Origin of the sequence: Enterococcus sp. 4G2_DIV0659 (assembly GCF_002140715.2) — a bacterium.
Lineage (GTDB): Bacteria > Bacillota > Bacilli > Lactobacillales > Enterococcaceae > Enterococcus_L > Enterococcus_L mansonii.
In genome coordinates this window covers 1,815,686-1,873,356 of sequence record NZ_NGLE02000001.1, presented here as the reverse complement: position 1 = coordinate 1,873,356, position 57,671 = coordinate 1,815,686, and the positions used below count along the sequence as shown (strand labels likewise).

51 protein-coding genes (2 of these 51 running past the window's edge) are annotated in these 57,671 nt (G+C 36.2%); 17 read left to right on the top strand and 34 right to left on the bottom strand.

What is annotated here, in order from left to right:
- From rsmB to gmk, 6 genes are all read right to left on the bottom strand, one after another.
- Positions 1–505: the 5' portion of a 16S rRNA (cytosine(967)-C(5))-methyltransferase RsmB gene (gene rsmB, locus A5880_RS08610; protein WP_086330567.1), read on the bottom strand. Its footprint begins 860 nt before the window's first position; only the first 505 of its 1,365 coding nucleotides appear in the window; its start codon is at positions 503–505; its stop codon lies beyond the left edge, outside the window.
- Positions 506–510: 5 nt separating this feature from the next.
- Positions 511–1,452 carry a methionyl-tRNA formyltransferase gene (gene fmt, locus A5880_RS08605; RefSeq protein WP_086330566.1) on the bottom strand — a complete coding sequence of 314 codons (942 nt, stop codon included), beginning with the start codon at positions 1,450–1,452 and terminating at the stop codon, positions 511–513.
- Positions 1,445–1,939 (bottom strand): peptide deformylase, encoded by a 495-nt coding sequence (gene def, locus A5880_RS08600; protein WP_086330565.1) that lies wholly within the window; start codon positions 1,937–1,939, stop codon positions 1,445–1,447. The genes fmt and def overlap by 8 nt, the downstream gene beginning before the upstream one ends.
- 61 nt (positions 1,940–2,000) lie before the next feature.
- A complete protein-coding gene (priA, locus tag A5880_RS08595; protein WP_086330564.1) occupies positions 2,001–4,433 on the bottom strand; it encodes a primosomal protein N' in 2,433 nt (810 codons plus the stop codon).
- 254 nt (positions 4,434–4,687) lie between these two features.
- Positions 4,688–4,993, bottom strand: a complete 306-nt coding sequence (rpoZ, locus tag A5880_RS08590; protein WP_179190419.1) for a DNA-directed RNA polymerase subunit omega — start codon at positions 4,991–4,993, stop codon at positions 4,688–4,690.
- Positions 4,994–4,997: 4 nt separating this feature from the next.
- On the bottom strand, positions 4,998–5,612 hold the full coding sequence (gmk, locus tag A5880_RS08585; protein WP_086330563.1) for a guanylate kinase: 615 nt from the start codon (positions 5,610–5,612) through the stop codon (positions 4,998–5,000).
- A 316-nt stretch (positions 5,613–5,928) separates the two neighbouring features.
- On the opposite strand from gmk, the gene A5880_RS08580 reads away from it, so the two are divergent.
- Positions 5,929–7,383, top strand: coding sequence for a DUF1958 domain-containing protein (locus A5880_RS08580; protein ID WP_086330562.1), 1,455 nt, complete (start codon positions 5,929–5,931; stop codon positions 7,381–7,383).
- Positions 7,384–7,436: 53 nt separating this feature from the next.
- On the opposite strand, the gene A5880_RS08575 is transcribed toward A5880_RS08580, so the two are convergent.
- The 4 genes from A5880_RS08575 to A5880_RS08560 all read right to left on the bottom strand — a co-directional run bounded on the left by A5880_RS08575 (position 7,437) and on the right by A5880_RS08560 (position 10,608).
- Positions 7,437–7,724 (bottom strand): hypothetical protein, encoded by a 288-nt coding sequence (locus tag A5880_RS08575; protein WP_086330561.1) that lies wholly within the window; start codon positions 7,722–7,724, stop codon positions 7,437–7,439.
- A 70-nt stretch (positions 7,725–7,794) separates the two neighbouring features.
- Positions 7,795–8,679 carry a YicC/YloC family endoribonuclease gene (locus tag A5880_RS08570; RefSeq protein WP_086330560.1) on the bottom strand — a complete coding sequence of 295 codons (885 nt, stop codon included), beginning with the start codon at positions 8,677–8,679 and terminating at the stop codon, positions 7,795–7,797.
- Positions 8,680–8,695: 16 nt separating this feature from the next.
- Positions 8,696–8,914, bottom strand: a complete 219-nt coding sequence (locus tag A5880_RS08565) for a YdbC family protein (RefSeq protein ID WP_086330559.1) — start codon at positions 8,912–8,914, stop codon at positions 8,696–8,698.
- A complete protein-coding gene (locus tag A5880_RS08560; protein WP_086330558.1) occupies positions 8,914–10,608 on the bottom strand; it encodes a patatin-like phospholipase family protein in 1,695 nt (564 codons plus the stop codon). Before A5880_RS08560 ends, A5880_RS08565 begins: the two co-directional genes overlap by 1 nt.
- Before the next feature lie 397 nt (positions 10,609–11,005).
- Between A5880_RS08560 and A5880_RS08555 the strand changes: the two genes are divergently transcribed.
- Positions 11,006–12,439, top strand: a complete 1,434-nt coding sequence (locus A5880_RS08555; protein ID WP_086330879.1) for a D-alanyl-D-alanine carboxypeptidase — start codon at positions 11,006–11,008, stop codon at positions 12,437–12,439.
- Between the two features lie 168 nt (positions 12,440–12,607).
- Here the strand turns inward: A5880_RS08555 and A5880_RS08550 are convergent, their stop codons facing one another.
- From A5880_RS08550 to yfmF, 5 genes are all read right to left on the bottom strand, one after another.
- Positions 12,608–13,273, bottom strand: a complete 666-nt coding sequence (locus A5880_RS08550) for a hypothetical protein (protein ID WP_086330557.1) — start codon at positions 13,271–13,273, stop codon at positions 12,608–12,610.
- Positions 13,274–13,560: 287 nt separating this feature from the next.
- Complete coding sequence (pgsA, locus tag A5880_RS08545; protein ID WP_086330556.1) at positions 13,561–14,139, bottom strand: CDP-diacylglycerol--glycerol-3-phosphate 3-phosphatidyltransferase; 579 nt, start codon at positions 14,137–14,139, stop codon at positions 13,561–13,563.
- A 219-nt stretch (positions 14,140–14,358) separates the two neighbouring features.
- Entirely contained in the window at positions 14,359–15,294 is a 936-nt protein-coding gene (locus A5880_RS08540; RefSeq protein WP_086330555.1) for a helix-turn-helix domain-containing protein, read from the bottom strand.
- A gap of 311 nt (positions 15,295–15,605) precedes the next feature.
- Positions 15,606–16,874 (bottom strand): EF-P 5-aminopentanol modification-associated protein YfmH, encoded by a 1,269-nt coding sequence (gene yfmH / locus A5880_RS08535; RefSeq protein ID WP_336577244.1) that lies wholly within the window; start codon positions 16,872–16,874, stop codon positions 15,606–15,608.
- A 15-nt stretch (positions 16,875–16,889) separates the two neighbouring features.
- Positions 16,890–18,158 (bottom strand): EF-P 5-aminopentanol modification-associated protein YfmF, encoded by a 1,269-nt coding sequence (gene yfmF / locus A5880_RS08530; protein ID WP_086330553.1) that lies wholly within the window; start codon positions 18,156–18,158, stop codon positions 16,890–16,892.
- Positions 18,159–18,359: 201 nt separating this feature from the next.
- Here yfmF and mscL point away from each other — a divergent pair, with 201 nt between their 5' ends.
- A complete protein-coding gene (gene mscL / locus A5880_RS08525; protein ID WP_086330552.1) occupies positions 18,360–18,794 on the top strand; it encodes a large conductance mechanosensitive channel protein MscL in 435 nt (144 codons plus the stop codon).
- A 70-nt stretch (positions 18,795–18,864) separates the two neighbouring features.
- On the opposite strand, the gene A5880_RS08520 is transcribed toward mscL, so the two are convergent.
- Genes A5880_RS08520 through treR form a run of 3 tightly spaced genes read right to left on the bottom strand, consistent with a single transcriptional unit; the run spans position 18,865 to position 20,853 of the window.
- Positions 18,865–19,293, bottom strand: coding sequence for a GNAT family N-acetyltransferase (locus A5880_RS08520; RefSeq protein ID WP_086330551.1), 429 nt, complete (start codon positions 19,291–19,293; stop codon positions 18,865–18,867).
- A gap of 25 nt (positions 19,294–19,318) precedes the next feature.
- A complete protein-coding gene (locus A5880_RS08515) occupies positions 19,319–20,104 on the bottom strand; it encodes a sulfite exporter TauE/SafE family protein (RefSeq protein WP_086330550.1) in 786 nt (261 codons plus the stop codon).
- Positions 20,105–20,139: 35 nt separating this feature from the next.
- Positions 20,140–20,853: a trehalose operon repressor gene (gene treR, locus A5880_RS08510; protein ID WP_086330549.1), complete on the bottom strand. Its 714-nt coding sequence runs from the start codon at positions 20,851–20,853 to the stop codon at positions 20,140–20,142.
- 211 nt (positions 20,854–21,064) lie between these two features.
- On the opposite strand from treR, the gene A5880_RS08505 reads away from it, so the two are divergent.
- From A5880_RS08505 to A5880_RS08490, 4 genes are all read left to right on the top strand, one after another.
- A complete protein-coding gene (locus A5880_RS08505; protein WP_086330548.1) occupies positions 21,065–23,773 on the top strand; it encodes a glycoside hydrolase family 65 protein in 2,709 nt (902 codons plus the stop codon).
- A 21-nt stretch (positions 23,774–23,794) separates the two neighbouring features.
- Positions 23,795–24,436, top strand: a complete 642-nt coding sequence (gene pgmB, locus A5880_RS08500; protein WP_086330547.1) for a beta-phosphoglucomutase — start codon at positions 23,795–23,797, stop codon at positions 24,434–24,436.
- A gap of 361 nt (positions 24,437–24,797) precedes the next feature.
- Positions 24,798–26,561: a SpaH/EbpB family LPXTG-anchored major pilin gene (locus tag A5880_RS08495; RefSeq protein ID WP_179190418.1), complete on the top strand. Its 1,764-nt coding sequence runs from the start codon at positions 24,798–24,800 to the stop codon at positions 26,559–26,561.
- 192 nt (positions 26,562–26,753) lie between these two features.
- Positions 26,754–27,629, top strand: coding sequence for a class C sortase (locus A5880_RS08490; protein WP_179190417.1), 876 nt, complete (start codon positions 26,754–26,756; stop codon positions 27,627–27,629).
- A gap of 71 nt (positions 27,630–27,700) precedes the next feature.
- Here A5880_RS08490 and A5880_RS08485 read toward each other — a convergent pair whose 3' ends face one another.
- Positions 27,701–28,210: a ClbS/DfsB family four-helix bundle protein gene (locus A5880_RS08485; protein ID WP_086330545.1), complete on the bottom strand. Its 510-nt coding sequence runs from the start codon at positions 28,208–28,210 to the stop codon at positions 27,701–27,703.
- 104 nt (positions 28,211–28,314) lie between these two features.
- Between A5880_RS08485 and A5880_RS08480 the strand changes: the two genes are divergently transcribed.
- Positions 28,315–29,100 carry a MerR family transcriptional regulator gene (locus A5880_RS08480; RefSeq protein ID WP_086330544.1) on the top strand — a complete coding sequence of 262 codons (786 nt, stop codon included), beginning with the start codon at positions 28,315–28,317 and terminating at the stop codon, positions 29,098–29,100.
- On the opposite strand, the gene A5880_RS08475 is transcribed toward A5880_RS08480, so the two are convergent.
- The 6 genes from A5880_RS08475 to A5880_RS08450 all read right to left on the bottom strand — a co-directional run bounded on the left by A5880_RS08475 (position 29,095) and on the right by A5880_RS08450 (position 36,546).
- Entirely contained in the window at positions 29,095–29,667 is a 573-nt protein-coding gene (locus A5880_RS08475) for a hypothetical protein (protein ID WP_086330543.1), read from the bottom strand. The genes A5880_RS08480 and A5880_RS08475 overlap by 6 nt on opposite strands.
- 104 nt (positions 29,668–29,771) lie before the next feature.
- Positions 29,772–31,202, bottom strand: coding sequence for an amidohydrolase (locus A5880_RS08470; RefSeq protein ID WP_086330542.1), 1,431 nt, complete (start codon positions 31,200–31,202; stop codon positions 29,772–29,774).
- A gap of 45 nt (positions 31,203–31,247) precedes the next feature.
- Complete coding sequence (gene sdaAA / locus A5880_RS08465) at positions 31,248–32,123, bottom strand: L-serine ammonia-lyase, iron-sulfur-dependent, subunit alpha (RefSeq protein ID WP_086330541.1); 876 nt, start codon at positions 32,121–32,123, stop codon at positions 31,248–31,250.
- A gap of 18 nt (positions 32,124–32,141) precedes the next feature.
- Positions 32,142–32,804: an L-serine ammonia-lyase, iron-sulfur-dependent subunit beta gene (gene sdaAB / locus A5880_RS08460; RefSeq protein ID WP_086330540.1), complete on the bottom strand. Its 663-nt coding sequence runs from the start codon at positions 32,802–32,804 to the stop codon at positions 32,142–32,144.
- Entirely contained in the window at positions 32,804–34,003 is a 1,200-nt protein-coding gene (locus tag A5880_RS08455; RefSeq protein ID WP_086330539.1) for an MFS transporter, read from the bottom strand. The genes sdaAB and A5880_RS08455 overlap by 1 nt, the downstream gene beginning before the upstream one ends.
- A 188-nt stretch (positions 34,004–34,191) precedes the next feature.
- On the bottom strand, positions 34,192–36,546 hold the full coding sequence (locus tag A5880_RS08450; RefSeq protein ID WP_086330538.1) for a helix-turn-helix domain-containing protein: 2,355 nt from the start codon (positions 36,544–36,546) through the stop codon (positions 34,192–34,194).
- Between the two features lie 156 nt (positions 36,547–36,702).
- Between A5880_RS08450 and A5880_RS08445 the strand changes: the two genes are divergently transcribed.
- The 5 genes from A5880_RS08445 to A5880_RS08425 all read left to right on the top strand — a co-directional run bounded on the left by A5880_RS08445 (position 36,703) and on the right by A5880_RS08425 (position 42,807).
- Positions 36,703–37,476 (top strand): DeoR/GlpR family DNA-binding transcription regulator, encoded by a 774-nt coding sequence (locus tag A5880_RS08445; protein WP_086330537.1) that lies wholly within the window; start codon positions 36,703–36,705, stop codon positions 37,474–37,476.
- Positions 37,477–37,643: 167 nt separating this feature from the next.
- Positions 37,644–39,035 carry a glycoside hydrolase family 1 protein gene (locus tag A5880_RS08440; protein WP_086330536.1) on the top strand — a complete coding sequence of 464 codons (1,392 nt, stop codon included), beginning with the start codon at positions 37,644–37,646 and terminating at the stop codon, positions 39,033–39,035.
- Between the two features lie 15 nt (positions 39,036–39,050).
- Positions 39,051–40,397: a PTS cellobiose transporter subunit IIC gene (celB, locus tag A5880_RS08435; protein ID WP_086330535.1), complete on the top strand. Its 1,347-nt coding sequence runs from the start codon at positions 39,051–39,053 to the stop codon at positions 40,395–40,397.
- Between the two features lie 210 nt (positions 40,398–40,607).
- On the top strand, positions 40,608–42,482 hold the full coding sequence (locus A5880_RS08430; RefSeq protein WP_143353644.1) for a DEAD/DEAH box helicase: 1,875 nt from the start codon (positions 40,608–40,610) through the stop codon (positions 42,480–42,482).
- Between the two features lies 1 nt (position 42,483).
- Positions 42,484–42,807, top strand: coding sequence for a hypothetical protein (locus A5880_RS08425; RefSeq protein WP_086330533.1), 324 nt, complete (start codon positions 42,484–42,486; stop codon positions 42,805–42,807).
- 135 nt (positions 42,808–42,942) lie between these two features.
- Here A5880_RS08425 and A5880_RS08420 read toward each other — a convergent pair whose 3' ends face one another.
- Entirely contained in the window at positions 42,943–43,257 is a 315-nt protein-coding gene (locus A5880_RS08420) for a helix-turn-helix domain-containing protein (RefSeq protein ID WP_086330532.1), read from the bottom strand.
- A gap of 165 nt (positions 43,258–43,422) precedes the next feature.
- Between A5880_RS08420 and A5880_RS08415 the strand changes: the two genes are divergently transcribed.
- Positions 43,423–43,731, top strand: coding sequence for a hypothetical protein (locus A5880_RS08415; protein WP_086330531.1), 309 nt, complete (start codon positions 43,423–43,425; stop codon positions 43,729–43,731).
- 52 nt (positions 43,732–43,783) lie between these two features.
- Here the strand turns inward: A5880_RS08415 and A5880_RS08410 are convergent, their stop codons facing one another.
- From A5880_RS08410 to A5880_RS08400, 3 genes are all read right to left on the bottom strand, one after another.
- A complete protein-coding gene (locus A5880_RS08410) occupies positions 43,784–44,737 on the bottom strand; it encodes an RnfABCDGE type electron transport complex subunit D (protein WP_256924809.1) in 954 nt (317 codons plus the stop codon).
- Complete coding sequence (rsxC, locus tag A5880_RS08405) at positions 44,737–46,026, bottom strand: electron transport complex subunit RsxC (protein WP_086330529.1); 1,290 nt, start codon at positions 46,024–46,026, stop codon at positions 44,737–44,739. The genes A5880_RS08410 and rsxC overlap by 1 nt, the downstream gene beginning before the upstream one ends.
- A 500-nt stretch (positions 46,027–46,526) precedes the next feature.
- A complete protein-coding gene (locus A5880_RS08400) occupies positions 46,527–47,498 on the bottom strand; it encodes a ribose-phosphate diphosphokinase (RefSeq protein WP_086330528.1) in 972 nt (323 codons plus the stop codon).
- A gap of 372 nt (positions 47,499–47,870) precedes the next feature.
- Here A5880_RS08400 and A5880_RS08395 point away from each other — a divergent pair, with 372 nt between their 5' ends.
- Positions 47,871–51,662, top strand: a complete 3,792-nt coding sequence (locus A5880_RS08395) for a 5'-nucleotidase C-terminal domain-containing protein (RefSeq protein WP_086330527.1) — start codon at positions 47,871–47,873, stop codon at positions 51,660–51,662.
- Between the two features lie 120 nt (positions 51,663–51,782).
- On the opposite strand, the gene A5880_RS08390 is transcribed toward A5880_RS08395, so the two are convergent.
- Positions 51,783–52,004: a hypothetical protein gene (locus tag A5880_RS08390; protein ID WP_086330526.1), complete on the bottom strand. Its 222-nt coding sequence runs from the start codon at positions 52,002–52,004 to the stop codon at positions 51,783–51,785.
- A 194-nt stretch (positions 52,005–52,198) separates the two neighbouring features.
- Positions 52,199–53,575, bottom strand: a complete 1,377-nt coding sequence (gene glmU / locus A5880_RS08385) for a bifunctional UDP-N-acetylglucosamine diphosphorylase/glucosamine-1-phosphate N-acetyltransferase GlmU (protein WP_086330525.1) — start codon at positions 53,573–53,575, stop codon at positions 52,199–52,201.
- Between the two features lie 496 nt (positions 53,576–54,071).
- On the opposite strand from glmU, the gene A5880_RS08380 reads away from it, so the two are divergent.
- Positions 54,072–54,719: a FusB/FusC family EF-G-binding protein gene (locus A5880_RS08380; protein ID WP_086330524.1), complete on the top strand. Its 648-nt coding sequence runs from the start codon at positions 54,072–54,074 to the stop codon at positions 54,717–54,719.
- 153 nt (positions 54,720–54,872) lie between these two features.
- Positions 54,873–56,120, top strand: a complete 1,248-nt coding sequence (locus A5880_RS08375) for an IS256 family transposase (RefSeq protein WP_086330523.1) — start codon at positions 54,873–54,875, stop codon at positions 56,118–56,120.
- A gap of 285 nt (positions 56,121–56,405) precedes the next feature.
- Here the strand turns inward: A5880_RS08375 and A5880_RS08370 are convergent, their stop codons facing one another.
- The 3 genes in view from A5880_RS08370 to A5880_RS08360 are tightly spaced (at most 32 nt apart) and all read right to left on the bottom strand, a layout consistent with a single transcriptional unit that may run on beyond the window.
- Positions 56,406–56,864 (bottom strand): thioredoxin family protein, encoded by a 459-nt coding sequence (locus A5880_RS08370; protein ID WP_086330522.1) that lies wholly within the window; start codon positions 56,862–56,864, stop codon positions 56,406–56,408.
- A gap of 32 nt (positions 56,865–56,896) precedes the next feature.
- Positions 56,897–57,310: a thioredoxin family protein gene (locus A5880_RS08365; protein WP_086330521.1), complete on the bottom strand. Its 414-nt coding sequence runs from the start codon at positions 57,308–57,310 to the stop codon at positions 56,897–56,899.
- A 10-nt stretch (positions 57,311–57,320) separates the two neighbouring features.
- Positions 57,321–57,671: the 3' end of an ATP-binding cassette domain-containing protein gene (locus tag A5880_RS08360; protein WP_336577040.1), read on the bottom strand. 1,731 nt of this gene lie beyond the right edge of the window; only the last 351 of its 2,082 coding nucleotides appear in the window; its start codon lies beyond the right edge, outside the window; the stop codon is at positions 57,321–57,323.

The window sequence follows — 57,671 nt, the reverse complement described above, 5'->3', positions numbered from 1 at the left end:
TTTGCTTGATCAGCTTTTCTGTCAACCATTTAGGCATACTGATTTCCACAGATAAACGATCTACAGGGTCTTTGATTTTTTCTAAACCAGGAGCTCCTTCACGTTGAAAAGCTCGAAGCACACCATTAACAAATCGAGCAACCCCAATATTTCCTCTGTGCTTACCAATTTCCACTGCTTCATTGATGATGGCATGATCAGGAATTTTGTCTAAAAAGACTAGCTGATAGACAGACAGACTTAGTAGATTTTTCACCCAACTGTCGACTTTTTTAGGATTTTGAATAAAAGGTGTTAAATAGTATTCTAGTAACAATTTACGGCTAATGGTTCCATAAACAAGTTCTGTGAATAAACGACTATCTTTTTCTCCTAATGCGGAGTTATTGATCATCTCGTTCAATAGTAAATTTGAGTATGCTCCACCATTATCTACACGCTCAATCGTTCTTAACGCTACGTAACGAACCGAACTTTTTACTCTTGTTGGTATTTTTTTCCCCATCTCTTTTAGCCCACCTTATCTGATTCTGCGACTGTTTTACCAACCCCATTTAAGAAATCTTGAATAAATAATTTTCCTTTGCCTGATGGCTGAAGCGTATTAATAGCAAGAACGGTTCCTTTGCCGCACGCAACCCATAGCTCTTTTTTGCTACGTTTGATGATTGTTCCTGGCATAGCTTCTGTTGTTTCCTCTAGCGGTGTAACCTCCCAAAGTTTCCAGTTGGTTTCATTGTATGTGGTAAAGGCTGTCGGCCATGGACACATACCGCGCACTTGATTATCAACTTGCTCAGCCGTTTTATGCCAGTCAATTTGTTCTTGCTCTCTAGTAATATTCGGTGAAAATGTCACCTTGGTTTCATCTTGAGGGATCGGAGTAATTTCGTTCGCTAACAGTTTAGGCAGTGTTTCTAACAACAATTCTTTACCAACAACACTTAATTTATCAAACATTGTGCCCACATCATCTGTTTTAGTGATTGGAATTGCTTTTTGCGATAGAATATCACCTGCATCCATTTTTTTCACCATTTCCATAATGGTAACGCCTGTTTCTTTTTCGCCTTCAATAATCGAATAATGAACAGGAGCACCACCTCGATATTTAGGTAATAAAGACGCATGAACATTGATTGCCCCAAATTTAGGCGCATGTAAAATTTTCTCTGGTAAAAACTGCCCAAAAGCGGCCGTCACAATCAAATCTGGCGCAAGCTCAATGATTTGATCCATCTCTGGTGAACCTGAGATTTTTTCAGGCTGTAAGACAAGTAGATTATGTTTCAATGCGGCTTCTTTTACAGGGGTTGGTGTAATTACTTTTTTTCGTCCAACAGGGCGATCAGGCTGTGTGACTACCGCTTGAATCTCATAGCCCTTTTCAATTAATCCTTCTAAAACAGGAACAGAAAACGCAGGTGTTCCCATAAATATTATTTTAGTCATCAAAATGTTCCTCCATATATGCATCTAAATCTTCTGGTTTGATTGGTTCAATGATTTTATCAATGAACAATTCGCCGTTTAAATGATCGATTTCATGTTGAAAAGCTCTAGCTAAATAGCCATAAGCGGTTACTTCGATTTCATCTCCTTCACGGTCGAAATAACGAACAGTCACTTCATCCGCTCGTTCCACAGTTCCAAAGGTTTCTGGAATACTTAAACAGCCTTCCACATCAATATCTGTTCCTTTACTGTCAATAATTTCAGGATTGATCAGTTCAAACAAGCCCGTTTCCTCATCTACTTCGATTACTGCAAGTTGTAGGTTTTTGCCGATTTGAGGTGCTGCAAGACCAATTCCATCGTGAGCAATCATTGTTTCATACATATCTTCTAAAAGTGTAATGGTTTCATCCGTAATCATTGTTACTGGTTTTGCTTTTTGTTTCAAACGTTCATTAGGGTGGATTACTATAGGATAGCGCATGAATTTTCCTTTCTTTGATAAAACGAATTGAATTATCGGGTCGCTGATTCGAGAAGCTAGGTTATATAAAATTCATTGGTTCAGCATCAATCGATAATTTCAAGCCATGAGCGGTTGCTCTTTGAGTATCAGTCAGTATTTTTTTCAAGATATTTTGTAAATTTGGTTCATTTTTATATTTTATGATTACTTGATAAAAGTAACGATTATTGACCCGCATAATCGCATTGGGCGTTGGACCCAGCAAAATACTTTGATCCGATAATCCTTCTTTTAACTCCTTAACAATTTCAAACATCTGCTTTGCCGCTTGATTTTCTTCTGGATGACTTGCTGTGATTTGCACCGTAAAGTAAAATGGCGGATAGTCTCCTCGATGGCGTACATACATTTCTTTTTGATAAAAGTCTTCATAGTCTTGTGCTTTGGCTAGTTGAATGGCATAATGCTCTGGATTAAATGATTGAATAACTACTTCACCTGGTTTCTCGGCTCGACCAGCCCGACCACTAACTTGGGTCAACAACTGGAAAGTTCGCTCACTAGAACGAAAATCAGGAAGATTAAGAGCCGTGTCTGCATTTAAAACCCCAACTAAGGTTACATTAGGAAAATCTAGTCCTTTAGCAATCATTTGTGTACCTAATAAAATATCTGCCTCATGATTACCGAAAGCTGTCAAAATCTTCTCATGCGCACCTTTACGTCTGGTTGTATCCACATCCATTCGTAGGACGCGACTTTCCGGAAACAACGCGATTAACTCCTCTTCGACTTTTTGAGTGCCCGTTCCATAATAACGAATCTTATCTCCACCACAATTTGGGCAATGATAGGGGATGCGTTCTTCATGACCGCAGTAGTGACATTTCATTGTTTTGGTATCCATATGCAACGTTAACGAAATATCGCAATTGGGACAAGGCAATACATAGCCACAGTCTCGACACATCACAAAAGAAGAATAGCCCCGACGGTTCAGTAATAAGACACTTTGTTCTTTTTTAGCTAAACGATCTTGGATTTTTTCTTGAAGTGCTCGTGAAAATGACGATATATTTTTATTTTGAATCTCTTCCCGCATATCCACTACATCAATTGTAGGCAATGTTGCCGTTTGATTTGCTCGTTTGGTCAGGGCTAAACGTTCATAGACATTTTTCTGTGCTCGTGCTCGTGATTCCAAAGACGGTGTCGCACTTCCTAAAACCACTGGACAATGATGATACTTCCCACGCCAAATGGCCAAATCACGCGCATGATATCGAGGGGTTTCTTCTTGTTTGTAGCTTGCTTCATGTTCTTCATCGATGATTACAACACCAAGGTTTTCCAAAGGTGCAAAAATGGCAGAACGTACTCCAACCACAACTTGTGCTTCACCACGCTCGATTTTCCGCCACTCGTCGTATTTTTCACCTTGAGACAATGCACTGTGCATCACGGCAACTTGCTCACCAAAACGACTCTTGAAACGCTGAACCATTTGCGGTGTCAACGAAATTTCTGGAACGAGCATCATCGCTGTTTTCCCTTGATTCAATACTTCTGCAATCACTTGTAGATACACTTCTGTTTTTCCGCTACCAGTAATGCCTTCTAAAAGGTATGTTTTGCTTTCTCCTTGATTCATTGACCCTAACACTTTATCCACAGCTACTTGTTGTTCCTCGTTTAAAGACAAAGCTGTTGTTTTTTCAAATGTATGATCGGCAAATGGATCACGATACGCTTCTGTTTCTACAAACTTCAGCCAGTTTTTGTTGGCTCCATCATTTAAAACAGCCGTGCTAAAGCCTAGTTCTTTCATTTCTTTCACCGTGGTCAACTGCTCTACCCCTAATTGCTGCAAATAATTAATCAATTGCTCCTTCTTCTGTGAACCCTTTCGCAGATCCATTCGTGCCTCTTCTAACTCTTCAAAACTCTTTACAGCTTGAATAGAGCGGATCATTTTGACTTTATTACGGGTATTGACTTCATAACGAATATCGACTTTTTGCTGCTTTCTTAGTTGCATCAATTGAGGCAAAATATTCCGTGCTAATGCATCATCCCAAGCAATTTCTTCTAAGCCATAAAATAATTCATCTTGGATACTTTCTTCTAATTCATCTGTTAAATATATGTATTTTCGATAATCCGCCCGCATAACACTTGGCAACATTGTTTGTAGACAGGTGATTTTAAAGGCAAATGTTTTTTCCTTCATATAATCTGCTAGTTCCAATAACTCCACATTCAGCACAGGCTTCAAATCTAGAACAGACAGAATTTCTTTCCATTCAAACTGTTGTGCTGAAATCACTTCATCAGAGACGTCATCTATTCCTAAGACAAATCCTTGTAGATGACGATTCCCATTCCCAAAAGGAACTTCTACCCGCATGCCAATGGTTAATTGCCCTTCTAAATTAAAAGGAATCAAATAAGTAAACGGTTGGTCTGTCTGCATCGTTGGTACATCGACAATCACTTGTGCCGCTTTTCTCATAATTGTTCCCCCATTCTAAAAAGTCTGTGTTTATTATCTAGTTTAAATCAACTTGTTCTATGAAATAGTATTTTCCTATTTTTTCGCCAGAGCTAAGCGGCTTGTTACGCTTTTCTTTGCTTATTGTACTAAAGAATCCGTCATTTGTCTTGTTCCTCTGATTTTTATCGACAAAACGATAAGTATCTGTCTTAGGACATACGCAAAAACTGAGATAAAACTGTTAACAGTTTCATCTCAGTTCTGTATAGGTCTTACAAACTTTTTTCTTCGCGAATGCGATTTTCAAGCTCTTTTTGCTCTTGGTCATGTTTCATTTTTTGCTCTTCTTTAGCTAAACGCATTCTTTCACGTTTTTCTTCTGGTTTGGGATCATTGATTACTGTCGCTGCATCGATTTCTTCTAGTGCTTGTCCAACGCTTTTTACAGATTCAAAACTTTCCAATGTTGGTTGTGCACCTTCGTCTAATTCATGGGCACGCTTGCTTGCTAGGATAACAAGTGAATATTTTGATGGTACTTCTTTCAATAATGAGTCAATAGATGGTTTTAACATCATAAGGCTACATCTCCTTCAACATTTTAATATATTTTCCAATTACTCGATCAACGCGAAAATGTTCACTCGCGATAATTTCTTTAATTCGTTTTACTGCTAATGGCACTTCATCGTTCACAACCGCATAATCATATAATGCCATCATTTCGATTTCTTCGCGAGCGACACGCATTCTTTCTTCTATCACATCATGATCATCCGTACCACGACCGACAATTCGTGATTTTAATTCTGATAAATCAGGTGGTGTTAAGAAAATAAACACACCGTCTGGCGCTTGGGCTTTAACCTGCTCAGCACCTTGGACTTCGATTTCTAAAAAGACATCTTTTCCTTCATCAAGCGTTTGGTTGACATAGGTTAATGGCGTTCCGTAGTAATTTCCAACGTATTGCGCATATTCTAACATCTCACCGGCTTCGATCATTGCTTCAAATTCTTCTTTTGTTCGGAAATAGTAATCGACTCCTTCTACTTCCCCCTCCCGCATCTTACGGGTGGTCATAGAAATTGAGTACTGAAAATCATTTTCTTCACTATCAAAAATTGCTTTTCGTACTGTTCCTTTACCAACTCCAGAAGGACCTGATAGTACAATTAATAATCCACGCTCTGACATGATGACTTCCTTTCGTTAAAGCTGGACGAGTTCGTACAGCGAAATAATTATAAAGTATTAGTTCTATAATGCACTTTTTTTCAGCAATTTTCAAGGTTTTATCATTAATGTTTACTAAGAAAACGACCTTTTGTGTATTTAATCTGTTTTTTTTGATTCTTAATAATGAATTTCAGGAAAATTTCAAAAAAAGTATGCAGCTCATCCGTTTTTCAAGTAGAATAAAGATACGACTTTTTTTCACGAGCGAAACATAGCAAAAAAATGTTTTTTAAGCTCAACTGAATAAAAACACAAAAAATGAAGGGATTTAGTTATGATCAAAAAAGAATTATTCATACGAACATTGATTCATTGTTTATTTATCGGGATTATTTTACTGGGAAGCGTTCCACAGAAAAGCTATGCACAAGAAAATTTGATGGACTTTGCTGAAAAAACTGGTTTTCCAGTAAAAGAGGGCTATAAACCAAAATCTTCCATCGTTATTGACGCTACTTCAGGACAAATTTTATGGGAGGATCAGCCGGATTTATCTTGGAGTCCAGCAAGCATTGCTAAAGTGATGACAATGTATTTAGCTTTTGAAGCAATGGAACAAGGAAAATTCACACTGGATACCACTATCACTGCCACTGAAAAATATGTCAATATCTCACAAATTTATGCGTTGAGCAATAATAAAATCTCACTAGGAGTTGAATATCCTGTCCGGGATATCTTCTCAATGATCGCAGTTCCTTCTTCAAATGTCGCAACTCTAATGTTGGCAAATCTAGTTTCTGACAACGACGAAACGGCTTTTATCAATAAAATGAACGAAAAAGCCGCTGAACTAGGGATGACCAATACAACGTACTACAACAGCAGTGGTGCACAAGTTAGCGCTTTTGGCGGTTACTATAATCCAGAGGGGATTGATCCTGATGGCGACAACAAATCAACGGCTAGAGACTTAGCTATTTTAACGTATAGTTTGATCAAGAAATATCCTGATGTGCTACAGTTTACTAATAAACCGGTTGTGACAACCATGAAAAATACACCTCAAGAAGAAACCTTTGAAACCTACAATTATTCACTTCCTGGCGCTAAATATGGATATGAAGGTGTGGATGGCTTGAAAACCGGTTCAAGTCCAACCGGCGGATTCAACTATATTGCCACTGCTAAAAGAGGAGATACTCGCTTGATCGAAGTTATCTTAGGCGTAGGCGACTGGGCAGATCAAGAAGGCGAATACGAACGTCATTTAGCCGGAAATGCGATTTTGGATCACGCATTTACTAGTTATGAATATAAAAAATTACTATCAAAAGGCGCTAACACAGTCAACAATAAAAACATTCAGTTAGACCAAGATGTTTATGGACTTGTCAAAAAAGGAACAAAACCAACCTTCACATTAGATAATGGAAAACTATCTTTCACTGGAGAATTTGGGCAAGTTTCTGATAAAATCCCTGCTCCAAGTATCAATTATCAAGAAGCAGGAAAAACAGACACAAAAAAAGACACTTTAAAAGAAACAAAAAACAATAAAAAAACACCTGCTAAATCAGACTCAGACTTCACGCTGTTTGATTATGCAATTAGCGGCCTATTAGCTACTTTAGGTGTATTATTCCTTATTCTTTCTAGAGTATTTAGAAAACGAGTAGCAGGTACTCGTAGAGGAAGTAAAAAGACAGCTACACCGACAACTCGTTTGCTCTTTACTTGCGGCGCGCTTCTATTGCTTGCTTCAATTGGCTTCTTATTCTTTTTATAAAATAAACAAAGGTTGGAAAATGAACGACATTTTCCAACCTTTGTTTATTTCAACTAAAACCCCATATTCGACAACGTATTCACCACGCCCATGATTTCATCATGACGTTTGATTTGCTTATCAACAGGTCCATCTACTTCCTCTGTGTCGATCCGAACCACAAAGCGACGATTTAATGTAACAAAGGCTTCTTCATTCACACGGATATTTAAGACTTCTTCTGTAAATGAAACACACGCATCTTGCCATGCATCAAATGGTTCTTTCTCTGAAATAACTTCTCTTTTCACCACTGATTTTCCACTTAATTCATGGAAGGTTATATCATAATAACGAGACATGTCTATTCACTCCTTTATATTCTGCTCTTCTAGTATATACTTAAAAAATTGAATCACAAACAATTAACGATTATTCTACATTTTGGATTTGTTCACGAATTTTTTCAAGAATCGTTTTCATCTGAACAACGATATTCTTGATTTCAATCGGACTAGATTTTGAGCCAATCGTATTCACTTCACGATTCATCTCTTGAATAAGAAAATCTAATTCCCGACCAACGGATTCTTCTTGAAGCAACAGCTCTTGCAATTTATCAATATGAATCGTCAAACGATCCAATTCTTCATGAATATCTCCTTTTTCAAGTAAAATCGCTAATTCTGTCAATAAACGGGATTCTTCGACTTGACTACCTAGCCACTCATTAAGTTTCATTTCGAACTTCTCTCGGTAATCTTTCTCATACACCGTAACGAATGCTGCGAGTTCATTAACCAGACCAACAAAATCTTGACTATAGTTTGTTAACACCTGTTGGATTTTTTGACCTTCTTGCAGACGACTGGCATCAAGCTTTTCAACGGCTTCTTTCACTGCACTTAAAATGAATGTTCCAAATTGCTCGTCCGTTTCCTGTTTTTCTGACACCTCAACATAATCTGAATTGTTCACTAATTGCTGGATTGTTTGTGCAGGGTCAAACACCGATTCAGGATATTTCACGTTCAACTCTTGTTTTATTTCGTCTACTAATTGATGGACTAAGGGCCAGTGAACATAGACTTCTTTATTGCTGCTGCCAGTCTGTTTCATGTTGATATACGCTTCAATTCGGCCGCGCTGTAAGGTTTCTTTCATCAACTGTCGAATCGCCATTTCGTAAGGATTCGCCTCTTTTGGCATGCGCAGTTGAATATCTAAAAAACGTTGGTTGACACTTTTGATTTCAACATCGATTTGATAGGTGTCGTTTAAAAATGCTGCTTTTCCAAAACCAGTCATACTTTTCATTGACAGGGTGTCCTCTCTACATGGATTTTATTGCGTTAGATAATTGTTCAAACTCTTCGTTGGTCAAGGTAATTCCTTTACCCATTTTTTCATGATCCGCTGACCAATCTCTCAAATCAAATTTTGGTGGTCGTCCGTTCCAACTAACTAAATTGAATTCTTTACGCCATCCTTGTGTGTTTTCTGATAATACTGCAATTTGTTCGATAATTTCATATGAAAATTCTTGTGCCATTATTCATTCACTCCTTCTTCTATAAACTCATTCATTAAAATTTGTAACGTTTGGATCGGTAATTTATCAAGCAAAAAATTTAGTTGCTGTGATTTCTCCTGTTTAGTTGTTGCTAAAAAATTTGTCATCGCTGATAATTGCTGTTTTTCTGAAAGTAAAAAGTACTCTTCATAATATTTTTTCAGCCATTCTTGAACAGACATCATCGCCAGACCCTTTGTATTATCCAGTGTGCTGGTTCCTCTTTGTTTCAGCAAATCTGCCAATTCTTTGATTGTATATACTTCAGCAGCAGGGATATCACTATTTTTTGCTAATAACTCAACCAATACCAATCCGATGTTCTCAGTATACACCCTGTCTTTATAAAGTTTACGCATTTTATTGCAGATTTTATTTCGTTCTTCGATAGAACGCCATAATTTTATCTGATACGTGTGTTGAATAAAGGTAAAAAAGGCTTGCTGAAAGTTTTTGATATTCGTTAACGTCTCATCAAAAGTATACCAAAATCCTAGATATTTTCTACCGACTGCTTTCATCGTTTCCAGATAGCCTAATTGAATATTCAAAGCAGAGCGAGCACCGTCAAACAAAAGTACTGCACCCATCGACCATGGTGTTTGCAACGTTAAATAACTAACGTCATCAGAGCGTTTCAATGGTTTAGTAATCCCCGGACCTTTTACATCAACGACAATACACTCCGTTGCCCCTTTACGCAATGCGATATCAATCGGTATATTATTTCGATAACCACCATCAATATAGTAATTATCTTTGATTTTTGTTGCTGCCATTGCTGGAAAAAAAGATGCTGAGGCTAATAACCAACGTTGCCACTGATCATTTTCACAACTATTGAAATGAACATTTTTTTCTTTTAGTGCAGGTAACTCTGTTGTCACTAAATAAAAATCAGTGGTGACCTGATTCATTTTCTCAGATGAAAAGGTAGCTTCAATTAGTTTTTGTAAAGGTAACGTAGAGACTCCTTTTGACTGTATTGCACTCAACGTAAATGAGCCGATTTGACTCATTATTCCTCCAAACGTATTAATAGATGTCTCTATATTGGGATAAGAGAGAATTTTTTGTGTCTCAATTTTTTCCCACATCTCTTTAGCAGCACTTAAATCATCTTGCAAGATCAGCGCGCCATTTAATGCACCTACTGACGTCCCTGTAATCATAGCTATTGGAACAGCCAACTCTTTCAATGCCTGCCACACACCTACTTGATACGCGCCTCTAGCTCCTCCACCACCTAAAACCAACGCAGTATGATAGGTTAACTCTTTACTAGCAAATTTATTTTCCTGAATAGTATATCCTTGTTTTAAACATATCTCTTGTACATAGGGCGTCAAGGAATGAAAAAAAGACAAGTATATCCTCGGTTGGAAGGTTCGTTTAAAAAATGTTTCAATTGCTCTAAATAGAGACGACCAACTTACCGCAGAAAACTCTGGCATTAGTAAATTCGTGACTTCGCAATGCTCAATCGTTATAAAACAGTAAGGGACTTTACGTTTATAAAAGACGTAAGTAACCCCAGAATTATTCCGTATTTTTTCACTAAATGCTTGTCGAGCTTTCCCATGTGTCTCATAAAAAGGCAAAACCATCCGACTTTCGGCTATTTTTCTAGAATAATCTACCCATTGAGAAGCATATATTTGTTCAACTTCCATTCCAACACCCCCATCCTTTTAAGTATACCAAAGTTATTAAAAAATTACTTTTTATTAAAATATGTATAAAAGACACATTTTACTTCTATTTTCAGGTAAAATAGATATATTGCTCTTTTATAAAATATAAATAGAACAACTATATGAATCTATCTACAAGGAAATAAACTTTAATTTATAAATAAAGTTTTAATCTCTTAAAACGAGTTTTTTTTAAGTTGACTTTCTCAAAAAACGATAGTTTAATAGAAGATGGCATTTTTTCTTTACTATAGGATAAAGTTGCTATGTACTCAACTATTTCCCTGATATATCATCTATTTTTATAGATACTAGAAAACTTAAATTTATCTGATGTTTTTTAAATAAATAGGAATAATCAAAAAGGATGTTTGAATTGAAAAAAAGAACAATTTTACCGAAAATTTGCTCATTATTATTGTTTATCGGCTATTTTTCAGGTTTATATACTAGCTCAAGTGCCTACGCGCAAGAGGATATCCTAACTCTTACTCAAAATGCCGGTTATCAAACGAGTGAAGCATATACCCCTAAATCATCCATTGTCATCTCTGCAGACACTGGACAAGTACTTTGGGAAGATAATCCTGATTTAAAATGGAATCCGGCCAGTATTGCCAAGTTACTATCCTCTTACCTAGTTTTTGAAGCACTAGAAAAAGGACAGTTTACTTTAGACACAACAGTCAAAGCAACAGATAGCGATGAAGCGATTTCCCAAATTTATGAATTGAGTAATAATACCATCGTCGCAGGCGTTGATTATCCAGTACGAGACTTGCTTTATGCAACACTTGTTCAATCATCCAATGTTGCAACTATCATGCTTGCCAATCTGGTCACAGCAAAGGATGAAGCGAAATTTATCCATATGATGAACGACAAAGCAAAAGAGCTCGGCATGACTAATTCAACTTTTTATAATTCCAGCGGTGCTGAAACTGGCTCCTTCAATGGTTACTACAAACCAGAAGGAATCGATCAAAACGCAGATAATGTATCTACAGCTAGAGATCTCGCACTATTGTCTTATCACTTGTTAAAAAATTATCCAGAAACAACTACTTATACCAGCCCGACTCAGATCACGATCATGGAAAACACTCCTTACGCTGAAGTATTGGTCAATCATAACTATTCTTTACCAGGATTGATTTACGGGTATGAAGGCGTTGACGGATTAAAGACTGGTTCAAGTCCAACAGGAGGCTTCAACTATGCTGCTACAGCGAAACGAGCAGATACACGTTTGATTGAAGTTGTTTTAGGTGTTGGAGATTGGGAAGATCAAGACGGTGAAGCGCAGCGTCACGCGTTTGGTAATGCACTTTTTGACAAAGCTTTCGCAACGTACGAGTATAAAAAATTACTTTCAAAAGGTGATAATACGGTAAATAACGAAGCAATCATTTTAGAACGAGACTTTTATGGTCTTATTCAAAAAAATACAGAGCCAGCTTTTACGTTAACTGCTGGTAGTATATCTGTTGACAGCGATTTATCTCAAGTATCTTCTACAATCAAGACACCAAGTACTGAATTTACCTATGCTAAAAAGTTTAAAGCTTTACAAAATGCCCATTTTCTAAAGAATGGAAAGAAAAAAAATAGTTTATCGACCTTCTTTATCAATGGGCTTTTAATCGTTTTAGGTTTATTATTTGTGGCGTTAGCAAGACTATTTAAAAAAGAACCCACAAAGGAGAATCCATCTAAACGATTTAATCCCTTGCTTACTTTAGGAGCCCTGCTGATTATCGCAGGGATTTGCTTAAGCATTTATACTCTTGTTGTAGGTCCTTGGATTTAATCTAAACAGAATCAGCCTTCGAATGTTTGTTCTTTTTCATCAAGCAGATCACAAAAAGCCTTACCCAAAACGGAAAATTCGTTTTGGATAAGGCTCTTTTATTTTATATGCTTCACACAAATTTGGGTAAGAAAGTTGAAAATTAGTAATAGTTGGGATTAACTCTTTTTATTTGTTTTTCTTTAATTGTTTAATTTCTTTTTCGATTTGATCGATTTGTTTACCTAATGCTTTTTGTTCGTTTTTATCACGTGATACTTTTTTCTTGTTGATCAATTCTTGTTTTTCTTGGATTAATGCATTGATTTTTGCAGTGTTATCTTCAACTGGTGTTGATGGTGCTGTTGTGTTGCCTGTTGAACCACCTGTAGAAGCGCCATTTTTCAATGCTTGGATTTCACGTTCGATTTCGCCAATACGGATACCTAATGCTTTTTGTTCTTGTGGATCGCGACTTACTTTTTTCTTATTGATTAATTCTTGTTTTTCTTGGATTAATGCATTGATTTTTGCTGCTGTATCTTCAACTGGTGTTGATGGAGTTGTTGTGTTGCCTGTTGAACCACTTGTTGAACCGCCTTTTTTCAATACTTGAATTTCACGTTCGATTTCACCGATACGAATGCCTAATGCTTTTTGCTCTTGCCAATCACGGCTTACTTTTTTCTTGTTGATCAATTCTTGTTTTTCTTGAAGTAACGCATTGATTTTTGCAGTATTGTCTACCAATTGAGCTGAGTTAGCGTGCGCTTGAGTCGCTGTTGCTAAAAACCCTGTTCCTCCGATTGATAAAGCTAAACCAGCAACTACTGCACCTTTTACAAATTTGTTCATTATAAATTCCTCCAATTTATTTTTTTGTTCGAATACTACTGTTCATAAAATAATAGTTCCGATACACAGATTATACTCAGTCTTTTCTAAAAAGTAAACTATTATTTTATAAATAGTAGTCTCAAATTTTTAGAAATACTAAGAATTTTTTGAAAAAAGCTGATTTATCAAGGGTTTGAATACTCTATTTAGCTAAAAAAAAAGTAAATATAATAAAAAAATCTATCAATTTTACTCAAAAATAGAGTAAAATTGATAGATCTTGCTAATAAAAAAGTAACTAACTACTACATTGAGCCTTTAAAAACATTCGCATTTTTCACAAAATAATCAACACCTGAATAAATCGTAAACAATAAACATAGATACAACATGATTTGATCTAATGGAAAACCGATCGCTGCAAATGGGATGTTATTAATAAATAGTAAAATAATGGCAATCATTTGTGTTGCTGTTTTTACTTTCCCCGGCCAAGCAGCAGCCATAACCTCGCCGCCTTCGACTAACAACAATCGTAAACCTGTCACAGCTAATTCTCTACAAACGATGATTGCCACTACCCAAGCAGGTGCTTTTTGCTGTCCAACTAAAACAATAAATGCCGTCATCACCAACATTTTATCTGCTAACGGATCTGCAAATTTGCCAAAATTTGTGACTAAACCACGTGCTCGTGCAATCTTCCCATCCAGCCAATCAGTAATGCTTGCAACGGCAAATATAATAGCTCCGACGAATTGTGTTAGAGCTAATGTCGTTCCTGCAATTGTAATGTCGCCCCAATCCATTGGTACACTCACAACAATAATAAAAATGGGAATCATAAATATTCTAATAACGGTTAATTTATTTGGTAAATTCAATGCTTATTGCCCCTCTCTTTTCCTACTTCATTTTACGTTATCTCTTAAAAACTGTCACGAAAAATGCCAATTCTTCTTATGAGATCTAAAATGAAACTATTTAGCTCCGAGAAATGAGCGAGAAAAAAGACAACAATGACTTCTTTACCTCATCGTCAGCTTTTTTCTCGCTCATCTTCTATCATAAAAAATAGAATAATTGTTTTTTCTAATTATAAATTATTGTGGCGGTTGTTGCGACTGTTCTGGTTGTTGCTGCGCATAAGCAAGAGTCATATTGATATTTCTCGGTCCAATTCCAGAATTACTAGGATTAAACTCTGCTTTTTGACCATTTAATTTAAATTCAATATACTCAGAAGCACCAAAGCTGATAACGAGTTGAGCCGTTCCTTCTGGAATATCAACAGATTGTGCTTGACCTGGTTGAACAGTCTTTTGGAAGAAATAACCATTATCTGCGTTTTCAGCGGTTGCAATATACACACCAACCCAACACGGTCCTGCCGTTGCACTAAACTCAAGTTTGGCTGGAGTTGATACATTCGTCGCACTCATGTTAACCGTAACTCCTGATTCATTCAAGAAGTTCACTTCTGCCGATACTTTAGGCTCCGATGAAGAACTTGAACTTGAAGAATCTGCACTACTTGAAGCAGTTGTTTGGCTTGATTCAGTAACTGGCATCGAAGAAGATTCTCTGATTATTTCAGAAGTCGGCGTATTGATGATCGGACTTGATTGTCGATCTTGCCAAGTAATATAAAAAACAACAACAGCAATAGCCAAACCAATCAAAGAAAAAATAATTGCAGGCAAGCTACGCATAAACTGCTTTACCTGATTATCATCATCATACATCTGGGTACGTGATTCATCCAATGTTTGATAGTGAATCGCTGGCTCTATCTCTTCTGGTTCATCTTTACCATCATAAATTTCTACTAATTCATTGCCATCCAACCCTACTGCACTCGCATATTGACGAATAAATGCTCTCACATAAAAAGTTCCTGGCATAGAATCAAAGTCATTTTCTTCAATCGCTACTAAATAGCGTTTTTGTGTTTTAGTTATTTGCTGCAGTTCATCTAATGACATATTTCTCTGCAGTCGTGCATCTCTTAATTTTTTTCCTATATTTACACTGGCCACTCGTCCATCTTCTCCAGTCTGTCTATTTTATCAGTATTGTCTTTCTTACAGGCAATCTAGTTGTTACTTTCTACATGGCAAAAAAATTCTGAATAGCTTGTACCTCTTACTTTTTCTTTGCCTTAACCTCATCTAAGCATACCATAAAAAAATAGCAATGAGGATAACATTTTTGAAAGTTTTTATCTAAATATCGGACTTTTTTAATTTTTTTCTAGCAACATCGTAAAAAACTTTTATACTACTCAGCCAACACTAAAAAAAGCGACTCTATATACTATATACTTACTAAATCAAAAAATAGATTATTTTTATTTTTTAGGATACATATAAAAACGACTTAACCCGTCCTTTTGAATAAATGTTTGTGCAAATGTTCTCACATCAGACATTTGAATGCTCTCAATCACTTCTGGTGTATCAAATAATGTCGTTTCACCATATAATGATTGTGAGAATTGGTTAGCAATGTATTCTAGTGAATTCAATGATTGGAAATATTTGCCAATCATTTTTTTCTTCAGCAATGATAAGTTGGTTTCTGTTACCTCTGTGCTTTGGTTAGCCGTCAGAAGAATCTCTTCAATTCGTTCTGCTAACTCTTCTGGATGATCACTATCTCCGCCAAAATCAGCAAAATGGAAGCTTCGATCCAAATTAAACTCATACCCAAAACTATCATCTAACAGTCCTTCATTATACAAATTTAAATAGTTTTGTGATGTATTACCGAATAATAGTTGAAATAGTAAATTCGCAGTTAATTTGTATTTAAGTAATTCTTTCCCCGTCGCTGGTGTTTCGTCTAAGCCTTTTAGCCCAACGATCACTTTTGGTCGACTGATAGCCATTTCTAAAGAACTTTCTTTGATAATGTCTGCCGTCGTTTCTTTTGGAAAGTGACGTTTGATCGGTTGAGCTTTTGCAAATGTTTTAGCCGATTGATTGTCGCGAATAAACGCCATCATCGATTCTGGTTCCATCTTGCCCACAACAAATAATGTCATGTTGCTTGGATGATAAAAGGTGTTATAGCACGTATATAAATCCTCAGCAGTGATTTCACCGATGCTTTCTACTGTTCCCGCAATATCAATATGCAATGGATGTTTTGGATACAGATTCCCTAATGTACCAAAGAATAAACGCCAATTAGAATCGTCCAAATACATTTGGATTTCTTGTCCAATAATCCCTTTTTCCTTATCAACCGTTTCTTTTGTAAAATAAGGCTCTTGCACAAAATTTAATAACGTTTCTAAATTTTTCTCCACTTGATCTGTCGTTGAAAAAAGATAACTTGTTTTTGTAAAACTTGTAAACGCATTGGCTGACGCACCTTGACGTCCAAATTGCTGAAAAACGTCACCTTCTTCTTTTTCAAACATTTTATGTTCAAGAAAGTGAGCAATCCCATCAGGCACTTTCACAAAATCCTTCTCACCTATCGGCACAAATTCGTTGTCGATTGATCCATAGTTCGTCGTAAACAGTCCATACGTTTTGTTATAGTCTTTTTTAGGTAGTAAATAAACAGTCAGCCCATTAGGCAAAACTTCTGTATACAGAACTTCTTTAATTTGTGGGTATTCTTTTTATGCATTGCTCATTTCTCCTTCCAAAAAGAAAATAGCTTGTAACTGGATTCGTTTGGCTACTCGTTGAATATCCGCTAACGTTACAGCTTCCATTCGACGAATCCACTCTTCATCTTCTAAGAGGAGGTGAGGAATCAAGTCAGTCAAATATTTATTTTCTAACACAGCACCCGCATTGTCCAGAGAAAGTAAATATTGATTTTTCAGCATGGCTTTAGTCTGATGGATTTCTAAATCTGTGACATTCCCTTGACGGATATTTTCTAATTCTGTAGCGATTAAGTGTAAAACTTGATTGCGATTTTTACCATCAATCCCCGTTTGTACACTCAAAAAACCACGAAATGTATCAACGCTGCTAGATGCATAGTAAGCAAGATTTTCTTTTTCACGAACATTCATAAATAATTTAGAATGTGGAAACCCTCCGAAAACACCATTAAAGATCTGCAACGCAAAATAATTCTCATCACCATAATAAACATCCGTATGATAGCCTAAATTCAATTTTGATTGGGCTAATGGTTCTTGTTGTGAACGCTCTTCAATCACATTTCTAGATGATTGTGCATAAAAAATATCCGCAACACCTGCCCCACGATCTTCAAATGGTAATGCTTTAAAGAGTGTAGCAACCGTTGTTTCATCCACATCGCCAAGAACGAAGATATCTACTTGATCTTCTTGAATCATCTGTTTGTAATAGTTGGCAATACTTTCTGTTGTCTCTTTTTCTAAATCTTCAATTGTACCGAAACTAGGAATTTTTTGATCTTCCGAACGACTGAAATAAAGATTTTGTAACGCTAATGATGAATATACTTGTTTGTCTTCTGATATGCTTTCATAATATGCTCGTAAGTTTTCTTTTTCACGTTGGAACGTTTCTGCTTCAAATTTCCCATCAATAATATTGGGATAAAATAATATCTCTTTGATAAAGTCAACTGCACCTGCTAAAACTTGACCGCTTTCCAGATATTGATCATTTACTAAATTCATCGATACATTCAGCCAATGTAAATTTCCTTTTTTATTAACATTGATTCCAAAACTAGCACCATACAATTCTGCTAATTTTTCACTTAATTTCACTTGGCTTGGATAGTTCAAACTATTTGTTTCAAGTAAGCTAGATAACAACGTTCGCTTGGTAATCGTTTCTTTATTCAATCGCGTATTAAAACGAACTAAAATACGCACAGTCTTGTATTTTTCTGTTGGAACAACATGTAAGTTGACTCCTTGTGCTAATGCAATCGGCATCTTGTCAGCTCCTCTTTTTTATCATGGTAAGGCCTAAAACGAAAGACAATCATTTGGCCATATTTAATTGTTTTTTTAATTTTTAGTACATCTATTTAATTATAGCACAGCTAAGCAGTCTTTCCTTTATGATAAGAGTCTTTCATTTCAATTTTCCGCATTTTTTTGTATACTAAATTTTGAGAGAAGGAGGAGAATTTTTTGATTAAAGAATTTAAAGAATTTATTATGCGCGGCAATGTCCTTGATTTGGCAGTTGGGGTCGTGATTGGTTCTGCGTTTACCGCAATTGTTACCCAAATCGTTAATGGCTTAATCACACCATTAGTTAGCTTAGTCTTTGTCTTAACGACAGGAGCAAAAAGTGCAGATGACGCGTTAGGAGCTTTAGTATTCACTGTAAAAGGTGTTTCATTTAACATTGGCGATGTGATCAGTGCCCTTATTACATTTTTAATTACCGCCTTTGTTTTATTCTTGATCGTAAAAGCTGTAAACAAAATGAAAAAGACACCTCAAGCAGAGGAAGAAGAACTTACTGGCCCTACCACTGACGAGTATTTAGAGCAAATTCGTGATTTATTAGCAGAGCAAAATGCAGCAAAAACATCAATCAAAGACTCTGTCGAAAAGTAAACAAAACATACTAAGATTAGACGGTAAACTTATCGACGAATGAGTTTACCCTCTAGTTCTTAGTATGTTTTTATTTTTTCATCTGAATATGAGGAATGTCATCTTCTAAGTAAATATCTGAGCTTACTTCAAATCCAAAAGCACCGTAAAATGCTACGAGATGCGCCTGAGCACTTATAATGATTGGGCGATTTGGGTAGTTTTCTTCAATAACTTTCAACGTCTTTTCAATTAGTTTATTTCCTAATCCTTGCTTTCGGTAATCAGGATGTATGATTACCCTGCCAAACGTGATGTAGGTCTCTTTATCAATGATTCGTGTATACCCAACAATGTCCATATCGTCTTGCAACCAGGTATGCCAAGCCTGTTCATCCCCATCATCCACTTCTTGATAGGGACAATGTTGTTCCACTACAAATACCGCAATACGCAGTTTGACAATCTCAAAAAATTGTTTCGTCGTCAATTGAGAAAACTGTTTTACATAATACTCCACAACTAGCGCCAACCTCCTTATCTCATTAGATAAATAATTGTATTCCATTCCATAAATTAAGCAACAACACCAAAAAAATAACAACTTGATAGACTTGTGTCACTCGCTTTGAAGAGATCTTACCACTGATTAAAGCTCCTACAAAACCACCCACAATTGCTGCTGGAATAACATACCATAATATGTCTAAATCAAAACGGTCAAAGCCTGTCGATTGCCCAATCGTTACTAACTTTGCGGCTTGTGAGAAAAAAATCGTAATAATCGAATAGACGGTAGCTTCTTTGATGGCCACGCCAAAACAGAGCATTAACAAAGCAACATTGATTGGACCTCCACCAATACCCAATAAAGTGGAGATAAACCCTAAAAATAAACCCACAGTCACATACCAGATAGGATGTGACAAATCAAAAGAACGTTCTCCTCCGACTTTCGTATAAAAAAAAGCAAAAAGCAACGTTATGATCGTCAGAATAATCTGAATCAGCTGAACATACTTTTCATCAGAAAGCAGACGTAGCAATGATTCAAAAACAGTATTTCCAATAATTCCGCCAACGATAGAACCTATCGAGACAAAAGCCGCAATTGGAATTTGCAATTTCAGACCGTTTTTCATCTGTTTCAAAGTGGAAACAATCGACATCGTAAACACTGCCACACTTGAATAAAACGAAATAGCCGCTAGCGGATGAAAATGCAATGTGTCTAATACAGGTTTTATGATTACTCCACCGCCCATACCAGAAATAGCCCCTACCGTATTCGCTAAAATAATAACAATGAAATAAATTATACCTACATACATAGTTGTTCATCTCCTAGAAATAACTACTCTTTTACTTACCCTTTTCTACGTCTAGCGAAATCGACAAATTTGAATTTATCCAATCGATGCCTAGATTCTGTGTATTCAAAGCAACGTGTATCTTCCAAACAAACAACACTGCGAACAACAACTACGTGAGTATCTCCTTGAATATCCATCAAACGCTTATCATCTAGTGTTATTGTTTCAACAGTAATTTCTTTTTGCGCATAGCTGATTGCTAGTCCTAAATCATTCTCAAAATAATCATAGATGGAATCGGCAGCTCTTTCTTCTGGCAATTCTTGAACGATTTCTTTTAGTAAATAATCAATATCAACAATCACTACTTCCCCATCAATTTCTCTTTGACGAACCAAACGCCAAACAGCAGCATCTTTCTTCCAACCAGTCAGACGCGCCAATGATTCACTAACCTTCTCTTCTTTTAATTCAACCACTCTGGTTACACTGTGTATTTGTTGCGCTTCTTGCAGCTCTTTATAACTAATTACACCAGAAATTGGCAAGTCAAATTTCCTCACATTTAAAACAATTGATCCTTTCCCCTGCTTCTTCTGGATATATCCTGCATTGATTAGTAAATTCAACGCTTTACGAATTGTTTCCCTAGAAACTGAATAGTGTTCCACCAATTGATTTTCACTTGGTAATAATGTTCCTGGTTGATATTTCCCCTCTAAAATTCCTTTTTCAAGCTCTAAAAAAATATCATGAAATTTATTCATGTCCGTCCCTCCACCTTAGGATACTCAAAGAAAATGATAGCATACTCTCCTTTAAAAAAATAGCATTCTCCATAAGTAAAAGATCCATAGATGATAATTTTTTTCCATCATCACACTTGTATTTACAAGTTTTTCATACTATAATGAAAACGAAAACACTAACATGTCTATACAAGTTAAAAAAATCCATCTTACGTAAGGAGTATTTATTATGAACATTCTGTTATTCACGCTCACATCAAATACGTTACATATCCAAGAACAAAAGGAGCAGCAACTACTTGCTAAACACTCTTTGCCCTTTTCAAACTTTGAATTTCCTGCAACTGCCGAAGCCTTAGTAACGCAAATAAAAGAGCTATTCCCTGTTGTGAAAGGGGCTATTTTTAATGAAATTGCAACTGATTTTTATACAAAAAATCCTCACGCAACTCCATTAAACACAACTATCGAAAGTTTAGTAAAACTTTTTTCAGAACGATTAAACATTCCCATACTCACCACTTTTGAACTAGAAAAAACGCTAAACTTATCAGAAGCTTTCAAAAAGAAAGAAGAGCACTTAACATGGCATTTAGACTATTTCGGTTACGTGCCAGGCAAAGAGGAATATTCTGTTGAATCCTTGCTAACAATTGGTAACGGCTTTATGGGTTTACGTGGCACAACACCTGAAATGACTCTTTCAAATGAACATTATCCTGCCACTTACATTGCTGGTCTTTACAATGAAGAACAATCAGAAATCGCTGGTCAAATCGTAGAAAACGAAGACTTCGTCAATGCACCAAACAATCAATTTATCACGATTCAAATAGAAGGAACCGATGAGTGGCTGACTCTAGAAACTGCTACGTTACATTCTTTACACAGAAATCTTGATTTGAAAACGGGATTGTTTACCGCAACGATGATTATTGAAGATACCCATCAACACCAAGTACAAATAACCACTTATAAAATAGTCAACATGGCAAAAATGAATAATTATAGTATCAAGTATTCAATCAAACCTTTAAATTTCTCTAAAAATATTACCGTAAAAACAACAGCAGATGCTTCTGTCTATAATTTTAATGTGGAAAGATACCGTAATCTAACAGCGAAGCACTTCCATGTTACACACCTATCTGCTAAAAAGAACCAAACAATAATCGAAATTCAAACCAATCAATCAAAAATAAATGTTCAACAAGCAGCAACTCTGATAGGCGATTTTTTTGAACCCGATGCAATCAAACATGCAATTGATGAAGAAGTGATTGAGCAAACCGTCACTTTTTATGCACAGCAAAAAAATACGTATACGTTGGAAAAACATGTTCAAGTCAAAGCTTCCTTAAATGAAAACAATTGGGCAAGTCCATCTCCTTTAGCCACTTCTTTTGATACAGAATTTATGGAAAGTAAAGCAGCTTGGGAAACACTTTGGGAAAAAGCAGATATCCAACTTACTGGTGACTTGATGTCACAAAAGTTGCTGCGGGTCCATACCTATCATCTATTCGTTTCAGCATCACCATTCAGTAATAATGAACTAGATGTCTCCGTCACTGCAAGAGGTTTACATGGTGAAGCTTATCGCGGTCATATTTTTTGGGATGAAATCTTTATCTTGCCATTTTATATACTGCATTTCCCGCAAACCGCAAAGCAGTTATTGATGTATCGCTATAATCGCTTAAACAAAGCAAAGGACAATGCTCGCCAAAGCAACTACGAAGGCGCAATGTATCCTTGGCAATCTGGTCTTGATGGTAGTGAAGATACACAAAAACTGCATTTAAATCCCTTAAATGGTGAATGGGGTGAAGATCATAGCATCCTTCAACGTCATGTATCATTAGCGATTGCTTACAATGTCTGGATGTATTGGAATAACTCAAGAGACGATCAATTCATTAGAGACTATGGGGCTGAAATGCTCTTAGAGATTGCTAACTTTTGGCGCAGCGCTGCAACCTTCGACAAAAAAACGAATCGTTATTCCATTGACAAAGTGATGGGGCCTGACGAATTCCACGAGGGATATCCTAACAGCTCAGAAAGCGGCTTAAAAAATAATGCCTACACGAATTTGATGGTTGTTTGGCTATTTGAAGAGTTGGAAAATATCCTCTCACTATTAAATACGCAAGAACAAAGAATATTATTTAATAAAACTGGGATGACTCAAGAAAAACTTGAACAAATGAACGACATCCGCAAACGTTTATCCCTTGAAGTTAACGAAGACGGGATCATCGCCCAATACGAAGGCTATTTCGAGTTAAAAGAAATTGATTGGGAACAAGCAAAAGCAAAATATGGCAATATTTATCGAATGGATCGTATTTTAAAAGCAGAAGGACAATCTCCAGATGAGTATAAAGTAGCAAAACAAGCAGATACGTTGATGCTCTTTTACAATTTAAATAAAGACAAAATCGATGAGATTTTGGATGAGCTTGGTTATCAGTTACCAGAAGATTATCTAGAAAAAAATCTTTTGTACTACTTAAACAGAACCTCCCACGGCTCAACACTTTCAAGAATCGTTCATGCACAACTAGCAGAAGAGGTGGCCTTTCATGATCTATCATGGAAATTATACCAAGAGGCACTCTATTCTGATTATCAAGACATTCAAGGCGGCACAACAGCTGAAGGAATCCATACTGGTGTAATGGCCGCAACGATTTACGTTACCTTGACTACTTATGCTGGGATTGATACTAAGAAGAAAAATCTTACGATCCAACCAAACTTGCCAAAAAACTGGGATGATCTGGCATTTACTATTGATCACAAAGGAATTCATTACCATTTGATTCTTTCAAAGAAAACCATTCAGATTCGCCCTTCCCAAGATACAACAGTCATTGTCAATAATCAGCCTTACCAATTAAGCAAACAAAAAGAAACGATCATTACTTATTAACCAACAGTCAGGAGTGCTCTTATGAAAAAAGGATTTGTTTTTGATTTAGATGGTGTAATTACAGATACCGCTAAATTCCATTATATTGCTTGGAAAAACCTAGGAAAAAGTCTAGGAATCACGATCGATGAAATCTTTAATGAAACGTTAAAAGGAATCAGTCGAATGGACTCTCTGGATAAGATTTTAGCTCACGGTCATCGAGAAAATGACTTCACCCTAGATGAAAAAGAAGAGTTAGCTAAAAAGAAAAATGATGAATATGTTAAACTTCTAGCTAATTTATCTGAAGAGGATTTGTTACCAGGCGTTCATGATTTTTTAGTCCAAGCCAAACAAAACAATATTCCATGCGCCATTGCTTCGGCTTCAAAAAATGCACCCATGATTCTCGAAAAATTAGGGGTTCTAGATTTCTTTGAACATATCGTTGACCCTGAAACCCTAAAAAAAGGGAAACCCAATCCTGAAATTTTCATAAAAGCCGCAAAAAGTATCAATGTCGAGCCAAAAGATTCAGTGGGTTTTGAAGATGCTCAGGCAGGAATCGAGGGAATTAAAGCCTCTGGTATGTACGCTGTAGGTATTTCTACATCAGAGCGATTGAAAGGTGCAGATGTACAAGTCGCTTCGATGGAAGACCTTACAATCACTCAATTTTAATCCAAAGACCTAAATCAAGACGCGACGAGAAAACACACAAGCAACTAATTATTTTTTAAACCAGACTAAAATTTATGGTTAGATTCATGCACACATGGATCTCCTAATTTTAGTCTTTTTTTCATTTTCTTTTAAATTTAGGCTCTCATATATTATAACATCTCTATTGATCCCACTTATACCCAACAACACTACAAGACGTTCCATTTAGAGTTAATTAAAAAACAAAATAAAATTAATTAATAACCAAAAACATAAAATATATTTCTTTTTATTTTTATTAAACAAATTTAAATGATAATATAATCGTATGAATTTAAAAAATTCATAATATGAAAGAACAGGAAGGAGAATGTTACAGATGTTAAAGAGACGTTTAAGGAATGTTTGGTCGTTACTTATGATTTTTGTTTTGATGGTGCCTTTAGGTTTTTCTTTGTTTAGTAGTCAGGCTGAAGCGGTTACGCAAAAACCGACGGAAGGGAAATTGTTTATTCACAAACTAAAGTTTGGTGGAGCACAAGATTTACCGCTAATTACTGGCGATGGGGGCCAGTTAAGTGAATTACCTTCTGGTGCTGCACCCTCACCTGATGTTGAATTCGCAGTCGTTTCACTGAAAAGAAGTAAATTAAGTTCGAGCCCCAGCCAAGCAGAAGCGCTCGCTTATTACAATTCAGTGAAAAACAATCCCAACATCCCTCAAACCACTGGTAAAACGGATGCTGCAGGTATATTTGAAACAAAAACATTACCAGCAGATAAATATCTAGTAGTAGAGCTTACTTCCGAATTGGGTGCAACTAAAATTGCTGCACCAGTTGTTGTTTCCTTGCCGACAATGACTACAGATGGCTCTGCTTGGAACAACCAAGTGCATATTTATACCAAAAACGCCGTAACTTTAGGTGCTGCAAAAACACAAAAATTAACAGAAGATAATCAACCATTGATCGGTGCAACGTTCTCTCTGTATAAAAAAGGACTAGCAGGTCAAGCAGACACGTTAGTTCAGGCTGACCTAGTGTCCCATAGTGACGGTTACACAGATGTGATTGGGAACTTAGTCGTAGGAGACTATTACTTTATTGAAACAAATGCACCCGATAATTTCTTACTGAATGGTAGAAAAGTCGATTTCTCCATCAAACCTGAAAACCACGCTTATGATGAAAGCGGTGCCTTGGATGAAACTAAAGTCGTTTCGACAAGCTTACTCAACTATCTAAAACCGTCGTTATCTGGCGAACGTTTAACTGATGAAAGTACTGATATCGGTCAAACGGTCACTTGGAAAGTGACAACAGATGTACCTAAAAATATCACAGAATATACAAAATACGTGATCACTAATACATTAGAATCACATTTAACGTATATTGGAAATATCATTGTTACACTTGATGGGGTTCAATTGAATCCTTCTTATTACAAAGTAATTGAGTCAAACGGTGTTATCACAATCATCTTTATTGAAGAACTATTCCCTGGATCAAAAGAGCAACTAGCAAGTGGGAATAAACTAACCATTACATTTGACACCACTATCAATCATACCGCAGTACCAGGCACACCTATTTCTAATAATTCTATACTGACGGTAAATAATGGTTATGTGGATGCGACGACAACTCAACCAACACCTCCAACAGTCGAAACTGGCGGACGTAAATTCTTAAAGGTTAATTCTTCACAAAAACCATTAGCAAATGCTGAATTTGTGATTTACAAAAATGCAACTGAAAAAGAAAACAACGGATACAAAGGTCCTCTTTATCTGAAAAAAAATAATGACAAAACCATTACTTGGGTAAAAGAAAAGAATGAAGCTACTGTGCTTACTTCTGATCAAGAGGGTAAATTTGAAGCCTATGGATTAGGATATGGCTCTTACTTCCTAGAAGAAACAAAAGCTCCAAGCGGATATAATTTATTAACAGAAGACAAAAAATTCACAATAGATAAGAAGAGTTACTCAGATGAAGCTCAACTAGTTATTTTGAATACAACTGCACCGACGATTCCAATTACTGGGTCAATCGGAACCATTCTGTTTTTCGTTTTAGGATTAGTTTTAATGGGATTAGCTTTTCTACTTCACAGAAAAAAATATAGTCATGCTTAATTGACAACTAGAAAAAAAGAACTGGAATAAAAAGTTTTTCAAAGAAGCTACTTCACCCAGCTCATTTTATGTCGATTATTTAGCATATAACGATTACTAACTTTTCAGTATTGATACTTAGAGGCGGGGAAGAAAATGAAGAACACACACACCCAAAAAAGGAGAAAAAAAAATACCGGAGTTAATATAGTTATGGGTGTTATTTTTCTTATTGGGTTTCTGATATTTTCCTACCCGATCCTAAGTAATTTATATGCTAATTTTTATCATACTCGTGTAATTGATACCTATCAAAAAGAGGTCAATCAAAAATCGCGCAATGAAAAACTGAAGCTAGTAAAAGATATGATGAACTATAATAAAGATATGGTTACCGGCGGCGAATTGGTAGGTAAAGATCCATTTGATAAAAACAAGACGAACGGATCAGAGAAAAAAGAAAAAAAACATAAAGTTATTGATGCGCTCCAAAATAAACTAGGAGACGTCATAGGATACATCACAATTCCAGAGATAAATGCCAAACTGCCAATTTACAGTGGTGCCTCTGATTTACAATTACAAAAAGGGATTGGTGTTTTGGAAGGAACCTCTCTACCTATCGGTGGAAAAAGTACGCATAGTGTCCTTACTGGTCATCGAGGGCTGCCAAGTTCAAAGCTTTTCTCAGACTTACCTAATTTAAAAAAGGGAGATACTTTTTTTATTGATATCCTTGGCGAAACACATGAGTACAGGATCAATCAAATCAAAACTGTTTTACCAGAAGATATCACCGATTTAAAAATTCTGCCTGAAAAAGATTTGATTACACTGCTTACTTGTACGCCTTATATGATTAATACCCACCGTCTGCTTGTCAGAGGTGAACGTATACCATTAGAAAAGAAAACAAAGGAGAAAAAAATGACAAATTGGTGCTGCTATATAAATACCGCTCTTCTAGTCATCCTCCTCCTAGTCCTTTTACTATTTTGGCGTTACGTACACAAAATGAACAAAGAACAACAGCGGAAAGAAGAACAACGCTTAAAACGAAAGAAGAAAAAAAGCCGTAAAAAGGACTGAACCCTTTATTCACTAAACGATCGCTCACTAGCACACACTAAAGACTAGTGAGCGATCGCTTTTGTATTTATTCACAAAACAAGCTTTTTCCATTTGCGAATCTTCGTTCTAAAGTTAGTAAATGGAGCAACGGTATTGATGTGTACCCATTTATAGATTGGCCACATCGCTTTGGTTGTCGCATATTTTCGCTGTGCTGGTTCAAACAATTCTTGATCAGAAAGTGTAGATAGCCATGTACATAGTTCATCAACAGCTATTCTTAGCATTTCTCTTTGCTCAGCGATACTGTATTTGCCATATTTTTCATAAAAAGACTGATATAAACCGCCTAAATTATTCCATTTATAACCTGGTGCTGGTGTTTTCACTATTTTGCCTGCTTGCTCCTCTTTCTCCCATTGCAGAAGCAAATTCACCCAACCAAGTTGATAAGAAAGATTTTCAGAAGGACTTTTATCTACTTCTTCAATCTGCTTATCTTTTAACCGTTCAGGTATTGATTCAAATTCCTCATCGTATTTCTCATATCTTTTTTGAATCTCAGCGATCAATTCTTCTTTACTTTCATACGTACGCATGTCTGTCCTCCTTTTCTTTTTATTCATTTTAAACCTTGTCACAATGTCAACGTCAAGAGTATAGTTATAAATAGAAATCCACTATCCCATGTAAAGGAGAAAAAATGTTTAAAATCAGCGAATTCTCTCAATTAACCAAGATTAGCCCACGAATGCTGCGCCATTATGACAAACTAAATCTATTAAAACCGACGATTATTGAACAACATACTGGCTATCGCTACTACACACCAGAACAAGTCAATCAAGCAAATCAAATTCTTTCATTAAAAAATACTGGTATCCCCCTAAAGGACGTCCCAGCACTTTTAGAAACGACAGTAGATCGAACCGATTATTTTGCCTTACATCGAAAAAAAATAGAAACAGAATTAGCAGAAAAGAAAATGCAATTGGCTTATTTGGACTTGTTAGAAAAGAAAAATAAGAACGAGTTGAGTTACCCCATCGAAATGAAAACAATGGAAGAAACCTTCGTTCTCGCTTATCGTCAAAACGTACTCTCTTATTACCACGAAGAAGATCTTTGGCATAATCTATTTAGTAAGATAAGAGAAGAAGATGTACCATCATTAGGCCAGTCCATAGCAGTATTTCATTCGACTTGTTCTGAAATCATAGACATTGAAGTGATAGTCGCGCTTCCTAAAAAAATGAGTGCTATTTACCCAGACATTCAAACATTTTCTCCCGGCGTGATTGCCTCTGTTGTAACTAGTGGTGCTTATGCAAGTATCCCAAATGTTCACGAAGCTATGAATGAGTGGCTTCATTTACATCAATATGTACTAGCTGGCGCGCCATTTAATATTTATCATTCCAGCCCTGCCACAGAGGAACGAGAAGAACTGTATCTCACAGAAGTTTGTTACCCAATAAAACCACTATAATGTAATCAGCCACCGGTCGATATTCATCTGACGATCAAGTTTATATAAATAAGGTTGGCTATAAACATAAACAAAATCATATTGCTGTTTCGTTCTTTTTCTATGAATATGTTTTGCTAATTGCGCAATGCTTTTCTCATCTTCACCGAATACGAAGACAAACAAATTGTTTTCTTCATACACTTTGTAATTACCACTTTGAAGTTTTTTGACTTTATTATCGTACGCTTCAATCAGATTAAACAATAGATGCCAATTTGAAATAGAAATGGCAATGTTCTTCTGGGTGTCATCTGGTAAAGGCAACTTGATTCTCAGAACATCATTTCCATATCTTTCCTTAATGATTCCAAGAATTTGCTCATCGTTATGCACGTTGATTTTATCTAGCTGAAGAGCTTTAAGCACACTTTCTTTTAAAGACTGGGTAACTTCTACACCAATATTTTGAGTTGGATTTTGGATATCTGGTTTATCTAAAAGAATCGCTTCTTGATATATTTCAGGTTCTGCCTTTTGAAGAATTTCTAATGCTTTTCGTTCATCAGGGCGTTCCATTATAGCCATCTGCTTGCTCCTGTTCTTGCTTTTTATAATCAGATTATACTATGTTTTGAGATAAAAGAAAGCTGAGCTCCCCTTTTATTGGCGCTCAGCTTTCTTTTTCTATTTTATTTCGGCATAACATCTGCTGGAATCGCAGATTGATATTTTTTGCCACCAACTGTGACTTGATGTTCTGCTTTCGCTTGTGCAACTAGTTCAGGATTCGTTAATAAATCGTATGCTGTTGTTGCTATTGTTTTGCCGGCTGCTAGTAATCCTTTATGTGCTACAGATGATTTGCCATTAGCGACCCATTGCCAAGAATGCGGCGGTGTTCCTTGTGGTTCACATCCTACTAAAACTTGTGCTGTCGGACAAACCCAGCTCACATCACCGACATCTGTCGATCCAGAAGTTTCTTCTGAGAAAACGAGGGGACTGATTTGATCTAAAATCGGCATCGTTCCAAGTCGCTCAATTTCTTCTTCGCTGGCTGTTGGATTGCTTTGTCTTGCTCTAGCTATCAAACTAGCTTTTGTTGCTTCATTTAAGCTATCATAATATCTTTGGCTATATTCTTGATCTTCTTGTGTTAGATTCAAGTTACCAAATTCTTTAAAGTTTTCATACATTGCCGTCGTTACCGCACGATTTGGGATATAGTTTGCACAGGCAGAATCAAATACGATTTCCAGCTCTGTTTCCGTCATCAATGCTGCACCTTCTGCAATTTTATTCACGCGTTTGTAGATTTTTTCTGCTTGTTCTAATTTTGGTGCACGGATAAAGTAGTATAGGCTAGCTGTTGGTTGAACCACATTCGCTGATTCACCCCCAGCATCCATAAATGCATAATGAACTCGTCCCTCATCAATAATATGCTCACGTAAAAATTGAACCCCAATATTCATCAACTCAGCCGCATCTAAAGCACTTCGACCATGTTCAGGAGCTGCCGCCGCATGAGCAGAAATTCCTTTAAAGTTATAATATACTTGATAAACAGCTAAACTACTTAGCCCCCAAGCCATGCTTGTGTCCATCGGGTGCCATGTTAGTGCAACATCCAGACAATCAAACACGCCGTCTCTTGCCATAAAGGCTTTGCCGTAACCACTTTCTTCTGCTGGACAGCCAAACAATTTAATGGTTCCTGATAATTGTTCCTTTTCCATTAAATCTTTTATACCAATAGTGCCAGCTAACGCACCTGTTCCTAGCAGATTATGACCGCAACCATGTCCATTTCCACCATTAACTTCTGCTTTTTGTTCACCTAAATCAGCTACTTGACTCAGGTTTCCTAAGGCATCGTATTCTGCTAAAATCCCAATAACTGGATTCCCGCTACCATAAGTTGCAACAAAAGAATGTTCCATATTCGCCACACCTTTTTCAATGGAGAAGCCTTCTTTTTCTAAGATTTCTAAAAAAGGTTTAACAGATTCCACTGTAGCAAATCTTGTTTCTGGTGTTCCCCAAATTCGATCTGCTGCTGCGATAAATTGGTCTTTTTTTGCATCGATTAACTCTGAGATTTGTTGTTTTGCATTCATTCTTAACGCTTCCTTTCTGTGATGTATCTAACATTCCTTTATATTCTATCGATCAATGCCAAATAATTCTTTAGCTATTCGTTTTCCTGTCTTCGTTCCAGCTAATCCGCCAATACCTGTTTCACGAATATCAGCTGGCATGCTCCGACCAACCCGATACATTGTTTCTACAACTTCATCTGCAGGAATCTCACTCTCAATTCCTGCTAACGCCATTTCTGCTGCACTAATAGCATTAGATGTGCCACCAGCATTTCTTTTGATACAAGGAATTTCTACCAAACCTGCAACAGGGTCACAGGCTAAACCAATCAGATTATTCAAAGCAATGGCAAACCCATGACTTGCTTGTTCTGGTGTCCCTCCAGCCATTTCGACCAACGCTGCTGCTGCCATCCCGGACGCTGAACCGATTTCAGCCTGGCAACCGCCCTGTGCACCAGATATCATCGCATTATTAGCTGTCACAAAGCCAAATGCTGCGGCAGTGAATAAAAAGTTTATCATCTCTTCACGCGTTGAGGAAAATTTTTCACTAAACGCCAATAACACACCTGGAACGACTCCTGCTGAACCCGCTGTTGGCGTAGCGCAAATCATACCCATCGCTGCATTGACTTCGTTAGTTGCCACTGCATAACATAACGCTTTGACAAAGATATTATCCGTTAATACCGCCTGCTTATCCAAGTAGTCCTGTAATTTTTTTGCATCATAACCAGTTAAGCCCGAATGAGAACGGACACCTTGAACGCCTTTAGCTACTGCGGCTTCCATCGTCTCTAGATTCAAGGCCATTTGGTTCATGATTTCGGTTCGGCTACGTCCGGAAGTTTCTATTTCCTGAGTAATCATGATCTCTGATATTTTACATTGATTTTCTTTAGCTCGTTGTACAAGTTCTTCAATTGATTCAAACAAAAAATTCACGTCCTTATTTTAACCAGTCGTTGGCAAGACTGCAGTTACTCCAGGTAGTTCTTTAATTTTTGTTACTAATTTTTGGCTAATATCACTAACTGTTTCAACAAAGAAAATACTCTCTTCCTCCAGCTGCTTTACCTCTACAAACACAGGGCTTTCTAGCGCGTCTGTAATGTCTGAAATAGCTTCTTTGGGCCGACTTGTAGTAAAAACCAAGCCATTGCCCTGATCTTGATTCAATAACGTTGAGTGATGATTGAGTTCAATTAATTGGATACTGCCGCCTCCAATTGAAATAGCTGTTAAATTCAGTTTTTCTTGTTCATCAATCAGCTCTAAATTTACTGTATTGGCATGTTCTGTTTCTTTTGCGCTTACTAAAAATTCAATGATTACTCCTTGTTTTTCGGCAATTTCGATTGAATCGGGAATCCGTTCATCATTTGTTTCAAAGCCTAAAACCCCTGCCACAATCGCAACTGCCGTCCCATGTCCTTTATAGGTTTCAGCAAATGAGCCAAAAAATGTTACCATCAATTTTTGGGGCGTATGTTTATAAAGTTCTCTTGCCATTTTTCCGATTCGAACCGCTCCAGCTGTATGCGAGCTGGAGGGTCCGACCATAATTGGGCCGATGATATCAAAGGCACTTTTATATTTAAATTTTTTGTCTGACATTACGCTTCTTTTCTCACTCCTAATACACAAAGTCCGCAAAGTAGACTTGCTACTGCCATAAACCCAAATGCTAAAGTAAATGAACCTCCAGCAGCTTTGATTAATTGACCTAAAATCAGCGGTGCTAAGAAACCGCCTAGTGTACCGCCAGTATTGATAATTCCGATTGAAGAACCAATGATTGATGGGTCCATGATTTTATGCGGCCACGTAAAAATTGCTGTAAACGCACTGACCGAAACCATACTGACAGAAATCAAACAAATCATCGATAAGACTAGATTGTTAGACGCCACAAAAGCAACAACTAACAGCGCCGCCAAAATAGTCGCACTAAGGATAAACAGACGTTCTTTACCTAAAAATAATTTTGATAATAACGCACCTGCAAACATTGTTGCTGCTGTTTGGAAAACAGCATTTACTGCTAATAAGTACCCAATTGTTTTAATATCAATGGCAAACTTTTGTGCTAAATAACTTGGCAACCAAGACATGTTTCCATAAAGTAAAAAGTTCAATAACAACATTGCGACAAACAAAACTAATACGTTACGATTTGTGATCACTTGACTAAATTTGATCGCTGGCTTAGTTTCATGTCCTGCTTTTTTACTAATCGCTTGATTTGGTACAAACAAAGCGACTAAAACAAGGGAAATTGCAAATAATGTCCCTAAAGCCACATAACCGTAACGCCAATTAGCATTAATCAAATTCGTTCCTAAAGTGAACGCTAAAATCCCACCAATACCCGATGTCGAAAGAATCAAAGACTGAATAAACGTTCTTCTTTCTTGTGGAAAGTTATCAGCAATTGATTTTGAACAACTTGGCGGATAGCCACCATGACCGATGCCAGCAAAAAAGCGGATAACCATAAATAACATCAAACTACTAACTGTTCCAAAAGCAAATGAAAAAAGGGAAATAATTGCAAGTGACAGCATCAAGACTTTTTTAGCGCCAATTTTATCCGCTAACCAGCCTCCAGGAATTTGCATCATTGAATAGCCTAAGAAAAAGAAGGACATAATCATACCCGTTTGTCCGGCATCTAAATTAAACTCTTTCGTGATCGGCAAAACAGCGGTAGAAATCATGCTTTTATCCATGTAAATCATCGAGTAACCAGCCATTAAAGCAAAAATCAGCCCTACACTGCTTTTGTTTGTTGTTTTTTCAACTTGTGTCTCCATTTTTTTCCTCCATTGCTCAAATATAAGAAAACGTTTTCTATGCGTTTATTATATAAAAGTATCTAAAAATAAAAATGACTTTAATTGCTCTATATAGTCTTAATATTTTAAATAAAAAGAAATAAAAAAGAGAAAAGCAAAAAAACAGGGGAGCTTTTTGCTCCCCCTGAAAAAGACACTCTATTCATTTAATACAATGGCTGAAACAAGTACAACTGACAAGCATTCAAGGTCAGTGTTGTTTCCAACTCATACCCAAAAGAGTCGATCCTTTCTTTTTTCAACTCAAATTTTGGAATTGTTTTTTGTTCTAAATATTTCTGCAGCTCATAATCCAATTCCGCTTGACCGCCAACTCTGATCCAATCATTATAAATACCACCATGATCTTTATCTAACACATATTCCCGAATCAAATAATCGCCTACAGGTAAATCGTTCAAATGAATCCTCACTTTTTTGGTCTGATACTGCACTTGAAAAGTGTCTACTGAATACGACGGATCAAGATAGCTGGAATTATAGAGTAGAAGCTGGTATTGTCCTTGATTTCGCGTCAAAATGTAACTATCTCCACTAGCGACTAACTCCCCTTGTAAATGATTTAAAAATTGTAATGAAAAAAAGAGCGGTCGTCTCAACTCGCCATAAAGAAAAACAGATAAACTGCTATCTTCTCTGGTATGCGTCTGACGTTCTTTCACTTTAATGTTCAACCAAAAAGCAATCCCTGTCACTTCTTTTGATAACTCAACAATTGATTCCAAAATCAATGCCGAACGGAAAAATGTACCAGAAAAGGTATTTCCTTCTCCAACCAAGGTATTCCAATCCGTTAAAAACAGCTCGGGCGACCACTTTGAATGCACGGTACACTCATTTCGTTGATGATTGGCAATCACCGATTTTACTCGACTTAAAATTTCTTGCTGATACTTTTTAAATCGCAATGCATGCTCATCTTTGATCAAAGACGAAGCATAAGGATCCGCATGAAAACTAATAAAATCAGGTAGACAACGCTGCTCTCCTTGTTCGTGAATGAACTCTTGGTATTGCTGATATTCTTTTTCACTCAATGAACGCAATGACATCAATCCTAACTTACAATTAGGAATCATTTGCTTTAATTTTCGATAAAAATAATGATAGCCCCACCGACTGCCCTCATTCCAAATACCGCTCATTTTAGGTAAAGACCATTGAATATACCATTGATTGACTTCATCTTTGCCATAACGATTTAAAAAGTAGCGGATAATCTTTAGTTGCTTGTCACACCAACGTTGTACGTCTTCTTTTTCGATATAATTTTCTGGTAAATAAAGTTGAATCATCGGCTTTAACTGGATACTCACTAAAAAATCAAACCATTGATTGTTTAAAATATACTCCGAGACCATCAACACATCATTATCAAAATTCGTCTCTTCACAAAAGCCTTCAAATTGAACTAAATCAAACGCTAAATCTTGTTGTAAAATACATAGTTCTCGCTGAACACCACTTGCTAGACCTTCACTTGCTGGACCAATTTTTATAATTTTTTTACTACAATGATAATTGGGCTGAGTCTCTTTAGGTAAATTCAATTGCAGGCGTTGCTCAATCGCAGCATTCTCATCTTCAATATCCTTTTCCGCTAAATACTTTGCCAGCTCTTGTAATGCTTTTGCCCCAGTTATTTCTTGATATTCTGCACTACCTGCTGTCTGCTTCAGTTGATTCGTTGCTAGAGAATACTTTTTCCGAAAATTCGCTGGTGTTACGCCGTATTGTTTCTTAAATACTTGATGAAAATTTTTAGGATTGGAAAAACCGTTGTTTAAAGCCACTTTAATAACCGATTGTCCAGTTAAAACTAAACTTTCTGCAGCATGCATCAAGCGAACCTGATTTAAATATTCGGTAAAATTCATCCCTATTTGTTTTTTAAATGAACGGGATAAATGATAATAGGATAACCCGCTTTTTTCAGCTAAAGATTCCAACGAAATAGGTTGATCATAATTTTTTTGGATTTCCTCTAGTAGTTGATTCATTCGAGTATCTGCCAAATTTGTCACAATCTGGGGCGTCGGTACGACTTCCTTTTTAAAGTTTTTGACTAATTGCTTCAGCACGGTGAATAAATGTTGATAAATCTCTAATTCAGAGTCTTCACTTTGTTTAAAATAAGCAGCCATCAAATGGACTAATGACTCCCGTAAATACTGAAATTTTTCAGTCTCTTTATCCTCGGCCTGAGTCGTAGAGCAATCAATGTAAGGTAACCAATTTTCTTTAAAATGCACTGTAAAAGGTGCTCTGGAAATACGCAAAAATAACAGCAAATTTTTCTCTGAACTCTTCACTTGATACTGTTGATGTGGATTGATTGCTAATAAATCATCCGCATTGAGCTGATACTCTTTTTCCCCAATAGTAACAACCATACTACCGCTAAGCATGAGAAATAAGGTTAAATACTCACTAATTTGCGGTGGTGCATAGCTAACTTTCATCAAAGATAAATGAAAAGGAACTTGTTTGGACTCTCCCATAAAACTGCCCCTCCAGACTGTTTCTGACTTGTTTAACAAAATATAGCATCAAATCCTTGATGAAACAAGCTATCTTTTATGTAGAAATTTGTCTATACTATGACTAAATTCAAAATGACCGGCTAGCTTTTTCAGCTTTTAAATTAGGAGGAACTCATGAAAATTAGTCAGGGTGATGTTTTTAGACGTAGAGAACAGTTAATTGAACGTTTAAAAGAGAGCGAGCGTTTAACAGTTACTGAACTTGCAAATTTTTTTAACGTTTCTGCTGTAACAATCCGTCGAGATTTATTATTTTTAGAAAAGAAAAAGATGATTGAACGCTTCTATGGTGGTGCAAGATTACTGCATAAAAAAAAGACCATCTCTCACTCAACTTTCAAAGAAATAACCTTTCCAATCACTGCTTTTATTGAAAAAATCAAGCCTTTCTTATCAATTGGCACACTACTTTTTGTTGGTGCTGGCGATTTCTCGCATAAAATAATTTATGAATTATCTTTTTTAGACCTCACTATTTTAACCAACGATGTTTCAGCTATATCTATCGATCACTCGGAGAAAAAAGCATTGATTTCGGTTAGTGGTGGTGAACTAGAGAAGCATACGAACGCCCTTGTTGGCGATTTTGCTACACATTCTTTCAATAAAGTTGAAGCTGATCTTTGTATCATTGAAGCTTCTGGTTTTAATAGCCATGAAGTTACCACAAAAACATTGAGCGAATCTTTTATTTACCGAACCATGATTCAACATACAAACGGACTTAAAATCGTTTATACACCTTCCACTAACCTTGAATCGGTCAGCTCATTTATGATTGATAGAACATTTTTATTCGATACGTTGTATACCGATGCGGCAATCCCACCAGCTATTTTTACGAATTACCAAGCCCAAGGAATCTCCATTGACATCTTAACTGAATAAAAAAGGTATACTTGGAGAATTCGCTTTTCATGTATTAACTATCTTTGAACTGTTCATAAAAATTCTTTCATGAACAGTTCTTTTGATTGTATTGAATTTATACAGACAATCACTTATTCTAAAGCCAAAGAAAACGCTTTATAAATAAATGTAGATTGGAGAAAACAATGACTCATACGTTTCCAAAAAATTTCTTATGGGGCGCATCCATTTCAGCCCATCAAACAGAAGGTGCTTATCAAAGTGACGGAAAAGGCTTAAGCGTCCAAGACATTCGCCCAAGAGATAACTATGAAATCGCAGATTTTACAGTTGCAGTCGATCATTATCACCATTACAAAGAAGATATCCGTTTATTAGCAGAGATGGGAATTAACGTTTTTCGGTTCTCTATTGCATGGACAAGAATTTTTCCTAACGGTCGTGGTGCACTCAATCAACAAGGAGTACAGCATTATAGTGATGTTATCGATGAATTACTAAAATATGGTATTCAACCTTACATTACCTTGAATCACTTTGATTTACCCCAAGCATTAGAAGATGAAGGTGGTTGGAGTGTTCGCAGTACCGTAGATGCATTTAAACGATATGCTGAAACCTTGTTTGAAGCGTATGGTGATCGGGTAAAGCATTGGCTAACGATCAATGAACCGAACATCATGCTTTTAGTAGATAAAAAGATTTTAGGAAAAGAAATTCCGTTGCAAGAAAAATATCAACAATTCCACCATCTAATGATTGCTGAAAAATATGCATTCAAACGTTGCCACGAATTGATCAAAGGTGGACAAATTGGGCCTGTCCCGAATATTTCTCTTGTCTATCCAGCAACAAGCAAACCCATGGACAATCAAGCTGCCCTTTATTTTAATAGTGTGCGTAATTGGGCTTATCTAGATTTTTCTTGCTTTGGTCGTTATAACGCGGTCTTCAAAGACTACTTAAACCGCAACGATATCACGATTGAATTTGCCCCTGAAGATCAGGAATTGATGGAAAATAATTTTCCAGATTTCGTTGCTATGAATTTTTACACCACTGTCACTGTGGAAAAACCAATTGAAAAAGATGATATGGCAAATGGCATAAGTGATCAACAAAGTGAAGATATCATGGAATGGGGGTTTTATAAAGGCTTTACTAACCCATATTTGAAGAAAAATGAATTCAATTGGACAATTGATCCTGACGGGTTGAAAACAACATTACAAACCCTTTATGACCGCTATCATTTACCAATTATTATCACTGAAAATGGTTTAGGTGCCAAAGACGAGTTGACAGATGATGGAAAAATTCATGACAGTTACCGTATCAACTATTTGGAACAACATATCGACCAATGTTTACAGGCTATTGAAGCCGGAGTTGACTTGATTGGTTATAGCCCGTGGTCAGCAATTGATCTGATTAGCGTTCACGAAGGCATCAGCAAGCGTTACGGTTTTATTTATGTCGATCGAACAGAGCAGGATGAAAAAGAACTTACTCGTTATAAAAAAGACAGCTTTTACTGGTATCAAACATTGATTAAAACGAATCAATTGCCCTCATAAGGAAAGGAGAAAAAAATGAATAAAGTATTTACCTTTTTAGAAACAAGATTGATGCCGCCATTGAATAAGGTTGCGAATTTGCGCTTTATTCGCGCAATTATGCAAGCTGGGATCATCACGGTGCCGTTTACGATTGTTGGTTCGATTTTTCTGATCATCAATAATTTGCCGCAAATCATCCCACCACTCGCACCGTTTTTTGAACACACGATTTTGAAATTTGCGCCAATTTATAGTGTAGCGACTACTATGTCGATTGGTTCAATTGCCATTTTTTACTGTTTAGCGACCGCTTATTATTTAACGGATATTTATCGGAAAGAAGAAAGCGACGGGCTAAGTAGTTTTGTTGGGGCTATTTTAGGGTTGTTTGCCTTTTTAATGACAGTCGTACAAACTGATATCGTTGATGGCGGTGCCCAGTTGATTCAATCAAAAAGTGAAACATCGATCGTTTATAATGGTATCGCACTTGGTGGCTGGGTCACTCGTTTTAGTGGTGTTGGGATTTTTATTGGGATCCTTACAGCAGTAATTGCGACACAAATTTATCGCTGGTGCGTGAAAAAAAATATTACGATTCGGATGCCAGAAGGGGTTCCTGATGGTGTAAGCAAAGCTTTTGCTTCATTGATTCCTGCTATTTTTATTGCGTTTGTCATGTTATTCATCAATACGATTTTAGCAGTATTCCATACTGATTTACATGGGTTATTATCGAAACCGTTTGAGTTTGTAAAAGATTTGACGGGTTCTTGGCTAGGGATCATCGTGATCATGTTATTGATCCATCTACTTTGGGCTGTTGGGGTTCATGGAACAGCTGTAATCAAAAATAGTTTTATCAATCCGATTTTATTGGTGGCATTGACTGAAAATATTGATGGTGGATCGAATATTTTCGCTGGCGATTTTGTCAATATGTATATCTTTATCGGAGGTGCTGGTAGTACACTTGGATTGGTTTTGTTGATGATTTTTGTGGCAAAATCTGATCAGTTGAAAGTCTTGGGGAAAGCGGCTGTGTTACCTGGTTTGTTTAATATCAATGAGCCGGTGATTTTCGGGGCGCCGATTGTTTATAATCCTTATTTGATTATTCCGTTTATTGTAACGCCCTTGATCAATGTGACCATTGCTTATTTTGCTACTTCTCTTGGCTTAGTGAATAAAGTGATTACTGGAATTCCTTGGATTTCGCCTGTGGGGATCGGAGCGTTTCTAGGAACTGGTGGTGATTTTAGAGCGGTATTGATTGCGTTGATTAATTTGGCTGTTTCGATCATTTGTTATTATCCGTTTTTCAAAATGTATGATGGGAAGCTGTATGGAGAACAGATGGCGGCTGTGGATAAAGATTAATTTGCCTAATTCTTATTTTTACTAATTTTTTTACTATCCAGTAATCAACAAACTAATCAGTATTAGATTTTTATGTCCGTAGCATTAATAGTAATAGCAAACAAAAAATATAAATGACATTGAGATTACTATTTATATTATTTTTGTTGTGTCAGTATCTAATAGCTGATAGAATTAGTTTATATTTTGTTAAATCGGAGAGTGGAAAATTTGGAGAATAATTATTTCATTAACACACCTACAAACATTGTACAAAATGAAAAACTTAGAGAACCACAAATTTTAGCCTATGCTGAAGTATATGAACATTTCAAAATAAAAAATAAAACAAATAAACATGCAATTGTCATTTTACCAACTGGCAGTGGTAAAACTGGACTAATTTCGTTACTTCCTTACAACATTTCTAATGGAAGAGTTTTAATTATTGCTCCTCAATTAACTATTTTAAATACCATTGAGAATAGTTTAGATAGTGGAAATTCAAGTAATTTTTGGACTGATATGGGTATTATTAATAATCCTAAAAACTTGCCTACGGTTGTTAAATATGAAGGTAAAAACACTAGAAAAGAACATATGGAACAAGCGAATATTGTTATTGCAAATATACAAAAACTACAAAGCAGAAATGAGATGGCACTCTTAAATCAATATGAGTCTAATTTTTTTGATATGATTATTATTGACGAAGCACATCATTCTGAAGCTACTACTTGGTTAGAAAACTTAAGTCACTTCTCAGAAGCTAAGGTTGTTAAACTAACTGCTACAGCATATAGAACTGATCAAAAACAATTAGTTGGAGAACTTGTTTACAAATACAAACTTAGTCAGGCTATGAGTAATGGCTATGTTAAATCTCTGGAAAAATTTAACTATATACCTGAACAACTTTATTTTACTCTGGATGATAATTATAGTAAGCAATATACTTATCAACAAATTTTGGATATGGAATTAAAAAACGAAGATTGGATAGCTCGTTCTGTTGCTTTTTCAGATGAATGTAAAATTAGTGTAGTCAAAAAAAGTATAGAAATACTACAAAGAAAAAGGGCAAATACGGATGTTCCACATAAAATCATTGCTGCTGCTTCTAACATTAAAGAAGCAAAAAGAATAGCTGAACTTTATGTCTCTGAAGGTTATAAAGCTATTGCAATACACAATGAATTAAAACCTGAGGAAAAAGAAAAAGCTTTTTCTGATATTGAAAATCATCGTGTAGAGGTCATTGTCAATGTTTCTATGATGGGCGAGGGATATGATCACAAATATCTTTCTGTTGCAGCAATATTTAGAGCTTTTAAAAACCCCTTGCCTTACGAACAATTTATAGGTAGAATACTAAGAGCAATACCTCAAAATGAAGTGAGAAAATCAGAAGATAACATTGGTAGTGTCGTAGCTCATGAGCTACTTTTTCTAGATGAATTATGGGAGTACTATAAATCTCAACTACAAGAAAGTAATTTCATTGATGTATTAACGGACAGAGATATTCCTGATTCTGAGCCTGGCATAAATCCCCCAACTGGTGGAATTATTGAAATTGACTTTGGTCAGGTAAAAGAACTTGGGCAAGGAAACATGAGCCATTCTATCTATATGGAAACGGACTATATTATCCAAGCTCAAAAAGAACGACAAAAAAGACAGAAAAAAATTCTAGATCTTTCTAAGCTTCTCAACATTACAAAAAATGAAGCATCTGATATACTGAACAGACAAGATTCTAGCTCAAATGAATTAAAACGACCTGATGTAATTCTTAAAAGAAGAAAGAAAACAACTGATACTAATATTAGGCAAGTTATTGTGCCTGAACTATTGCTAATTGCTGGTGTTGATATAAGTGGAAAAGAATTAAAAACTTTACCTATATTCAACGGTAAATATCAATGGATACCAAGTAAAATTACTGATAACGGTGGTATGTTAGCAACTTATTTTAATTCGTTCTTAAAAAATGCAATTGGTTATAAAAGAGAAGAATGGTCTAATGACGATTATGAACGTGCTGGCGAACTATTAGAACAACAAGCTGATTACCTCAAGGGATTTTTTGAAGGGAATGAATGATATGTATAATCAAATTGAAAGGATTTATGAATTAACTAATTCAACAATCCTTACGCCGTATAACCTTTTAGAAAACATTAAGTTAAATAACTATAGTGAAATTAATTATTATAAAGAAGAGCAAAATATAATTTGTAGAATGACGTCTCTAGAAGATAATGAAGAAGTTAATTATTTTTATGTATTTGATAAAAAAGATAACTTACTAACAGCCAAAATTTTGTATGGAACTGAAGAATTAGAAATCTTTAATAGATCCAAAGAATTAAATTCTTTAATAGAACACCACAAAAAGCAACACATCCAAAATAAAAAAATATGTTAATTACTTAATAAGAATTCATATTATTTTTAGAAATAGGGTAGAGAATGTCTCTACCCAAAATGAAAACAAGCATGACTTTGATAACAATTATCAAAGTCATGCTTGTTTTCATTTAAAAAGGGACTACTACCAAAATTATAACGACTTCAGCATCGCCAAAATACTTGCTAATTGCTCACCATCAAGCTCCACGAGCCTTTTATTTATCTCTTTCAAATAATAATCTTTGGTCTTTGTCTCACTAAGAAACTCATCTACTGGAACATCTAAATATTCACAAATAGTATACAGCATCTGGATTGAGGGTGTCACACGTTTGTTCTCAATAGAATTTATATAATTATCACTCTGTCCAATAGCTAAACTCATTTCTCTAGCGCTTACCTTCTTTTTCAAACGGAAATAGTTTAGCTTTTTAGAGATAAAACTCCTTAATTCAGTTTCGTTCATATCCCTCTCTCCCTTCATACACAATTTTACAACACAAAACTTAATAAATACGAGTTTTAAAAATCAAAATTCATTGATATTGATTTTAAAAAAGGGTATAATTGGTTTAAGGCATATTTAAAAAGGGTGTTTTTTATGTCTATATCTAAAAGGGGGAAAATAAAAATGAACTCAACAAAGCAAAGTTCCATAATTAAAACCAAAAACAATCAACCTGTAAAATCAATCTCATACCAAGATATGTATCTAATAAAAGATACATTTGATCAGCTCGAATCATGGACTCAATCACTAATGATACTAAAGAATTTTTTCAGTAACAAAGCAATTCCATTGAACAAGAAGCAAATAATCAAAGAATTTCATGTGAACTCTCAAATTTTCAACATCTTCTATAAAGATTTTTTAGCAAAGACTGCCATATTAGAAAAACAATTCGATGAATTAAAAACAAAAGAAAAAGCTAAAGTATAATTTAAGAGACCCGAACAAAACTAAAATTGTTTTGCTCAGGTCTCTATTTCTATCATTCCCCATAAATCCTCGATACTGTATATCTATTAATCAACGGCGTCAGCAAGTTCATCACCAAAATCGCCACACCAATTCCACCAGGCAAGTCCAAACTAATTCTCAAGACCACTGCCAACACACCACAGCCGATCGCAAAAATATACTTCCCTTTATCCGTCAACGGTGAAGTCGTATAATCCGTCACCATAAAGACCGCCGCAAAAATCAATGCGCCACTCAACAAATGGGCATTAGCAAATGAAAAGTCAAACCCGCTATATAACAAAATTGCGCTATAAAACGAGCCTAATGTCAGAACAGGCACCAACGGATTAATGATTTTTCGAGCAACCAAATAAATCGCTGATAAAAGTAACGCAAATTTACACGTCTCTCCAATTGGACCGCCTAAACCAAACCCCATAAATAAATCAAACAAATCTGGTGTTGTTGGAGAAACCTCTCTAGCAAAATTCCCCAAATCAGCCAATGGTGTCGCTGTTGCCACAACATCTGGTTGAGGTGTCACCCAATTTGTAATCCACGGTGAGAAAAACAATTTTAACAACACACGCGCTGCTACTGCTGGATTTAACCAATTTCTACCGATTCCGCCGGTCAACTGTTTCACGACAATAATGGCAATAAAATCCCCAATCAGCAACGTCCATAATGGCGCTGTCACAGGTAACGTCAACGCGAGCAACCAACCTGTGATCACCGCACTATAATCTGTTATCGTCACTCTTTTTCTAACGATCTTTTGAAAGGCAAATTCAAGCCCCACACAAGCACTAATACTTACCGCAACCATGACTAATGACCACCAGCCAAAAAAGTAAGTGGCCGCAATCGTTGGAAACATCAATGCAATCATTACTTGCTGCATAATCCACTGTGACGTCCATTTTTCTCTACTATGGGGGCCCATAAATGACCCTGCACTTATATACTCTTTATTTATCATCATTGACTCTCCAATACTTTCTGTTTCGCTGCTCGGATATCACCCAAGATATCGATTTTAGATGGACAAATATAAGAACATGCCCCACAATCGATACAGTTTAGCACACCTAAACGTTTGGTTTCTTCAATATTTCCAGAACGATACGCATTACTAATCGATATTGGCTGTAAATTAACCGGACAAGCATTGACACATTCTGAACAACGAATGCAATTTTCTTCTTCTGGAACATTCGCTTCTTCTTTTGTTAACGCAAGAATTAACGAAGTTGTTTTCGTCACTGGCTCATCTAAATTTTGAATAAGTTTCCCCATCATAGGACCACCGTTGATCAGTTTCATTGGACTTTCTACAAAACCGCCGCACGCTTCAATCACATGCTCGATCGGTGTCCCAATCTTCACTCGGATATTTTGAGGATGTTTGATGGGTGTCCCAGAAACCGTCACAATACGATCGATCAAAGGTCTGTTTTCTTTCAACGCTTGAGCTGCTGCAAACAAGGTTGACACATTCATAATTGCTGTATTTAAGTCGATTGGCAATTTGCCCAGTGGTAACTCTTTACCTAACACAGCTTTGATGACAATTTTCTCCGCACCTTGAGGATAATAATTAGGCAAAATCGCCAATTTGATGCGGTGGTTATCTATTTTTTCTTTTAACTTATGTACAGCTTCTTCAGATGAACTTTCGATCGCAATCACACATTGTTTGATTGAAAGTGTCTCTTGTAGCAGTTTGATCCCATTTATAAATTCATTCATAGATTCTAAAATAATTCTTCTATCCGCCGTGACAAATGGTTCACATTCCACTGCATTAATAATCAATGTATCAATTGCTTGATGCTCTTTCAACAGAAACTTTACATCTGTCGGAAATCCTGCTCCGCCCATCCCAACAATTCCGTTACTTTTGATGATTTCTACTAAATTTTCTCCAATAGGTTGAAATAATTCATATGTATCTTCAAAATCATTTTTAATCACAACAACAGGCACTTCACGATTGCTGATTACTCGTTGCTCAATTTTTTCAACTGTTCCAGAAATCGAGCTATGTATATTAGCTGAAATCAAACCGTCCTTTTCGCCAATCAATGTACCAATCTTTACCTTTTGACCAACTGAAACAACAATTTTAGCTGGTTTCCCAATATGCATATTCATTGGTAAAACGATAAATTTTGGCGCTTCGATATCTTTGATCCCTTCCAACTTCGTTAACCATTTATTTTTTGGTACATAGACACCACCAAGTTTTCTTTTGATTTTAAACAGCACGCATCTTCCCTCTTTCTATTTTTGTATCTTTTATCTATAAATAAAAAAATAATAAACTAAACCAAATACCACCACAGATAACTGAATCCCTAAACCTACAAGCTCATATCTTTCTCTTTTCATAAATGTTCCTCTCTTACTAAAGTTGCCTACAATTCTAATAAATATCTCTGATTTTTCTATGTATAAAATGACCCTTATTTACTAAATTTAGCATAGCATCAAAAACGAGTTTCTTTAATTATTTTTTTCCCACCATCGCCTAAATTTGAACTTGCTATTTCTTATTTGGACTTTCCCTCACCATATATTTTCTATGAAAAAGAGATAAAACGGTTTCTTCCGATGGATATAATTTAGAAAATAGTATTTTTTATTTAAACATTTAAAAAAAATCAATTTATTCCTATTACTAAACCCTTTTTGTCCAACAAAAAAAGCGACAAGCTTCATCTCCTGTCTTGTACATACAGAAAATAATACTTATCGCTTTCACTTTATTAACGGCGTTTTGTTTCAAACAATGGACTAACTGGTTTGTTTTCGTGGATACGTTTGATTGCATCACCAATCAGTTCACCCACACTAACTTCATCGATTTTGTCGATTTTTCTATCATCTGAAAGATAGATAGAATCTGTTACAACTAAACGCTCAATAGCAGATTCTTCAATACGCTGTAACGCAGGTCCTGACAAGACTGGGTGTGTACATGATGCATAAACTTCTTTCGCACCAGCTTCTTTCAGTGCATTAGCTGCTAAAGAAATCGTCCCCGCTGTATCGATCATATCATCAATCAACACACATGTTTTGCCTTCTACATGTCCAATAATATTCATCACTTCAGCCACGTTAGCTTTCGGACGACGTTTGTCAATGATTGCGATTGGTGATTTTAAGTACTCTGCCAACTTACGAGCACGAGTCACTCCACCATGGTCAGGAGAAACAACGACCACATCATCACCTTTAATATCACGTTCTAAGAAATAATCTGCAATCAATGGTGCACCCATCAAGTGATCCACTGGAATATCGAAAAATCCTTGAATTTGAACGGCATGTAAATCCAATGTTAACATTCTAGTTGCTCCTGCTTTTTCAAGCATATTGGCAACCAATTTTGCTGTGATTGGTTCACGGGCACGAGCTTTACGATCTTGACGCGCATAGCCATAATAAGGCATCACGACATTGATTGTTTTCGCACTAGCACGTTTTAATGCGTCAATCATAATCAACAATTCCATCAAATTATCATTCACAGGACTGCTAGTTGATTGAATAATGTACACGTGAGAACCACGAATACTTTCTTCGATATTTACTTGAATTTCACCATCACTGAATTGAGTGACAGAAGATTTTCCTAATTCTACACCAACTGCTGCGGCAATTTTTTCCGCTAACGGACGATTTGAGTTAAGAGAAAAAATCTTCAATCTTGGATCAAAATAATGTTTTGACATGGGGACCTCCACTTTCTTTTACTGAACAATAGTTTCCTTATAAATAGTAGTCACTTTTTCGAAATAAATCAAGTGATTTTGAGGCATTCCTCCAAAATAATACAATTTTCTAATAAAAATAAGCATCAGTAACAGGAAAAAAAGCAAAGATCGATAAAATATGTTATTTTTGTCAATTTCTTTTGAAATTCCAGAGCATTTCCTAGTGACAATACAACAGATATATATTACTATTTAGGTGGTCTATAAAAATGAAAGCGTATCATTTATTTGATAAAGTTAAATCGAAGGTATTTTGGGGGAATCCTTGTCTATTTTTAACGTTATCTCGCTTTTCGGACTAGCTTCACTTTTATCTTAAGGAGGAATTTTGTGAAAAAGTCAGTTTTTAAGAAAGTTCAACTTAGTTTACAGGTATTAATGGTTTCTACTTTACTCGCAAGTACTAGTGCAACAACTACGCTCGCTATTGAAACTACACTTAGCAGTGAAACCAAAGTAACAGAAAGCGACACCAAAGAAAGCTCTACTGTTTCAAGCACAACACAAGATACACAAGAAGCCACTCCAAAAACAACGGCTGAAGCAACAAACACTCTACAAAAATTGACCATTTTAGGCACCTCTGATGTCCATGGTCAGCTATGGAACTGGTCCTATGAAGATGATAAACAAACACCAGTTGGACTTTCTCAAGTGAGCTCGATCGTAAACAATGTTCGATCAGAAAATCCCCACGGAACAATTTTGATCGATAATGGTGATATGAACCAGGGAACGATTTTAACAGATGATTTATACAACAAAGCACCTTTGGTTAATGAAAAACCAAACCCAATGATCAAAGCCATGAATTATATGAACTACGACGCGATGGTTTTAGGGAACCATGAATTTAACTTTGGTTTAGACTTAATCAAAAAGCTCGAAAGCGAAGCCAAATTCCCCCTACTATCGGCCAACACGTATGAAAAAAATTCAAGCAGTCGTTTTGTCGGCGGAACTATTAAAAAAGACATCGACATAGATGGTGATGGAACCAAAGATTTAACCGTCGGTATTATTGGTCTAACGACTCCCCAAATTCCCTTATGGGATGGACCAAAAGTAGACAGTTTATATTTCAATCCATTGAAAGAAGAAGCGGAAAAAGCAGTCGCTGAATTAAAAGACGAGACAGATGTCATCATAGCTTCCATACATGCAGGACGAAAAAGTTCTGATCTTGCATCTAGTGCAGACAATGTTATCAGTAATGTTGCTGGAATCGATGCTTATATATTAGGTCATGACCATCGTTCATTTGCCGAACAATTACAAGGTCCTACTGGTTTAGTACCTGTTGCCGGTCCCAAAGACACTGGAACAGAAATGGTGCGAATCGATCTTGATATCGAAAAAACAAACAATCAGTGGCAAGTCAAACAAGGAAATGCCACTATAGTAAACACTAAAACCGTTCCTGCCGATGAAGGCTTAAAAGCAGAAACACAAGACTATCACGATACAACAAAAGCTTTTATCTCCCAAACAATCGGGACAGCTACGGGCAACTTTTTACCTCCAGAAGAAGTAAAAGGAATCCCTGAAGCCCAATTACGTCCAACAGCAATGACTTCTCTGATCAACAATGTTCAAAGAAAAGCGACTGGTGCTCAATTAGCAGCTTCCGCTCTTTTCAAAGCAGAGAGCAAGCTAAACGAAGGTCCTATTTCTTATTCAAACGTTTTTGATATCTACAAGTACCCTAATACTTTAGTCAGTGCGAATATTACTGGTGAAAAACTATTAGAATACATGGAAAATCAAGCGGATTACTACAATTCACCTAGTCCAGACGACCTGACCATCAGTTTCAATGAAAACATTCGCGTCTATAATTATGACGTATTTTCTGGTATCACCTATAAAATTGATATCTCTAAACCTCATGGCCAGCGAATCATCAACCCGATGATTGACGGAAAACCCGTTGACCTTGCTGCAAACTATACGATAGCGATGAATAACTATCGCTACGAAGGGTTACTGGCACAAGGTATTGTTACTGGTGAAACGATCTATAACTCCGATCCTGAAACATTAAGAGGCCTGATTGCAGAATATATCCGGGAGAAACAAACACTTAATCCAGCAGAAGAAATCGAAAACAACTGGGAAGTGATTGGTTACCACTTTAACAAAAACTGGCGAGATTTAGCGGTTGAATTAGTCAATAACGGCACCTTGCATACCCAGCCTGCTGCCGATGGACGTACGCCTAATGTTAAACCGATCACTAAACAAGATGTGATTAACGCAGGCTTTGCGCCGCAATCATTTACAATTATGCATACGAATGATGTTCACGGTCGTCTCGAAGGAAATGGCAAAGATGTCTTAGGTATGGCACGCTTAAAAACCTATAAAGACCTGATTCAACCAGATTTATTAATTGATGCAGGAGATGCGTTCCAAGGACTGCCAATATCGAACTTCTCAAAAGGAATGGATATGGTTAAAATCATGAACGAAGTCGGATACGATGCAATGGCGGTTGGAAATCACGAGTTTGACTTTGGTTTTGAAACAGCTATGAAGTATAAAGAAGAATTAAACTTCCCTATTCTTTCCAACAATACCTTTAAAGATGGAAAATTGGTCTTTGACCCTTATACAATTGTGGAGAAAAATGGAAAAAAATATGCAATTATCGGTGTCACAACACCCGAAACGGCAACAAAAACACATCCAAATAATGTTTCGGGCATTACTTTTAAAGACCCAATTGCAGAAACAAAAAAAGCGATCAGCGACATTCAAGGAGATGCGAGTCAAGTAATTGATGCCTACGTAATAACGGGCCATCTTGGCATTGACGAAACAACACCACACGAATGGCGGGGAGACACACTGGCAGAAAGCTTAAGTAAAGAGTATCCGGAGTTAAATATCACCGTTCTTGATGGTCACTCACATACAGCCGTAAATGGTGGCAAACGCTTTGGCAACGTGATGTACACGCAAACTGGAAACTACTTGAATAACGTCGGATTGGTTGATGTTGATTTAACCGATCTAAGCAAAAAAACAGCGTCATTAACACCCGCAAATACACTCGCTGATTTAGAGGAAAATCCGACTGTTAAAGCTTTAGTGGATGAAGCACGTGCAAAGTTTGAAAAAGAAAATTCAACAGTCATTATCCCAAACAACCCTTATCAATTCAATGGTGAGCGTGACAATGTAAGAACAAGAGAAACCAATTTAGGGAACTTAATTGGTGATGCTATGCTAGCTTATGGACAAAAAGGATTTAAAGAGCCAAGTGATTTTGCCGTAACAAACGGTGGTGGTATTCGAGCAAATATCGAACCCGGAGAAGTAACATTAGGTGATGTAGTTGCAGTGATGCCTTTTGGGAATACGATTGCTCAAATCGAGGTTACTGGTGCCAAGGTCAAAGAAATGTTTGAAATGTCTCTTCGTTCGATGCCTCAAAAAGACGAAGCTGGAAACATCATTTTAGATGATTTCAAACAACCCAAACTGGGTGCAAATGGCGGATTCCTTCATGTCTCAAGTACCATTCGCGTTCATTATGACTCAACGAAAAAAGGCTCATTATTACCAGCAGATGAAGGCAATGGTACCAACAAAACAATCGTTGGAGAGCGTGTCCTTCAAGTAGACATTCAAAACCGCCAGACTGGAAAATTTGAACCAATTGACGAAAAGAAAACATACCGCATGGCTACGAATGACTTTTTAGCCGCTGGTGGTGATGGATACGATATGCTTGGTGGCGAAAGACAAGAAGGACCTTCGTTAGATACTGTCTTAATTGACCATCTAAAACAAGCGTCAATGCTACGTATTTATAATCCCGATACAACGATCGATTTGGCCCAATACAAAGAACCCTTCCCAGGCGAACGAATCGTTTCTATCTCAGAAGCTGAATTTAATAAGCTAAACAAACCAGCTCCTACGCCACAAGAACAAGATAAAAATAAACCAGATAAGATAACCACACCAAAACTTGAGAAAAAAGCTGACGGAAAAACAACGAATTATCCAAAAACGGGTGAAACAATTGTTTCTTACGGTAGTTTAGGTTTATTGGTCATCAGTCTGTCTGGATATTGCTTCTATGAATACAATCGAAAACGAAAAATAGGATAAATTAAAAGAGAGCTAGGCACTTACTTAGCTCTCTTTTGTAACTATTTAGTAGATTCACGAAGGATTAGAAAACTTGTTTATACTTCCACTCCATAATTTGTCTATTTAGCTGAATAGACATTACTGTATACGATTCATGATTGATTGCTTAAGCTCATTAATATACATTATGACGTCTATATCATTGCGTTCAATATATCGCCAAATAATGGAACCCCAGAAAAATAAATTTCCTACTAATAAGAATGAAATAATCTTTTTATTTCTAGCAGAAATATAAGCATCTCGCCATTTAGGATCATTCCGTCGTTTTCTTAAAAATTCGTAGGTATGATAGGCCATAAACTCACTCCTTTTATTAATAAATTTAAAATTTTTAGCCATTCTAATATCATAATTAAGTCAAAATTATTATCTATATGTTATTTTCATAATTAATTATGGCATAAAAACAAAACAATATCTACAGAAAAATTAGGTATTTTGTAATAAATAAAAAAGATGAATGCCCAAAATTCAGCATTCATCTTGTCTAATTATTTTTCAAAATAAGGCATTTTCTTCGCATAGCCTGCTTTATTCTCTTGTCTTGCCCGAGCAATCGCTAAATCAAATTCTTCCACATCATCTGTAATGGTTGAGCCTGCTGCAATCACTGTATTCGCAGCAACATTTACAGGAGCAATCAAGCTTGATGATGACCCAATAAAGGCATGATCTCCTACGGTTGTTCGATATTTATTCTTCCCATCATAATTCACAAATACGACACCACAACCAATATTGATATCCTTACCTAAATCTGCATCCCCTACATATGTTAAGTGACCAACTTTTGTTTCTTCATCAATCGTCGCATTTTTCACTTCCACAAAATTCCCAACGTGAACTCGAGCACCAATATCCGCATTTGGACGAATATGAGCAAATGGACCAATATCAGCCTGTTTGCGGACAATGCTTTCCTTGATGACTGATTGAGTAATTTTTACCTTATCTTCAATAACACTATCAATAATTTCAGAATGAGCACCAATAAAACAATCCTCACCAATCACTGTTTTCCCTTTTAAATGAACGCCTGCTTCAATAACTGTGTCAGAGCCAATCACAACACCTTCATCAATATATGTCGTGTCAGGATCAACAAAAGATACACCGTTCATCATATGCATTTTATTCAAACGCTGATGCATGATTTTATTTGCTTCGGCTAATGCCACACGGTCATTAATCCCCATCGCTTCTTCAAAGTCAGCCATTTGGTAAGCAGCGACTGTTTTTCCTTCTTTTTTAAGAATTTCAATAATGTCTGTTAAATAATACTCGCCTTGTGCGTTATTTGTATCGATTTTAGATAATGCCTTGAATAGGGCTTCATTATCAAAACAAAATGTTCCTGTATTGATTTCTTGTACACGCGCCTCTTGTTCCGAAGCATCTTTTTGTTCCACAATTTTTTCAACAATCCCAACATGATCGCGGATAATTCGACCATATCCTGTTGGATCATCTGCATGTGCCGTTAAAATCGTAGCACTTGCGTTTTTTCCTTGGTGGTAGGCAAAAAGATTTGTCAACGTTTCAGCCGTTAAAAGCGGTGTATCTCCTGTAATAACAAGTGTCGTCCCTTGTTTATCCGCTAAATGATCTTGAGCCTGTAAAACAGCATGCCCTGTTCCTAATTGCTCTTCTTGTAAGGCATATTGACTACGCTCCCCTAAATGACTTTTAATCGCTTCAGCACCGTGACCAACGATTGTTACAACTTCACTTGGATTTGTTTTTTCTACTTGATCCATAATGTGTTCCACCATTGGTTTTCCTGCGACAGGATGCAACACTTTATAAAGTTTTGATTTCATACGAGTTCCCTTACCAGCTGCGAGGATGATGACATATCTGTTTTCCAATTGCTTCACTCCTAAGTTTTGATTTATTTTCAATTGTTCATTTCGATTTTAAAATAGCGCCGTCTTTTAGTTTAGCTTACTCTTTCTCGTTTTTCAACTGAACCAATTGGTTTTATGCTATACCAATTTTAAATTTTTTGCATCTGCGTTATAATATATATGCTTATATGTTATCTAGCTACACGAGCTAACCACTTCGCTCCGCTTCGATCTCAACACTTCCTAAGAGCTAAAGCTCTAAGGATTGAAGGTTTCGGAAAAAAGGTAAAAATAGATTGTGACAAAAAACGTCACATTCAATTTTTCCTATTTTTCTGTCAGGGTTGAACGAGCTCGTTTCGCTTTTATTTTGGGGGTGATAATATGATACTTAAACAAACACACGTATCTCATTCAAAAGCCCATTCAGGTTTGAAATAATAAAGTGCTTTGGTTGTTGAAGGATTGCCTTTACGCAAAGTACTTTATCACTTGAATGATAGAGAGGAAATCCATTATGAATACAAAAATACAACCATATCAGTTTAATTTTATTCGAAAACAAGCCAATATTTTGCTACAAGCTCATTTATCTGTAAATGATAAACATACAGTTAAAACGCTAGAAGCAATCGTTCTTGAGAAAATCAATGAGCAGTTTGGTACAGATAAAGATGCGTTACAACCGTTATTAGATGGATTTTTAGAAGCTGCTACTTCTAAGCCTAGACTGGAACAATATTTGGAAGGATTAAAAGAAGCGGTTATTCCGTTTGATCCGCCTTCAAAACAACAACTGACAAAGCTCTTTAAAAAGACCAAGAAATTGAAAATCCCAGAGTGGGAAACAATGGACTTGCGAGATTATACTTTTTACAGCTGGAATGATAGCGGCAAGCAACAAAAATTTATTGTTGCAGTTATCGACGGGCAATTTGTCGGCGTTCACGGAACCATTTCTCCTACCACTCAAAAAGGTATATGTTCCGTTTGTCACGAGACATCAGATGTTTCAATGTTCCTGTCTAAGGTGAAGGAATCTGGAGATGGTATGTATACGAAGCGCGGAAACTATATCTGTTATGATAGTGAGAAATGTAATCACAATATTGAACGTAGAGAAGAGTTAGAAACGTTCGTCCAAAATGTGAAATTTATGAAGTAAAATAAAAACAGAGTAAGATAGAACAAAATTTCATTTCTATCGAGAGTGTAAAATAAACTGTGTAAGTAGCTCATTCTAGATAAGCTACTTATACAGTTTTTCTTTTCATGCAAAGGAAATTCAGATAAAATAAAAATGAAAGGATGCGAGAATATGGCGAGACAGAAAAGAGATCCTAAAACTGTTGAATTAGCGAAAACCATTCTAGAAAGCTACAATCCTGAAAATGTCGATGACATGCAAGACGCTCTAAAAGATATTTTTGGTCCCTTATTTGAACAAATGCTTCAAGGCGAAATGACCCATCATTTAGGCTACGATATTCATTCAAAACAGGAGAAAGAAACGAACAATCGAAGAAATGGATTTGGCTCTAAGAAAGTAAAAACAAGCTTTGGAGAAGTCCCTATTGATGTACCTAGAGACAGAGAAGCCACGTTTGAACCAGAACTTATTAAGAAACGTGAACGGGATGTTTCAGCTATCGAATCAAAGGTTTTGTCCATGTATGCCAGAGGCATGTCTCAAAGAGATATCGCTCATACCATTGATGATATTTATGGGTTCTCCATTTCTCACGAAATGATTTCTACAATCACCGATTCTGTTCTTCCAGAACTGGAGGAATGGCAAAATCGCCCTTTGGCGAAGTGTTATGCCTTTGTTTTTGTGGATTGTATGTATGTGACGTTAAGAGAAAATTATGAAGTCAAAGAATACGCTGTGTATACAATTCTTGGCTATGATTTAAAAGGGAAAAAAGATATTTTAGGGTTGTGGTTGAATGAAACCGAGAGTAAAAACCGCTGGATGCAGATTTTTGATGAATTGAAATCTCGCGGTGTACAGGACATTTTCTTTATGTCTATGGATGGTGTTTCTGGGCTTGAAGATGGCGCAAAATCTATTTTTCCAAAGGTGATCGTTCAACGCTGTATCGTCCATTTAGTGCGTAATGCGCTTCGGTATGTTCCTTATAAAGACTACAAGGAATTTTCTCGGGAAATGAAAAAGTTTTATGGTGCTCCTTCATTAAAAGCTTGTCAAAGTGCTTTTGATGCTTTTCAAAAACGTTGGTCTCACTACTCTGGTGCAGTAGAGGTTTGGAAACGGAATTTTTCTCATGTGGAACAACTTTATGATTATGGTAGCGCAGTGCGTAAAATTATGTACACAACAAATGCCGTTGAAAGTATTCATTCCAGCTTTAGAAAAGTAACTAAAAAAGGCGCATTTCCAAATGAAACCGCTCTTTTAAAACTTCTTTATCTACGAGCAACAGAATTGGAAAAGAAATGGACAGCTGGATTTATTCCCAATTGGCCGATGGTCTTAAATCAATTAATGGCGAATGAACAGTTTTCTGAGCGCATCAACACTTATAGCTTATATATTTCTTAGTCACTAACGCATCAAAAAAGAACATCAAATTTTCCTTTTTTGGTAAGGTTTCTTTCTTATACCCTTTTAACCGAAGGTTATTTAGGAATGGTTTAATGTTCTTTTTCGTTCTTAGATTTGTCAGTTACACACTTTAGTTGACAAACCCTTTTCTATCTTACTCTGTTTTATTAGATTGAACGTAAAAAAGGTACTATGTTCATTATTAATACTTATTGGTTGTCTAGCCGCAACGCAATCTCCACCGAATATATTTTTCCTACTACCAATTCCATCTAAAAATCTTTATAGAGCATCTAAAAAATTCTCGAATGCTTTTAGATCTGAACCTTTTTCCGGGGTCCAACTTACCTGATTCTCTACTTTGCCTTCTCTAAAAGCTGCTAATGTAGGCGTATAGGGTAATTCATAATTTTCCACATACTTTGCCCAGAGCCCTTTATCTTTTTTCAACTCGCTAACGTTTAAGTATAACACCCTATCATTCAATTTTTTTTCATTAATCATTTTTATTAATTCAGGTTCGAATGTTGTACAGTCACTACAAGATGGTCGTCCAATATAAACAACTAAACTTTCACCGTCTTTTATTTTCTTTCCAAACGATGAAAAAGTCACAGAATTTAACGCATTATAAATTTCTGGATATTGCTCTTTTTCAATGTTTAACTCATTTACCTTGACCTCTACTTGTTTTTTTAACAAGTAGATATAAAAAATCGTTGCACACAAGCCAATTAACATTAAATATATAACTAACCGTTCTTTTTTTTCATCTACTCACTCCATTTTTTTACGATATCCCTCACTTCTTGTTCTCCTCGTGCATTTTCGTATCTATCCACACTGCCTTGTTTAAAACTCAATATTGTTGGAGTCACATATAAGTTATAAGCTGTCGCGATTTTTTCTGTTGATTGTTTATCTGCATCTAATAAGTATATCTTTACATTAAAATCCTTTGCAACATTCTCTAAAATAGGAGAAAACACGCGACAAGCTTTGCAATCTTTAGAACTATAAAGCAAGATCATATTTTCCTTTTTTTTAATTCGATCCATTGCTTCTTTTCCTGATAGTTCTTCAAAGCTATATGTTTTATCCGCTGATATTATTTTTTTATACATAGCAAATGCAGAAAAAATCATTAAAATTACTATCCCTGTAATAAGCCACTGTTTTCGATTCATTTTCTAGCTCCTAATCCAATGTATATATATAATCACAGTTTTCTATAACTTTTGCATTGTGTGTTACTAAAATGATTATTTTATTTTCGTCTTTTGCTATAACTGATAGAATTTCCATAAATTTATTTTCTGATTCTTCATCTAAGTTTCCAGTAGGTTCATCAAATATATAAATATCTGCCTTTCTATTTAAAGTTCTTAATAAAAGTAATTTCTGTTTCTGCCCTTGCGAAAGATTTGTACCTGAAGCAGTTACAAGATAATTTTCTTCTAACTCTAATCCGATATCCTCTTTAAAACGAATAGTTTCATGTTGGTTAGAAATCATTTGCTCCTCATTCACAAAAAGATTGAACAAAGC

Coding starts and splice junctions, on each gene's coding strand:
- rpoZ (WP_179190419.1), bottom strand. CDS start 4,993: ATGATGTTAAAACCATCTATTGACTCATTATTGAAAGAAGTACCATCA.
- A5880_RS08450 (WP_086330538.1), bottom strand. CDS start 36,546: ATGGGAGAGTCCAAACAAGTTCCTTTTCATTTATCTTTGATGAAAGTT.
- A5880_RS08480 (WP_086330544.1), top strand. CDS start 28,315: ATGTTTAAAATCAGCGAATTCTCTCAATTAACCAAGATTAGCCCACGA.
- A5880_RS08575 (WP_086330561.1), bottom strand. CDS start 7,724: ATGTCTCGTTATTATGATATAACCTTCCATGAATTAAGTGGAAAATCA.
- A5880_RS08560 (WP_086330558.1), bottom strand. CDS start 10,608: ATGGAAGTTGAACAAATATATGCTTCTCAATGGGTAGATTATTCTAGA.
- A5880_RS08390 (WP_086330526.1), bottom strand. CDS start 52,004: ATGGCCTATCATACCTACGAATTTTTAAGAAAACGACGGAATGATCCT.
- A5880_RS08570 (WP_086330560.1), bottom strand. CDS start 8,679: ATGAAAAGTATGACTGGTTTTGGAAAAGCAGCATTTTTAAACGACACC.
- A5880_RS08550 (WP_086330557.1), bottom strand. CDS start 13,273: ATGAACAAATTTGTAAAAGGTGCAGTAGTTGCTGGTTTAGCTTTATCA.
- A5880_RS08455 (WP_086330539.1), bottom strand. CDS start 34,003: ATGGAGACACAAGTTGAAAAAACAACAAACAAAAGCAGTGTAGGGCTG.
- gmk (WP_086330563.1), bottom strand. CDS start 5,612: ATGTCAGAGCGTGGATTATTAATTGTACTATCAGGTCCTTCTGGAGTT.
- A5880_RS08410 (WP_256924809.1), bottom strand. CDS start 44,737: ATGATAAATAAAGAGTATATAAGTGCAGGGTCATTTATGGGCCCCCAT.
- fmt (WP_086330566.1), bottom strand. CDS start 1,452: ATGACTAAAATAATATTTATGGGAACACCTGCGTTTTCTGTTCCTGTT.
- A5880_RS08565 (WP_086330559.1), bottom strand. CDS start 8,914: ATGGCACAAGAATTTTCATATGAAATTATCGAACAAATTGCAGTATTA.
- A5880_RS08365 (WP_086330521.1), bottom strand. CDS start 57,310: ATGAATCGAAAACAGTGGCTTATTACAGGGATAGTAATTTTAATGATT.
- A5880_RS08445 (WP_086330537.1), top strand. CDS start 36,703: ATGAAAATTAGTCAGGGTGATGTTTTTAGACGTAGAGAACAGTTAATT.
- A5880_RS08415 (WP_086330531.1), top strand. CDS start 43,423: ATGAACTCAACAAAGCAAAGTTCCATAATTAAAACCAAAAACAATCAA.
- A5880_RS08475 (WP_086330543.1), bottom strand. CDS start 29,667: ATGGCTATAATGGAACGCCCTGATGAACGAAAAGCATTAGAAATTCTT.
- A5880_RS08485 (WP_086330545.1), bottom strand. CDS start 28,210: ATGCGTACGTATGAAAGTAAAGAAGAATTGATCGCTGAGATTCAAAAA.
- A5880_RS08375 (WP_086330523.1), top strand. CDS start 54,873: ATGGCGAGACAGAAAAGAGATCCTAAAACTGTTGAATTAGCGAAAACC.
- celB (WP_086330535.1), top strand. CDS start 39,051: ATGAATAAAGTATTTACCTTTTTAGAAACAAGATTGATGCCGCCATTG.
- priA (WP_086330564.1), bottom strand. CDS start 4,433: ATGAGAAAAGCGGCACAAGTGATTGTCGATGTACCAACGATGCAGACA.
- sdaAB (WP_086330540.1), bottom strand. CDS start 32,804: ATGTCAGACAAAAAATTTAAATATAAAAGTGCCTTTGATATCATCGGC.
- A5880_RS08505 (WP_086330548.1), top strand. CDS start 21,065: ATGAACATTCTGTTATTCACGCTCACATCAAATACGTTACATATCCAA.
- A5880_RS08515 (WP_086330550.1), bottom strand. CDS start 20,104: ATGTATGTAGGTATAATTTATTTCATTGTTATTATTTTAGCGAATACG.
- A5880_RS08470 (WP_086330542.1), bottom strand. CDS start 31,202: ATGAATGCAAAACAACAAATCTCAGAGTTAATCGATGCAAAAAAAGAC.
- A5880_RS08370 (WP_086330522.1), bottom strand. CDS start 56,864: ATGTTAATTGGCTTGTGTGCAACGATTTTTTATATCTACTTGTTAAAA.
- A5880_RS08420 (WP_086330532.1), bottom strand. CDS start 43,257: ATGAACGAAACTGAATTAAGGAGTTTTATCTCTAAAAAGCTAAACTAT.
- A5880_RS08425 (WP_086330533.1), top strand. CDS start 42,484: ATGTATAATCAAATTGAAAGGATTTATGAATTAACTAATTCAACAATC.
- A5880_RS08380 (WP_086330524.1), top strand. CDS start 54,072: ATGAATACAAAAATACAACCATATCAGTTTAATTTTATTCGAAAACAA.
- yfmF (WP_086330553.1), bottom strand. CDS start 18,158: ATGCCGATTGCATTAGCACAAGGAGTCAACTTACATGTTGTTCCAACA.
- pgmB (WP_086330547.1), top strand. CDS start 23,795: ATGAAAAAAGGATTTGTTTTTGATTTAGATGGTGTAATTACAGATACC.
- treR (WP_086330549.1), bottom strand. CDS start 20,853: ATGAATAAATTTCATGATATTTTTTTAGAGCTTGAAAAAGGAATTTTA.
- A5880_RS08495 (WP_179190418.1), top strand. CDS start 24,798: ATGTTAAAGAGACGTTTAAGGAATGTTTGGTCGTTACTTATGATTTTT.
- def (WP_086330565.1), bottom strand. CDS start 1,939: ATGCGCTATCCTATAGTAATCCACCCTAATGAACGTTTGAAACAAAAA.
- A5880_RS08490 (WP_179190417.1), top strand. CDS start 26,754: ATGGGTGTTATTTTTCTTATTGGGTTTCTGATATTTTCCTACCCGATC.
- A5880_RS08580 (WP_086330562.1), top strand. CDS start 5,929: ATGATCAAAAAAGAATTATTCATACGAACATTGATTCATTGTTTATTT.
- A5880_RS08400 (WP_086330528.1), bottom strand. CDS start 47,498: ATGTCAAAACATTATTTTGATCCAAGATTGAAGATTTTTTCTCTTAAC.
- A5880_RS08440 (WP_086330536.1), top strand. CDS start 37,644: ATGACTCATACGTTTCCAAAAAATTTCTTATGGGGCGCATCCATTTCA.